At 59.7% G+C, this 57,120-nt stretch carries 51 protein-coding genes, 1 tRNA gene and 1 pseudogene (2 of these 53 cut by a window edge); 27 read left to right on the forward strand and 26 right to left on the reverse strand.

The window, feature by feature from the left end; translation table 11 throughout:
- From ACX3P1_RS06420 to ACX3P1_RS06430, 3 genes are all read right to left on the reverse strand, one after another.
- Positions 1-9, reverse strand: the 5' portion of a protein-coding gene (locus tag ACX3P1_RS06420; protein ID WP_459078724.1) for a hypothetical protein. The gene continues 222 nt to the left of window position 1, outside the view; 9 of the gene's 231 nt are visible here — the first part of the coding sequence; the start codon lies at positions 7-9; its stop codon lies off the left edge, out of view.
- On the reverse strand, positions 9-464 hold the full coding sequence (locus ACX3P1_RS06425) for a hypothetical protein (protein WP_459078725.1): 456 nt from the start codon (positions 462-464) through the stop codon (positions 9-11). Before ACX3P1_RS06425 ends, ACX3P1_RS06420 begins: the two co-directional genes overlap by 1 nt.
- A gap of 113 nt (positions 465-577) precedes the next feature.
- Complete coding sequence (locus ACX3P1_RS06430; protein WP_459078726.1) at positions 578-1,075, reverse strand: hypothetical protein; 498 nt, start codon at positions 1,073-1,075, stop codon at positions 578-580.
- Between the two features lie 324 nt (positions 1,076-1,399).
- Here ACX3P1_RS06430 and ACX3P1_RS06435 point away from each other — a divergent pair, with 324 nt between their 5' ends.
- A complete protein-coding gene (locus ACX3P1_RS06435; RefSeq protein WP_459078727.1) occupies positions 1,400-1,813 on the forward strand; it encodes an XRE family transcriptional regulator in 414 nt (137 codons plus the stop codon).
- A 267-nt stretch (positions 1,814-2,080) separates the two neighbouring features.
- On the forward strand, positions 2,081-2,407 hold the full coding sequence (locus tag ACX3P1_RS06440; RefSeq protein WP_459078728.1) for a hypothetical protein: 327 nt from the start codon (positions 2,081-2,083) through the stop codon (positions 2,405-2,407).
- 128 nt (positions 2,408-2,535) lie between these two features.
- On the opposite strand, the gene ACX3P1_RS06445 is transcribed toward ACX3P1_RS06440, so the two are convergent.
- Positions 2,536-3,972, reverse strand: coding sequence for an exonuclease domain-containing protein (locus tag ACX3P1_RS06445; protein ID WP_459078729.1), 1,437 nt, complete (start codon positions 3,970-3,972; stop codon positions 2,536-2,538).
- Positions 3,973-6,254: 2,282 nt separating this feature from the next.
- On the opposite strand from ACX3P1_RS06445, the gene ACX3P1_RS06450 reads away from it, so the two are divergent.
- A complete protein-coding gene (locus tag ACX3P1_RS06450; RefSeq protein WP_459078730.1) occupies positions 6,255-7,229 on the forward strand; it encodes a hypothetical protein in 975 nt (324 codons plus the stop codon).
- Between the two features lie 167 nt (positions 7,230-7,396).
- Here the strand turns inward: ACX3P1_RS06450 and ACX3P1_RS06455 are convergent, their stop codons facing one another.
- Positions 7,397-7,999 (reverse strand): DsbA family protein, encoded by a 603-nt coding sequence (locus ACX3P1_RS06455; RefSeq protein ID WP_459078731.1) that lies wholly within the window; start codon positions 7,997-7,999, stop codon positions 7,397-7,399.
- Positions 8,000-8,432: 433 nt separating this feature from the next.
- Between ACX3P1_RS06455 and ACX3P1_RS06460 the strand changes: the two genes are divergently transcribed.
- Positions 8,433-8,738, forward strand: a complete 306-nt coding sequence (locus ACX3P1_RS06460; protein ID WP_459078794.1) for a sunset domain-containing protein — start codon at positions 8,433-8,435, stop codon at positions 8,736-8,738.
- Positions 8,739-8,948: 210 nt separating this feature from the next.
- Here ACX3P1_RS06460 and ACX3P1_RS06465 read toward each other — a convergent pair whose 3' ends face one another.
- The 4 genes from ACX3P1_RS06465 to ACX3P1_RS06480 form a co-directional block, all read right to left on the reverse strand.
- On the reverse strand, positions 8,949-12,374 hold the full coding sequence (locus tag ACX3P1_RS06465) for a DEAD/DEAH box helicase family protein (RefSeq protein ID WP_459078732.1): 3,426 nt from the start codon (positions 12,372-12,374) through the stop codon (positions 8,949-8,951).
- A gap of 20 nt (positions 12,375-12,394) precedes the next feature.
- A complete protein-coding gene (locus ACX3P1_RS06470; protein ID WP_459078733.1) occupies positions 12,395-13,570 on the reverse strand; it encodes a restriction endonuclease subunit S in 1,176 nt (391 codons plus the stop codon).
- Complete coding sequence (locus ACX3P1_RS06475; RefSeq protein WP_459078734.1) at positions 13,567-15,108, reverse strand: type I restriction-modification system subunit M; 1,542 nt, start codon at positions 15,106-15,108, stop codon at positions 13,567-13,569. Before ACX3P1_RS06475 ends, ACX3P1_RS06470 begins: the two co-directional genes overlap by 4 nt.
- Positions 15,109-15,564: 456 nt before the next feature.
- A tRNA-Arg gene (locus tag ACX3P1_RS06480) sits at positions 15,565-15,644 on the reverse strand.
- A gap of 370 nt (positions 15,645-16,014) precedes the next feature.
- Here ACX3P1_RS06480 and ACX3P1_RS06485 point away from each other — a divergent pair.
- The gene (locus tag ACX3P1_RS06485) at positions 16,015-16,683 is read left to right on the forward strand and encodes a pseudouridine synthase (protein WP_459078795.1); all 669 of its coding nucleotides are present in this window, start codon (positions 16,015-16,017) and stop codon (positions 16,681-16,683) included.
- 8 nt (positions 16,684-16,691) lie between these two features.
- Positions 16,692-17,303, forward strand: a pseudogene (locus ACX3P1_RS06490) (class I SAM-dependent methyltransferase); the annotation flags it as partial.
- A gap of 301 nt (positions 17,304-17,604) precedes the next feature.
- Here the strand turns inward: ACX3P1_RS06490 and ACX3P1_RS06495 are convergent.
- On the reverse strand, positions 17,605-17,763 hold the full coding sequence (locus ACX3P1_RS06495) for a hypothetical protein (RefSeq protein ID WP_459078735.1): 159 nt from the start codon (positions 17,761-17,763) through the stop codon (positions 17,605-17,607).
- A gap of 116 nt (positions 17,764-17,879) precedes the next feature.
- The gene (locus ACX3P1_RS06500) at positions 17,880-19,319 is read right to left on the reverse strand and encodes a DUF6880 family protein (RefSeq protein ID WP_459078736.1); all 1,440 of its coding nucleotides are present in this window, start codon (positions 19,317-19,319) and stop codon (positions 17,880-17,882) included.
- A gap of 151 nt (positions 19,320-19,470) precedes the next feature.
- Between ACX3P1_RS06500 and ACX3P1_RS06505 the strand changes: the two genes are divergently transcribed.
- Both ACX3P1_RS06505 and ACX3P1_RS06510 read left to right on the forward strand, forming a co-directional pair.
- Entirely contained in the window at positions 19,471-19,869 is a 399-nt protein-coding gene (locus ACX3P1_RS06505; RefSeq protein WP_459078737.1) for a hypothetical protein, read from the forward strand.
- Between the two features lie 399 nt (positions 19,870-20,268).
- On the forward strand, positions 20,269-25,023 hold the full coding sequence (locus tag ACX3P1_RS06510; protein WP_459078738.1) for a DUF3320 domain-containing protein: 4,755 nt from the start codon (positions 20,269-20,271) through the stop codon (positions 25,021-25,023).
- Between the two features lie 166 nt (positions 25,024-25,189).
- On the opposite strand, the gene ACX3P1_RS06515 is transcribed toward ACX3P1_RS06510, so the two are convergent.
- Both ACX3P1_RS06515 and ACX3P1_RS06520 read right to left on the reverse strand, forming a co-directional pair.
- A complete protein-coding gene (locus tag ACX3P1_RS06515; RefSeq protein WP_459078739.1) occupies positions 25,190-26,959 on the reverse strand; it encodes a DUF6538 domain-containing protein in 1,770 nt (589 codons plus the stop codon).
- A gap of 244 nt (positions 26,960-27,203) precedes the next feature.
- The gene (locus ACX3P1_RS06520) at positions 27,204-27,548 is read right to left on the reverse strand and encodes a hypothetical protein (protein WP_459078740.1); all 345 of its coding nucleotides are present in this window, start codon (positions 27,546-27,548) and stop codon (positions 27,204-27,206) included.
- Between the two features lie 176 nt (positions 27,549-27,724).
- On the opposite strand from ACX3P1_RS06520, the gene ku reads away from it, so the two are divergent.
- The 7 genes from ku (at position 27,725) to ACX3P1_RS06555 (ending at position 34,121) form a co-directional block, all read left to right on the forward strand.
- A complete protein-coding gene (ku, locus tag ACX3P1_RS06525) occupies positions 27,725-28,558 on the forward strand; it encodes a non-homologous end joining protein Ku (RefSeq protein ID WP_459078741.1) in 834 nt (277 codons plus the stop codon).
- A gap of 12 nt (positions 28,559-28,570) precedes the next feature.
- Positions 28,571-31,051 carry a DNA ligase D gene (gene ligD / locus ACX3P1_RS06530; RefSeq protein ID WP_459078742.1) on the forward strand — a complete coding sequence of 827 codons (2,481 nt, stop codon included), beginning with the start codon at positions 28,571-28,573 and terminating at the stop codon, positions 31,049-31,051.
- 127 nt (positions 31,052-31,178) lie between these two features.
- Positions 31,179-31,748, forward strand: coding sequence for a YceI family protein (locus ACX3P1_RS06535; protein WP_459078743.1), 570 nt, complete (start codon positions 31,179-31,181; stop codon positions 31,746-31,748).
- Positions 31,749-31,893: 145 nt separating this feature from the next.
- Entirely contained in the window at positions 31,894-32,250 is a 357-nt protein-coding gene (locus tag ACX3P1_RS06540; RefSeq protein ID WP_459078796.1) for a COG4315 family predicted lipoprotein, read from the forward strand.
- Between the two features lie 3 nt (positions 32,251-32,253).
- Positions 32,254-32,763 (forward strand): RNA polymerase sigma factor, encoded by a 510-nt coding sequence (locus ACX3P1_RS06545; RefSeq protein ID WP_459078744.1) that lies wholly within the window; start codon positions 32,254-32,256, stop codon positions 32,761-32,763.
- A complete protein-coding gene (locus ACX3P1_RS06550) occupies positions 32,760-33,533 on the forward strand; it encodes an anti-sigma factor family protein (RefSeq protein WP_459078745.1) in 774 nt (257 codons plus the stop codon). The genes ACX3P1_RS06545 and ACX3P1_RS06550 overlap by 4 nt, the downstream gene beginning before the upstream one ends.
- A gap of 39 nt (positions 33,534-33,572) precedes the next feature.
- Positions 33,573-34,121 (forward strand): cytochrome b, encoded by a 549-nt coding sequence (locus ACX3P1_RS06555; RefSeq protein ID WP_459078797.1) that lies wholly within the window; start codon positions 33,573-33,575, stop codon positions 34,119-34,121.
- Between the two features lie 29 nt (positions 34,122-34,150).
- Here ACX3P1_RS06555 and ACX3P1_RS06560 read toward each other — a convergent pair whose 3' ends face one another.
- Both ACX3P1_RS06560 and ACX3P1_RS06565 read right to left on the reverse strand, forming a co-directional pair.
- Positions 34,151-34,627: a methyltransferase family protein gene (locus tag ACX3P1_RS06560; RefSeq protein ID WP_459078746.1), complete on the reverse strand. Its 477-nt coding sequence runs from the start codon at positions 34,625-34,627 to the stop codon at positions 34,151-34,153.
- Complete coding sequence (locus ACX3P1_RS06565; protein WP_459078747.1) at positions 34,624-35,607, reverse strand: heparan-alpha-glucosaminide N-acetyltransferase; 984 nt, start codon at positions 35,605-35,607, stop codon at positions 34,624-34,626. The genes ACX3P1_RS06560 and ACX3P1_RS06565 overlap by 4 nt, the downstream gene beginning before the upstream one ends.
- 249 nt (positions 35,608-35,856) lie before the next feature.
- Between ACX3P1_RS06565 and ACX3P1_RS06570 the strand changes: the two genes are divergently transcribed.
- The 3 genes from ACX3P1_RS06570 (at position 35,857) to cobO (ending at position 38,282) form a co-directional block, all read left to right on the forward strand.
- Complete coding sequence (locus ACX3P1_RS06570; RefSeq protein WP_459078748.1) at positions 35,857-37,056, forward strand: MFS transporter; 1,200 nt, start codon at positions 35,857-35,859, stop codon at positions 37,054-37,056.
- Positions 37,057-37,168: 112 nt separating this feature from the next.
- Complete coding sequence (gene cobU, locus ACX3P1_RS06575) at positions 37,169-37,666, forward strand: bifunctional adenosylcobinamide kinase/adenosylcobinamide-phosphate guanylyltransferase (RefSeq protein ID WP_459078798.1); 498 nt, start codon at positions 37,169-37,171, stop codon at positions 37,664-37,666.
- Between the two features lies 1 nt (position 37,667).
- Positions 37,668-38,282: a cob(I)yrinic acid a,c-diamide adenosyltransferase gene (cobO, locus tag ACX3P1_RS06580; RefSeq protein WP_459078749.1), complete on the forward strand. Its 615-nt coding sequence runs from the start codon at positions 37,668-37,670 to the stop codon at positions 38,280-38,282.
- An 18-nt stretch (positions 38,283-38,300) separates the two neighbouring features.
- Here cobO and cbiB read toward each other — a convergent pair whose 3' ends face one another.
- A complete protein-coding gene (gene cbiB, locus ACX3P1_RS06585; RefSeq protein WP_459078750.1) occupies positions 38,301-39,266 on the reverse strand; it encodes an adenosylcobinamide-phosphate synthase CbiB in 966 nt (321 codons plus the stop codon).
- 14 nt (positions 39,267-39,280) lie between these two features.
- On the opposite strand from cbiB, the gene cobD reads away from it, so the two are divergent.
- Both cobD and ACX3P1_RS06595 read left to right on the forward strand, forming a co-directional pair.
- Positions 39,281-40,339 carry a threonine-phosphate decarboxylase CobD gene (gene cobD / locus ACX3P1_RS06590; RefSeq protein ID WP_459078751.1) on the forward strand — a complete coding sequence of 353 codons (1,059 nt, stop codon included), beginning with the start codon at positions 39,281-39,283 and terminating at the stop codon, positions 40,337-40,339.
- A complete protein-coding gene (locus ACX3P1_RS06595) occupies positions 40,336-40,845 on the forward strand; it encodes a tyrosine phosphatase family protein (protein WP_459078752.1) in 510 nt (169 codons plus the stop codon). Before cobD ends, ACX3P1_RS06595 begins: the two co-directional genes overlap by 4 nt.
- Here ACX3P1_RS06595 and ACX3P1_RS06600 read toward each other — a convergent pair whose 3' ends face one another.
- The 3 genes from ACX3P1_RS06600 to maiA are packed head-to-tail and all read right to left on the reverse strand — an operon-like array spanning position 40,846 to position 43,385.
- Positions 40,846-41,649 carry a creatininase family protein gene (locus ACX3P1_RS06600; protein ID WP_459078753.1) on the reverse strand — a complete coding sequence of 268 codons (804 nt, stop codon included), beginning with the start codon at positions 41,647-41,649 and terminating at the stop codon, positions 40,846-40,848.
- Between the two features lie 11 nt (positions 41,650-41,660).
- Complete coding sequence (locus ACX3P1_RS06605) at positions 41,661-42,701, reverse strand: zinc-dependent alcohol dehydrogenase family protein (RefSeq protein ID WP_459078754.1); 1,041 nt, start codon at positions 42,699-42,701, stop codon at positions 41,661-41,663.
- A gap of 33 nt (positions 42,702-42,734) precedes the next feature.
- Complete coding sequence (gene maiA / locus ACX3P1_RS06610) at positions 42,735-43,385, reverse strand: maleylacetoacetate isomerase (RefSeq protein ID WP_459078755.1); 651 nt, start codon at positions 43,383-43,385, stop codon at positions 42,735-42,737.
- A 435-nt stretch (positions 43,386-43,820) separates the two neighbouring features.
- On the opposite strand from maiA, the gene ACX3P1_RS06615 reads away from it, so the two are divergent.
- The 5 genes from ACX3P1_RS06615 (at position 43,821) to ACX3P1_RS06635 (ending at position 49,351) form a co-directional block, all read left to right on the forward strand.
- Positions 43,821-44,321: a (2Fe-2S)-binding protein gene (locus ACX3P1_RS06615; protein ID WP_459078756.1), complete on the forward strand. Its 501-nt coding sequence runs from the start codon at positions 43,821-43,823 to the stop codon at positions 44,319-44,321.
- A gap of 133 nt (positions 44,322-44,454) precedes the next feature.
- Entirely contained in the window at positions 44,455-46,806 is a 2,352-nt protein-coding gene (locus tag ACX3P1_RS06620) for a xanthine dehydrogenase family protein molybdopterin-binding subunit (protein WP_459078757.1), read from the forward strand.
- Between the two features lie 13 nt (positions 46,807-46,819).
- Positions 46,820-47,614 (forward strand): FAD binding domain-containing protein, encoded by a 795-nt coding sequence (locus ACX3P1_RS06625; protein ID WP_459078758.1) that lies wholly within the window; start codon positions 46,820-46,822, stop codon positions 47,612-47,614.
- Positions 47,615-47,817: 203 nt separating this feature from the next.
- Entirely contained in the window at positions 47,818-49,209 is a 1,392-nt protein-coding gene (locus ACX3P1_RS06630) for an L-lactate MFS transporter (RefSeq protein ID WP_459078759.1), read from the forward strand.
- A 16-nt stretch (positions 49,210-49,225) separates the two neighbouring features.
- Positions 49,226-49,351: an MFS transporter small subunit gene (locus ACX3P1_RS06635; RefSeq protein WP_459078760.1), complete on the forward strand. Its 126-nt coding sequence runs from the start codon at positions 49,226-49,228 to the stop codon at positions 49,349-49,351.
- Between the two features lie 88 nt (positions 49,352-49,439).
- Here ACX3P1_RS06635 and ACX3P1_RS06640 read toward each other — a convergent pair whose 3' ends face one another.
- From ACX3P1_RS06640 to ugpB, 5 genes are all read right to left on the reverse strand, one after another.
- Positions 49,440-49,946 carry a GNAT family N-acetyltransferase gene (locus ACX3P1_RS06640; protein WP_459078761.1) on the reverse strand — a complete coding sequence of 169 codons (507 nt, stop codon included), beginning with the start codon at positions 49,944-49,946 and terminating at the stop codon, positions 49,440-49,442.
- 63 nt (positions 49,947-50,009) lie between these two features.
- Entirely contained in the window at positions 50,010-51,047 is a 1,038-nt protein-coding gene (locus tag ACX3P1_RS06645; RefSeq protein ID WP_459078762.1) for a sn-glycerol-3-phosphate import ATP-binding protein UgpC, read from the reverse strand.
- A gap of 5 nt (positions 51,048-51,052) precedes the next feature.
- On the reverse strand, positions 51,053-51,901 hold the full coding sequence (gene ugpE, locus ACX3P1_RS06650; RefSeq protein WP_459078763.1) for a sn-glycerol-3-phosphate ABC transporter permease UgpE: 849 nt from the start codon (positions 51,899-51,901) through the stop codon (positions 51,053-51,055).
- Positions 51,902-51,910: 9 nt separating this feature from the next.
- A complete protein-coding gene (gene ugpA, locus ACX3P1_RS06655; protein ID WP_459078764.1) occupies positions 51,911-52,795 on the reverse strand; it encodes a sn-glycerol-3-phosphate ABC transporter permease UgpA in 885 nt (294 codons plus the stop codon).
- An 84-nt stretch (positions 52,796-52,879) separates the two neighbouring features.
- Positions 52,880-54,190: a sn-glycerol-3-phosphate ABC transporter substrate-binding protein UgpB gene (gene ugpB / locus ACX3P1_RS06660; protein ID WP_459078765.1), complete on the reverse strand. Its 1,311-nt coding sequence runs from the start codon at positions 54,188-54,190 to the stop codon at positions 52,880-52,882.
- A gap of 345 nt (positions 54,191-54,535) precedes the next feature.
- Here ugpB and dusA point away from each other — a divergent pair, with 345 nt between their 5' ends.
- The gene (gene dusA, locus ACX3P1_RS06665; RefSeq protein ID WP_459078766.1) at positions 54,536-55,564 is read left to right on the forward strand and encodes a tRNA dihydrouridine(20/20a) synthase DusA; all 1,029 of its coding nucleotides are present in this window, start codon (positions 54,536-54,538) and stop codon (positions 55,562-55,564) included.
- Between the two features lie 20 nt (positions 55,565-55,584).
- Here dusA and ACX3P1_RS06670 read toward each other — a convergent pair whose 3' ends face one another.
- Entirely contained in the window at positions 55,585-56,289 is a 705-nt protein-coding gene (locus ACX3P1_RS06670; RefSeq protein WP_459078767.1) for a TIGR02281 family clan AA aspartic protease, read from the reverse strand.
- A 13-nt stretch (positions 56,290-56,302) separates the two neighbouring features.
- Positions 56,303-56,536, reverse strand: coding sequence for a DUF1289 domain-containing protein (locus tag ACX3P1_RS06675; protein WP_459078768.1), 234 nt, complete (start codon positions 56,534-56,536; stop codon positions 56,303-56,305).
- 164 nt (positions 56,537-56,700) lie between these two features.
- Here ACX3P1_RS06675 and ACX3P1_RS06680 point away from each other — a divergent pair, with 164 nt between their 5' ends.
- Positions 56,701-57,120 carry the beginning of a nicotinate-nucleotide--dimethylbenzimidazole phosphoribosyltransferase gene (locus ACX3P1_RS06680; protein WP_459078769.1) on the forward strand. It continues 579 nt past the right edge of the window, so 420 of the gene's 999 nt are visible here — the first part of the coding sequence; the start codon lies at positions 56,701-56,703; its stop codon lies off the right edge, out of view.

Raw genomic sequence — 57,120 nt, forward strand, 5'->3', positions numbered from 1 at the left:
AACCGCCATTATGCAGCCTCCTGCGCTGCGCTGGCAATGATCACCGGACGATAGCGCGGGTTTTTCTCCGCCTTGATCGCGGCGCACTCCCACGCCTTATACGCGGCCCGATCAGTATCGTCGGCCGGTTCCTCCGGCATGATCAAGTGTATGGCCTTGAATGACTGGAAATCCGACCGGACAAGCCGAAGATTGTCGAGATAGGATTCAAGGTCAGAAATCATGCAATCAAGCGTTTCTTCCTGCTGGTCATCCCGCTCCAATTCGTCGGCGAACTGATCCGAAAAATCTCCGACGCCGCCATAACCGCCACATTCGCGAAGGCTTTCTTCCGGCGAGTATTCCAGAATGGTGCCGCCAAAACTATGATTATGCGTAATCTGCATCCGCTTGAAGTGACCGAAAAGCTCCATTTCAGTGAGCGTTGCGGCCTGTGCGGTGTTTGCTGCTTCCGTAATAGTCATGCTATAATTCTCCTATTGGGTGCCGGTGTTTGCACCACCGGCATTTGATTGAACTATCTTCAGGACGGCGCGGCCCTTGGGTCGCGTCGTTTTGCGTAAGGCTGTCTGGTTCCTCAGTCTCCCGTCACTTCCCACTGCGGAAGCGCTCGCCGGACTTGCCTGTCCAGTTGGGCGCGAAGCTTGTGAAGGCGGGCGCTTTCAGCGAGCGCCTTCTTTTTTGCGGTCGGGTCGGACAGGTCGGATTGCTCAAGTTTGGCAATCGACTGGTCGATTTCCTCGCGTTTGTAGGCATTAATAATCGTTGCCAGTTCGGTGGCCGCGTCGAGGAAAGCGCCAACCATGCGCTCTGCCCTGCCAATCGACCCGCGATAGGGGCCATCGGTGTCCGGGTCGTGATCGGGATCATCATCAGATGCGAACACCGGAAGGCCATCCGGGTTGACGCCACCCCATTCGAGGTAGGTCTTCACCTCATCCCAATTCGGATTGCTAGCTAGGAACTCGTAAAACTTGATCGTCGCGACTGCGTCGGTCGGATCACCAGCCAGCTTTTCACGCTCTGCCTTCCTTACGAGGGAAAGACGCTTTCGCTCTAATGGGGTCATTGCCATATCGATTATCTCCGTTGTGAACGTGAAGATAGAATTCACACTCACAAAGATCAAGAGGCAATCGCACAATTATTTTCAGTGACATTTGGCCCTAATCGATTCAGGCCAAATGTCCGCAACCTCGCCGAGCGCGATCTTGATTTAATCCGGCACTACCTCGCCGCTGACAGGGCATTTGGAAGTGATCACCGGATGCATATCTCGCTGGTTACGGACCCGATTCAGGCACGCAATTTCGCCAGCTCCCCCGAAAATACCCCATCACTCGATCGCTATAACAGACATCAGACAGCGCATTGAGCTGCGAGATGGAAAGGATGATCGATGATGAAAAGCAAACCAGGCAAGCCTTACGCCGATAGCAGGCTGACCAAATTTCTTGAAAAACGCATCTTGGAATTGAGGCCTCGCAAGACGCAAAGCATCATTGCGACAGAGGCGGGATTCGGACAGGTGAACATGCTTGCGATGATAAAATACGGCAGCAGCAAGCTACCGTTGGACCGGGTGCCTGCTTTGGCCAAGGCGCTCGAATGCGATCCGGCGCTGCTCTTCATGATGGCGGTCGAGCAACTCGGTGGCGATACGACGGACCTGACGATCAGGAAGATCTTCGGGACATTGGTGACAGAAAACGAGGTCGCTTGGGTCGAGGAAATCCGCAAGGCTTCCGATCAATCCGACCCACACCTGACTTCAAAGGGGCGAGCCGCCATTCGTGGGGTGTTCCGCAAATGACTGCACCTGATGCATCCGGACGGGGCCATCTGCGTGTTCCAGCGTGGAACAAAGACGTTACACATAACGAGCGATTCTGGCTCGAAGTTATCAGGCTGGCGAGTTGGGACACTGATCCGCCGCCGACGCTTGAACGCGTCCAGCGGCTCCGGGTCATCTTCCAGAAATGAGCTCGGCAACCCCCAAGCTTCAGTAGTTTTAGTGACATCTCCGGCTGCACGGCCCCGCTATTTCTGCGCGACTCAGCCTGCGAAATCAGGAAACCCAATGAGCAAGAAGCACTATTTCAATCCCCGGTGGGATGGCGCGTCGATTCCCAAAAGACATTGGCATTTTCATCGCCAGCTCCTGATCCGATATCGCATCGTGCTCGCCCCAGGGGAGTTTTCGGCCATGCTGAGCGACATCAGGGATGGCTATGCCAAGATCATTGAACGGCGATCAAAAACCCAGGCAATATATCTGGTGAAATTCCCACGACTGGGTGAGCGGATCTATGTGCTCTCGAATGGCAAGGATGTCTTCACTGCGTGGCCGCCGGAGAGGCGACTGACCGAGATACGCAGACAGATGCGGGAACGATACCCTCTGTGACAGCCGTTTGAATATCGGCGGCTCTCTTTTGCGGAGCCCTTGGAGCTGGGTCGCAAATCACGGCCACATGAGCCAAACTTCGCGGAAAATCAGAAAGCGATATGAGGCCGCTCCAGATGACGCAACGCTCAAACCCGGTCGGCTTCGCTCAGCACGTCATTCAATAAGAGGCCGGCATCCTCTCGCCAAACGATCAATCGATCGAGATGCTCGCGTAAAAGGATCTCACGATCCGACGCAACTTCCAACAGCAGCTCGCGAGCTTCAACGATCGCTGCGTCTAGCGTCGTCCAGCGACCGGTGACACCGGTTCTGGAATGAATGCGCATGGCGACGGCTCGTGCATAATCGGCACGCATACTGGCAGGCATCACATCCGGCGCTTCGCAATAGACGAGACGGCGCGACAGCGCCCTTAGGCGTAGATCGGCAAACCGACTGGAAAGCTCGAGGCGGCGCGGCCAGTCAACACGGTGGAACTCATCGATCAATGCCCGGTCGGTCCACGAGTAAAAGCTGCCATATATCTGTTCTTCGACATGCTGGCTCTCCGGAAAAGGTTTTCGGCCAGCAAGGGCAAGCGTAATCAACCGCCGTCGCAGACCATTATCATTTCGCACTAGTGTCGCGCGGCGCGTGAGTTCCACAAGGCCCAATTCATGTCCGGCGGATCTGGCCCCAACTATGTCGATCGGCATGAACAATGGGCAGGCGTTGAGCTTTAACGATGACACCGGCCGTGGCTTGGCGGCAATATGGGCTGTGAGCTGTTCATCACTCATCGAACCCAGCGCCGTTGGATCCTGGCTGAGATCGAGCGTAAAGAGTTCACCACTATTGTCGGGATTGGTGCCAAGAGCCGTAACCAGGCTCGACCAACTGAGGCCAAATCGCAGGCGCATGGCCACGAAGACCGGCTCCCTCTCGACGAATTCGGTGGCTGACGCCTTGCTCCGGTAGGCCAGCGCGGTAATCCAGATTGCCGGCATCCGCTCTCGGATCAGGCGCGCAATATGGATTGTTGCATAAACATCGGCCAAGGCGTCATGGGCATTGTGGTGGTCAAAACCATTGGCTGGCGCCAGACGATCAAGCTTGAAACTCACACGCCCCTTCTCATCGATCGGCCAATTGAACGTCTCTGATGAAAAGCTATGTGCTGCGATGGCAAGCGGCAGGATGTCGAGCCTGGAGTTGCCGCCCGTGTTGGTTATATAGATCGGCAGCAGCGACGCATAAAACGCTCGCCGGAGCAGCTCCTCATCGAAGCTGATCGAGTTGTAACCGACGATGGTCGCCGGTGCCCATGCGGTCATCACCTCATGAATGCGCCTGCACATCTCGAAATGTGACGGGAGTTCAGAAGAGAAGAGTTCTTTGACACTCACCCCCGTCACCACCATTGCCTTGGGCGAAGGAACGATATGTGGGAGGATCCTGGAGCGGATATCGAACTGATCGATGATATTCAGATCATCGTCAGTCAGCACCGCCGCGAATTGTAAAATCTGGTCGAAGCACCGATCCGTGCCAGTGGTCTCGCAGTCATAAAAGATAAAAGCCATCTTGCAGCCCGTCCCATGTCAAGCATGCATGATTGAGGGCGTGGGATGCAAGTTACGCCTTATCGCCGCGGGGTTTACCTGGTTGGCTAGGAACCAAGGGGAACCGGCCACGATGGGATCCGCCAGCAATCACCCCTCAATTCCAAGGGCTTCCTTCCTTCCCGTGCCACAAGATTACGCGCCTCTAGCGAGGGCCACCTCGCCAGACCGGGGAACCAACCTGTTTGTGGCACTAGGGGAACATTGAGCCGGCGGCTCCTATTTCCCCAATCTTCTTTGGGAGCGAAGTCCTAGGAAAGCGGATATACGATCATCCGGATACCCTTTGGCGCCGCGAGCTTGGAAATCAGTATCCACCCCTATTGGTGATGCTCACCCGGTCGAACCCTTCTGACCTTGCCGAAGGCGCCCGGCGAGGGAGGTTTATGCACACGACGACGAGCACTCCTTGAACCACTTAATGCGGCCACCCATCGGGCTTCGGCTCGCGCGACGATCGAGGAGGTGCAGAATCTTCGAAAGCGCCTGCGCGAAGCCCTGCGGCGGCGAATCCATCAGCGTGCTCTACGAGGTCCGCGGGATCAGCGGTCGAAACTGTCAAGCCAGGTCAACAGGTCGGTTCAAACCCGGCCAGGCGTTAAGCCAGGGACAACTGATCAGCTTTACACCTTTGTAAAACGACTTATGCCAAATAAGTCACCACTTTACCCTGGCTTTACCTTGGCTTGTCAGAGCTATCCCGAAAAGAAAAAAGTTGGAACTGTAAAGCAGAAACAACAACCGAGGATCAGCACCAGAAACAGACACAGAAGCTCACCAGGCGCGACCAGCACCAAAGACTAGCGTCTCAGCGCAAAACACATCGGACAGCTACCAGCGCTCACCCCTGGTCGAGCCAGCAGCTATCAGACAGCAGAACTGGCAACACTATGACCAGCAACGCTGAAACATATCGAGGAAGAGGCTGACACGTAAGAGGGCGCAGCGGGCAGCGAGACGAACAGGAGCGCTCGACCGGTGAGTGAACGTATAGGAGACGAGACAGGGGTATGCGTAGGAGGCGCGTAGGTGAGAAAGGCACGTAGAGAGCCGTATGTCGTCAGAGAAGGTTAGGACGAAACGGCGTAGATGGACGCGAACGGACGAACGCAGGATCCGCGCCACCGTCCAATCAGCCAGACCAGTAATCCCGGCGATCGCCACCCTCGATAGATGAGCACCAAGAAATATCACCCGCGCCCGGGGAGTGCTTTTCAACCAGGCGCTCGCCCTTCTTTTTGGCTTCCAGGAACCAAGGCACATCCCGGCAGGGGAATTGGTGGGCCCGGTCCGGTCCATGGAGCGAAGTCAGCAAGCCTGTCCCGAGCCGGAAGCTGTGCCATGGTTCTCCATGATTTTGTAAAGCCTCTTACGGACCGGAAGCCAGTTCTTACGTTAACGTCAACGCAGTCCCTCGCCTCATTTTCGTATATAGAGTAATAGTATTTAACTACCTTCAATTACCAATTACTCTTACGGAAATTTCCGAGGGAAACGCTTCCGGCTGAGAGCTACAGATCCGGCCGAGAAATACGAGCCGCGGTTCTCCATGGAACGCCGACGTGAGCCGTGGCGGGAGCCGCTGCCGAATCGTCAATCACCCTGCCGTCCCACACGCCAGCCCTTGCCTGCACATGCCAGCCGACTGACCTGGAGGTGGCGAAGAGGGTCGTCGAGCTGCCTATGCCGGTAACTATCGCCGGCTTGCGAGTTGAAGCGGCGCTACGATCCGATAAACCTGTTCCGCGTGAACGAGAACGTGCGGCCGATGGAGGAGCAGAAGGCCGCCTTACGCGCAATGTCCGGGGGGGGGGGGGAGTGGGCCAACCCACCGTCGGACCCCTTCTTTCCGTGACCATAGGCGGAAGGACCCCGGCGCCGTCATCATCAAAGTCACCCCATCACGGCGAAAGGATTGATGAACCACAACTCGGGAGAAATGGCGAGGTTAAGCATCCATCTTGAGGCGCTGTGTCCAGCAGCACTGATGCGTGGTATCGCCGCCGATTAAATTACGCATCCAAGACGGCGGGTCAACATGGAAAACACTAGAGGCGGCGGAAAATAACAGCTTAACCGAAATGTTATAGCCAAATTTCGTTCGGCTGTAGGAGGATTTTGCACTTCTGGCGAATATATATTTCGCGCATCCTCGTATCTCTCTGCTATAATCGGCAACGTCAGAAAAAATAAAGACCGGCCACAGTTTCCCGACGGCGACCGATCTTTAGGAGATTACAAGATTGCATTATAGCCAAACCGCGCCCGAGTGTCAGCCATATTCTGAGGAATATCTTCCGGCACCAACAACCGTCAACCAGCCGGTCGTTGACAAAAAGGTAAAACCAACAAGGGCGAAATCAGCCTATCGCGACGCGCAATTCCACCCGTTGTTTCAAGCGCTTACAGCACTTGAGGAACTAGAGGCATCTGGGGAGACTTCAGTTACATACCACACCCCCTCACACCCCCATACCCCTACCATACACCTCACAAGCACAGGTAAGCGTCGCACCCCTGCTTCAAAATCCCCCGCGCCCATATTCCCGGCAGAAGTCCTCACCGACGCGGAGGAACTTCGCACGGCTCGCTTCTGGCGTGCCTACAGCGTGATTGTTCCTTACCTACGTAAACACTCAAAGCCGGCGCAGTGGCGCGATCTTAGCGACGTAGCGTCCTTGGAGTGGTTTCACTACGCCTTGCGCGCTGGCGGCCCCTCTATGAGCTTCACATTGAATCTCTCGCCGGAGGTGGAAGCGTTGGTTAGGAGTCAGCCTAATGCCGCCGGCTGGTTATCTAAACGTATTGCTCGATATCTGAAGGATGCACTGGGAGGCGCGGTTGCTTTCTGGTTTGCATTTGAGGTGGCTTCTAATCACCGGCTCCATATCCATGGCGAGCTACAGATTAACGTCAATCAGGCAAGGGCGGCGCGTAGGGCTCTGCGGCTTGCTGCCGGTGAGTGGGATGCCATTCGCCAGCATCAGGCGCATACCAAGATTGAACCATCCGTTGTCTGGTCGAACTATTGCGCCAAGGATCATTGGCGCGTCCGACCGTATACGCATCCCCGGTTGGCAAATATTCCCCGGCCGATCCAAGGTGATTGGATGTTTGCAACCAATGCGGTGCGGAAAACGGCGAGCATTCTCTACAGCATCCGGCGTGCTGAAGTGCTAAAATTGACGAACGTCCTCAGTAAGGCAAGCTATCACTGAATTATATAACTACATGTTTATATGTAGTTTTTTGACCTTTCATGCTTCGCTTTATTCGAGGCTGATGATCGATGACGGTGAGAACGTCATCATCTTTTTCAGATTGCTAATCATGCCGTCGAACACGGCGATCGCTACGATTACTCCGGCACAGCCCGGTGCGCCGGTCAGTCCGGCGGGCCGCTTTCCAACTGTCGTTGCCAGCGAACCGCATCGTCGAGGCGATCATCGCCCCAGAACAATTCGCCGTCGACGACGAAACTCGGCGAACCGAAGATGCCGAGGGCCTTGGCCTGTTCCGTGGCTTGGGCAAGATCGGCTTTGCCTTTGTCGGAATCAGCGAGCCGCAGCACACGCTCCACATCCTGTCCGGCAGCACCAATGCTGGCGGAAAGATTGGGCTCGCTGCCGGCGGGTTCGCCGGCTTCGAACCACCGCCGGTAGCTCTCCTTCGCATAGGTCGGACACCAACCTTCGGCAGCGCCAATGATAGCGACACGATTGGCGCGTTCCAGTTCGGCGAGAGGGTATGGCACTGGCAACTTCGGCAGCAAACCGTAGAGCGCAGCGCGCCGTTCAACATCCCGCCACATATACGCTGCCTTCACAGGCTTCTTGGCGAAAGGAATGTTGTCCATCTCGATCATGATGGCGCGGACGTTGAAAGGCTGCCAACGGAAGTGCACTCCGGTTTCCACCTCGACATGGGCCAGGCGCATTACCGACAAATAGCTGTAAGTGCTGCCTATGGAAAACCAGAACTCGGTCATGGGATTCTCCCTGCCAAATAATGGTCGAAATCTGTTCATCAATCAATCGCTGACAGGGCAATGTCAGGTATCGCCATAGAGCCAGATCAGATCGGCAAGCAGATACCAGCGAGCCGGTCAGCAGCCGAAACAGCGGGCTTGAGGAGCAAGAGATTCATCTCCGCGCGGTGTCACTGTCGTCCGGCCGACTCAGACCGTCTCGACGTCCCCGACGTCATCAGGGTGCTGCGTTCTTCAACGTCGACCAGCGGGACCATGACCGGCCCCGCGAGCGTGCGCCCGGGTTCTCTCCCCAGTTAACCAGCACTGTCCTAGAGCCAATGTTGTCGGTCGCTGATGCTGATCGTCATGGGACTCAAGGCGAGAAACGTATCGTTAAAATTGAACCGACGGCGTTTTCGAGATGGTGAGATTTTCACGTCATCCTGCACCAATGCGACGGGTCCAACCACATCTAATCGTTCCAATAGCTCTCCTTCTCGGAGGTGCTGCGGGAACGGGATATTTCGCTGATAACCTCGCTGCGTCAGTTTCGGCGCCGATCCACGCTGTAGCCCGATCGACTAGCTCCGCTTGTAACGTCAAGGGCAATGTCAGCATCAATTCGGGCGAGCGGATCTATCATGTGCCCGGTCAGAAATATTACGAGCGGACGGTGGTCCGGCCAGAATATGGGGAACGATGGTTCTGTTCCGAGACTGAAGCGCGCGCTGCCGGCTGGCGTAAGTCTGGCGTCTAGCCTGCCGGCATTCCTGAACCTCGAAGACTGAACTGGGGTGGCACGGGGCGGTATCGCTGCGCCCTTCCTCATTCACACCAACTGATATGGGAGATCACCAGCGCGCATCGTTCGTTCGATGCACAATTCCCAACGTCGACATCGTCGGTGCTCTTCAGTGAGCACCCCTGAGTCAACCAGCGGCATCCTAAGAGCAGACTTGTCGTGTGGTTACCCCACAGCGCTTGCGTTGAAGCTTTCGATGACCTCGATGAGACGGTCCGTCCGCTTGAGATCAAACACCTGCTCCGGTCCGGATGGAGCGACGTCCGTGAACGGGCTCGTATAGAGCGCCTTCGGATCCATCATGCCCTTATCAGTGAGGTGCTCGATCACCAGGTCGATGAACTCGATCTGATCGGCACTGGCACGACTATCAGAGACGAAGTTGCTGAAGGCCGCAACCACAGCAGCTCTTTCCAAGCCAACCAGCGACCGGATGAAACGGCCAAGGCCACTGCTTAGCTCCGTGGCTTTTTCCAGCTGTGCACGATCGCCAATGCCGGCAGATATCAGCAGTCCCGAAAGCTGATCGAGGTCCGTCTGGGTCAATGGAAGTCCACGACGGAGCTTCTGGAGCGTCAAATTATCCTCGTGCTCGAGCAAGAAGTGGCGCGCCTTTCGGCGGAAGCGGTTGAAGTCGACGGAACCGATCTGCGGCAGGTCGATGGCCAGTCCAGCGCCAACCTCGTCCTCGAAATCCGAATAGACGATGCCACGCTTGGACTTGTCAACATGCTGCACCAGGTTACGCAACCGCAGGCGCACCAGTTCGAGCAGTGGGACGGTGACGCCTTCCCACCACGGGTCGGCTTGGATCTCGAGGATGAGCTCCTGCTGGGCTGCGACCACCGGGATTGAGAACTGCTCCTCCAAGGCGCTTGCGATAACCAGGAGCTGCTGACGATAGCGATCGAAGCTCTTGCTGGCCCGGAGTAAGGAGAGTTGCAGATTCAGCATCAGTAGATCGAAGCGCTTGGCGGCCTCGTTGCCCAGCTTGCTTTCGGTCGGCAGAGCGGCGACCTCGTCCACCAATTCCTGACGGGCAGCATGATCGAGTGCAGTCCAGCTTTCCGGTCGCTGGAACTTCTCGACGGCACGCCGATGCGGGCGCACGATGAAGTTATCGAGGTTCATGCCTGCCACGTAGTCGCGAAGGGCGCCGAGTGTTTGAACACGAACCTCGTCGTCATTGGCGGGGACAGGCGCCTCGCCATTGGCGCCCAGAAATGGTTCTCCCCCCTCTGACACGCCCAGCAGTTTCGCGGCCTTGGCCTTCTCGTCCAGCGCCAGCACCAGGTCGAGCCGCGCTTCGAACAGGCGCTCGGACAGCCCCTTGCCGGTCGAGCCTTCGGTGGGCTTGGGGTTTTGGCTGAAAAATTCGAGGTTCTGGCAGAAATCGAAGACGTAGAAGCATTCCTTGTCGCGGCCTGGCCCAAATAGGTCTTCGCAGAGCCGCGTTCCGCGCCCAAGAATTTGCCAGAACTTGGTCTTGGAGCGGATGAGCTTGAACAGAACCAGGTTTACCACCTCCGGCACGTCGATGCCTGTGTCGAGCATGTCGACCGAGATGGCGATGTGCGGGCCTTTGTCCTTGGTAGAAAAGTCGTCGATCAGGCTCTGAGCATATTCGGTCTTGAAGGTGATGATGCGGGCAAAGTGGCCGGCCAGCGCCGGGTAGTTGGCGTTGAATCGCTCCTCGATGAACTCGGCATGCGCCTGGTTCTTGGCGAAGATGATGGTCTTGCCCAGCCGGTCGCCACCTTCAACCTTGAGGCCGTGCGTCATCACATGGGCCAGCACCTTGTCGACCGTGTCGGCGTTGAACAGCCATTTGTTGACGGCCTGGGCGTCGACGCTGTCGGGGATTTCCTCTTCGTCCCACTCCAGCATGTCCCATTGGTCTTTTTCGGTGTCGCTGAGGCTTTCGTATTTGATGCCCTCTCGCTGGAATTTCAGCGGCACCGACACCGCCTCGGGCGGCACGAGGTATTCGTCGGCGACTGCCTGCTCCAGCGAGTAGTAGTCGGTTGGCACGCCGTCCTCGAGCTCGAACAGGCCATAGGTGTTGCGGTCGATCTCGTCACGCGGCGTCGCGGTGAGGCCGACCAGCAGGCTGTCGAAATAGTCGAAGATCGCGCCATAGCGCTGATAGACCGAGCGGTGCGCTTCATCGATGATGATGAGATCGAAGTGGCCAACGCCGAACTGCCGGCCCTCGTCGCGCTTCTGGTCGATCAGCCCCATCATGGTGGGATAGGTCGAGACATAGACCCGGCCCTGCGCCGATTTGTCGGTGACCAGATTCACTGGCGCGGCATCGGGCAGATGCCCCTTGAAGGCCGCGACCGCCTGGTTGACCAGCGCCACCCGGTCGGCAAGGAACAGGATGCGCTTGGCCCAGTTGGCCTTCATCAACAGATCGGCCAACGCGATCACCGTGCGCGTCTTGCCCGAACCGGTAGCCATGACCAGCAAGGCCTTGCGCTGTTTGTCGGTCTCGAAACTCTGCGCCACCTTGGCGATGGCGCGGCGCTGATAATAACGGCCGACGATGGCCTTGTTGATATCGGCCTCGACCAGCGGCCGGCGCGAGCGACGCCGCTCGATCAACAGTGCCAGCTCATCCTTCTTGAGGAAACCCTGGATTTCGCGCGGCGGATAGGTTTCGTCGTCCCAGATCCAGTGTTCATAGCCATTGGTGGTGAAGATCACCGGGCGTTGATCGAATTTCTGTTCCAGTCCATCGGCATAGAGCTTGGCCTGCTGCCGGCCGGCGCGCGGGTCGCGCTTGGTGCGCTTGGCCTCGATGACTGCCAGCGGCTTGCCGTCATCGCCCCACAGCACGTAATCGGCATAGCCGACGCCCTGGCTGTTGGGCATGCCCTCGATGGCATATTCGCGATCCTGTGCATCGGCCAGCGGCCAGCCTGCCTCGCGCAGCAGCACGTCGATATAGGCGTCGCGCGTCTCGGCTTCGGCATAGTCGTGCCGGTCGGGCACAGCCGCGTTGTCGCGCTTGGCGGCTGCGATCTCAGCGCGTAGAGCCTTGAGTTCGTCGTCGAGCCGGCTCTTGTCGCGCAGAAGCGCGGTGAGGTCTTCGTCCTTGGCCGCAAGCTCGGCGGCCTGTTGCTGCAACTGGGTGAAGGCCCGCTTGGCGATGTCGTCCTTGCGGTTGAGCAGCGCCGGATCGAAGGCCAGTCCGTCTGCCGGATGGTTGCGCCGGGCATAGCTGCGCGCCAGCCAGAAGCAGAAGTGGAACAGGTCGGTCACCGCCTGCACCGCATCCTGCCTGGGCGTCTCGCGCGCCTCGTGCACGGCGCGGTTGCCGATTGCGACGATCAGCTTGGCCTTGGCGAACACCGCCAGGCCGGCAGTGCGCTTGAAGCTCGGTTCATGGATCAGCGCCGAGAGATTGTTCTGATAGGGAAAGGTCAGCGCGGAATCGTGCTTGAACACCCAGTGGATAGCCACTTCCAGCGTGCGGCGCGCATAGAACGCACTCGCCCGCGGATCACCCAGCGCCAACGTCTCTGCACGCACCGCCGAGCTGTGAATTTCGGAGAATTCGTCGGCGAGAAAGGCGAAATTGGACATGGGCGCGGTGGTATCCGTGGCTAGAGCTGGCCGGAGAAAGCGCGATGTTGAAGGGAGGAAAAGAGGTCCTGAAACTTTAGCGCATGTCGTTGTTGCGTATCGTCCGCGAGTTTCAACAATTCCATTCGCCTGCCAAAGTCAGCCACATCTTCACGTGACGGACAGGCGATCGGTAAATCACGCAAGATCTGAAGATTGATATTCTTCTGCGCCGAAGCGGGAGCCATTCTCTCGAGATTATCTTTCAAAAAACTAAGCCAGACACGAACGTATTGAGTAAGTCCGGGCTGATCAGATGTAAAGCCGACGACGCTGTCTGGAAAGCACGCTTCGAAAGTTAGTATGCCCGTGTTGGCGATGTTTGCGGCAATCGTGATGCAGAGCGTGCCCGACGGCCACTTCCGACTTTGTCGGAGTCCAAGGTCCGAATATGTGGATGAGAACCGGGTGATATACCCGTTACTGTTGGCAACATCCCCAGTTTGGATCAGTGGGTGGGATCCACCCAGAAAAGCAGGATCGTTGCGTGGTCTATGCTTTGACACCCCGCGATCTAGCTTCCCAATTTCGCCGAACCTTTTCAGGGGGAACCCATGGGGGTTGGATGCCGGATCCCCAAACATCTCGAGAAAAATCGACTGCGTCAGGCTGTCGAGCAAAGCGATAGCGCGCTTGCGCTTCTGGCGCAGCGCATCGGCCTTGTCCAAAATGGCCGCAATCCGCCGCTGCTCGTCGAGGGGTGGAAGAGAGAAAGGGAGGCTCTTCAAGTTCGTGGTTGAGACGCTCGCCTGGTTCACCGCCTTGTTCACAAATTGGAGCAGGCGCGCGCGAAACGAGGACTGTCGAAGAGCATGCAGTGCGTATCGCGGGTGCAAATTTTTGCTCGGCCGCAACGCCAGCAGGTTCATGCCGTGGATCAATTGCGGAGGAGCGCCCTCATAGATGGCGCACTTGCCCACATGCTGAACGCTATTAATATGGCTAAAGAGGATGTCTCCTTCCCGCAAAAGCCATTGTTCGTTCCCTGCCAGTTCAAGGCCGGCATATCCAACACGGTCGTTGTCGACTGTCCCATCGGCAATGGTCTCAATCCTCGTGATAGGTAACCCACCTGCGTCGCGGTCTTGTTTGATGGACTTTCCGTTCCGCACAAACTCAAAGGCGTCGCCAACCGTCAAATTCCGATGCTGATTCACAGCATCGCCTCCAACTCATCCAACCCCTGCGCAATCTCCGCCTCCAGCGCCTTCAGCTCCGCGATTATCTCCTTGGGCGCGCGGTGCTCGACTGCCTCGTGCACCACTTCCTTGTATCGGTTGATCGAGAGGTCGTAATCCGCCCCGATGATCTCGGCCTTGGGCACGGCAAAGCTCTGCTCGGTGCGCGCGCGTTCGCGTTCGGTGCCGGTGCGCTGGGTCCACCGGGCCAGCACGTCGGGCAAGTTGTTCTTGGCGTGCTCGTCGTCGTCCAGCGCCACATCCGGCACCGGTCCGAATTTTTCCGCGCTCACCAGCGCTTGCCGTTTGTCGTCAAGGCTCAACCCATCGGCCTGCACATCATAGAACCAGACATGGTCGGTGCCGCCCGAATTGGTCTTGGTGAAAATGACGATGGCGGTCGAGACGCCCGCATAGGGCCGAAACACGCCGGACGGCAGCTTGATGATGGCGTCGAGCTTGTGATCCTCCACCAGCATCCTGCGGATCGCCTTGTGCGCCGTGGATGAGCCGAACAGCACCCCATCCGGCACGATCACCGCCGCGCGGCCCCCGGGCTTCAGCAGCTTGAGGAACAGCGCCATGAACAGCAGTTCGGTCTTCTTGGTCTTGACGATCTTGAGCAAATCCTTGGCCGTCGTTTCGTAATCGAGCGAGCCGGCAAAGGGCGGGTTGGCCAGGATCAGCGAATAGGCATCGGCCTCGCCGCCGCTGTCTTGCTCGGAGAGGCTATCGCGATAGCGCAGATTGGCGCTTTCGACGCCGTGCAGCTGCATGTTCATTGAGCCGATGCGCAGCATGGTGCTATCGAAATCGAAGCCGTTGAACATCGTCTCGTGGAAATGCTTGCGCTGCGCCTCGTCGCGGAAGATCTCCGGATGGTGATCACGCAGAAATTCGCCCGCCGCGACCAGGAACCCCGCCGTTCCCGCCGCCGGATCGCAGATCACGTCCTTGGGGCCGGGCGCCATCAACTCGACCATCAGCTGGATGATGTGGCGCGGCGTGCGGAACTGGCCGTTCTGACCGGCGCTGGCGATCTTGCCCAGCATGTATTCATAGAGATCACCCTTGGTGTCGCGATCATCCATCGGGATGTCGTCGAGCATGTCGACGACCTTGGCGAGCAGCGCCGGCGTGGGAATGGTGAAGCGCGCGCCCTTCATGTGCTCGGCCTGGCTGGTGCCGGCCTCGCCCATCTCACGCAGAAACGGAAAGACATGCTCGGCGACGATGGTGAACATCTCAGCCGGTGAGCCGACCGTCTTGAACACGCTCCAGCGCAGGTCGCGATAGGGCCGACCACGACTATCCTCCCCCTCGGGGAACACGGCCGGCACCGTCGCCTCGCCAAAGCGGCTCATCTGCCGCTCGTAATTGGTCTGTGCGTCGTCCAGGCCCCGGATAAACAGCAGATAGGTGATCTGCTCGATCACCTCGAGCGGGTTGGAAATGCCACCAGTCCAAAAAGCATTCCAAACCGCGTCAATTTGCGAGCGAAGTTCACCTGTAATCATACACTTTATTCCGGATTAGCCGTGTTGTTGCGCGGCGACCCTAGTCCATACGCGCTAACGAACCAAGACTGTCTCAGTTTGAATTCCTCATCCATGACGCGGTTGTCACATCCCGCCACGGGTTGCTATATGTTCATCTAGGAGGATCGAGACGATGGACGATCAGATCACGAATCGGCTCGCGGCGATTCATCGCCGACTGGATCAGATAGCGAAGGAAGAGGCGCACCCAAACTTGCTAGGCGGCGAGGCATCGCGCCGCGTGTATGATACTCAAAGAGACCTCCTACTCGCTGAGACAGAAGACTTACTGGATCGATGGGAGAAGCTTCGTGATGCCCACCGGACCTAAAGCCCAGAAGCGCACGTTGGCATCATGGCTCGCTGCGGTCTTGCCGTTGTTGGCAACCAAGGCACATCATCGCCGTTTCCACCACACTACCGGCACAGCCCCGGCGCACCCGACAGGGTTCGAACCTGTGATCTCTGCCATCGGAGAGCAGCGCAATTCCATTTCCCCCGTTGAAGCCTTGTGCAGCTGCCGCTAAGAGCTGCGACCGTTCGGTTCGCCGGCCGGTTGGTTTTCCGGATCCCGAAAGCACCCGTAGCTCAGCTGGATAGAGCGCTGCCTCCGAAGTGACCGAACAGTATATTGACGCACAATGCGCACTTCACATCGTCTTTGACTCCCCGGTTTCTCCGCAGCCTGATGCGATCAGATCGGCACGAACCCGCCACTTCCAGGCAGTAGTTGCAACTCAATACGCCGCAACAAGCACTGTCACCATTTATAGCACTGCGCATCTCGCGCGGCTTTTCACTCATGCCTTCTCTCACCACGTGCAAATACCGACCGGCAGTGACACCGCTGTTCTCCGCGTGGCTCAATTCATGGTAGATGGCCGCATGATTGCGTTATCAGGTGCTTTTCCCGTCTATAATCCGCCAGTGAAACCCTACGTTTCTATCCTCCACCACGACGCAGACCTTCTCGTGCTCGATAAGCCGAGCGGTCTTCTTTCCGTGCCCGGACGCCAACCCGCCCTTTCGGACAGCCTGGCAACGCGCGTCCAGGAAAAATTCCCTCAAGCGCTAATCATTCATCGACTGGACAAGGACACGTCCGGCGTGGTGCTGATGTCGCTCAACCGCAAGGCTCATGCCGCGGTGGCGGCGCAGTTCGAGGCGCGCACCACCAAGAAATCCTATGTAGCTGAGGTCTGGGGTAGGGTCCGGGATGAGGAAGGATCAGTCGGCCTGCCTTTGGCTATCGACCCCGATAACAAACCCCGCCATCGCGTCGACCATGAGCATGGCAAGCCCGCACAGACGCGCTGGCGCGTTCTCGGATACGGCGAAAACACCACGCGTCTGCGCCTTTTTCCGCTGACCGGACGCACACACCAGTTGCGCGTGCACATGAAGGCAGTGGGCCATGTGATCCTCGGCGACGAGTTCTATGCCGACGGCGCAGCTTTGGCGCGCGCGGACCGCCTGCTTCTCCACGCCGAGAAACTCGGCTTTCGTCATCCCGGTGGCTCGGATGTCACGTTCACCGTCCCTGTGCCCTTCTGAGGACGGCGATGGCGCAAAATCTCGATACATCAGCCCTGATCGTCGATTTCATCGGCGGCGTGATCGGTCACCGTTTTCGCTCTGGCGAGGGGCGCGGGCAGGCTCTGGCGAAAGCCGTGGGGTTTTCGCGCGGCGCTACGCCAGAAATCGTGGACGCTACTGCCGGCCTCGGCCGCGACGCGTTTTTGCTGGCATCGCTTGGCGCACGCGTCACCCTCATCGAGCGCTCGGTGACAATGCATGACCTCCTTGCCGAAGGGCTCGATCGCGCCCGGGCGAAGGGAGGCCGGTATGCCGAAACGATTGCGCGGATGACGCTGATCCACGGCGACTCATGCGCCCTGCTGCCTCAACTGAACCCGCAGGTGGTGTTGGTCGATCCGATGCACCCGCCACGTAACAATACTGCCCTGGTGAAGAAGGAGATGCGGCTGATCCGCGAGATCGTCGGCACCGATCCCGATGCCGCGCAATTGATGCAGGTGGCCCTAGAAACCGCGCGAAATCGCGTGGTGTTGAAGTGGCCCCTGCGTGCGGAGCCGATGCTATTGCTGCCCACGGCATCCCATCAGATCTTGGGAAAGAGCACTCGTTACGACGTCTTCGTCAATGCCAAAATTGTAAAAACAAGCTTCAAGGTCCCAACTGCGCAGCACTACTGTGCGCAATCGCCTCAGCCAGACCTCGCCCCGCTTGTGCTCTGAAAGGACAAACATCGTCCTTCTTCGCTCACGTCCTCCGCAATCTTTCCGCATCACACCCGTTGATGCATGGCTTGGTATCATCCTGGATGAGGCGTTTGAACACCTTCAACGTTTTAAGGCTTTTGACGCGAGCTTGGGCCTGAGCGGGTCGATTTGCTCGTCGGCAATTTGACTTCGACGAACTGAGCGGCAGCTGGCTTTCCGCGGCGGCGAAGAATCACGGCGACGCGTTCCTCGGCGGCATATGGGTTGGCACAATGGCGCCGGTCGCGGCGATGCCGGTGTTCAACCGTGCTGAGTCGCCTGAAATCAGCAGAAGCGGATATGCTCCCACCTTGCTGTTAGCTGTGTCGCACCAGTCGTTGAATTGCAGCATGTCGATCCCGCTCCCTTGCCTAATGAGGGAATAAATCGCGGACGCGCATAGCCTTCCCGTGATACAGAGCGAAGTCCGCGTTCTACGCAAGCTGTTCGGCGTTCACGGGCGGCTTCTTATGTAATGTGGCTCCAGAAGGAAGCTTTTCGACCATGCTCGACGCGCAAGCGGGAGGAGTAGACGTCGTGAGTTTCCAAGCCACCAAAATCAGTGATCGAGCCGGCAAGGCTTCCACATTCGATAAGGTGTCGTGCGGCATGTGGGTAACGACTGGACCGGCCTGTCTCTAGCGAAAAGTCGATCATTGCACGCAAAAGTAGCGTGGCGGCGAGCGGCTGCGTTCCCGAGAGTGCCTCTGCTGCCGGTGCCAAGATCTCGTAATGATTGCCGTCGAGTTCCTCGATACGCTGAATGATTAGCTTTGACGCCCGATTAAAATCTTTCCAGTCAATCATGAAAGAGAGGGCGCTAAGTAGGCTAGAGTGAGCCGCAACGTGCCTAAGCGCACGCTCTTCCGCCTCTAAATCTTCGAAATCGGGAAGCCGGCTCAGAAAATTGCGCAGATGCGAGACCGAGAGTGCTCGTTCGAAGCATGTCCACCGGAACGCCTGTGCATCGTCTGTCCGACCAAGCGCCTCAAGGATTGTGAGATACATCTCCTCCCACTCATATGGCAGCCATCCAGAGCGACTTTCTTCGACCGTTGTAATCGCGGTCCAGGCTTCCTGAGGGCGTCCGTCAGCGAGTAGGCGCTTTGCGATCTCAGTGGCGATCTTTGGCATTTTACGCGCATGCCCATCATGTAGGGCAATGAAGCCATCGACGTCCTTCTGAGCGTCTGCAATATTCTGAAGAGCCATCCGGATGGTAATCTGGTTGGAATTCTCCTCGATTTCGTCAGCGTAAATCGGCCCCCTCATGCTCCAAGCCATTACCTGCTGGCGCTTCGCGCCAACAGGGACTTTTGAAGATCGCTTAGCTAATGCCTGGAGCTGAGCTTTTAGATGGTCGAGCCCAGTGGGTCCTAGAGCTGTCGAAAGGGTTTCGATGAGATCGTCATATTGGCCATACCCATTATTCTGGATGGCCGTGAAAATCTGAGCCGCCAGAGCTTCTGGATTTGGGGCTGCAGACTGAGCGATAAGCGCCAGATCTGAAACACCATCCTCAAAAACGCTCATCACGGCTCCAGTGCCGTCATTGCACCGCTCGAAGATGGAATCTGCCAGTCCGACGAAACGCCACATCAGATCCAGAGCCTCTGACGGATCGCCTGGCGCCACCTTTTCGACGATAGCGCGGCGCTGAGTCTTCAAATCTTCGATAAGCGCCTTGCGCTTTTGCCAATCCACAAAGGTCCGAGATCGCGAGATCGCCGAAAGCCGCTTTCGCACCTCACGCGCCACCTCTCTCGGGCTTTCGGCGCTTACCAATTCCAATCTGAGGAGTCGTTTAGCCGCAGCGTCACCGATACTGATCTCGATCAGCAATTCGGCAAGACGCTGCACACCGAGACCCTCAAGGTTCTTAGCGTTCAAGGCTGTCTTAGAAGCCAATGGCGGCGCTCCTTTCTGCTCGAATCATTCAGCAGATTACACATCGAGGTCGACGACGAAAATTAGATGCCACTGAGTTATACCAACGGTCATGACGATTGATCGATATGTGCCCAGGGGCAAATGGCGAGCCGAGGTCAGACGTAAAGGAATGGCCCCGCGTGCCAAGCCCTTCGAGGCAAAATTTGATGCCGAGAAATGGGCACGCAATCTGGAAGCGGAGCTCGATCGCTGCAGCAATCCGCCAGATACGCGACTTGCCGAGCAATTGACCGTTCGTGAATTCCTGGCTCGCTATCTTCCGGAGATCACGCCGACCAAGCGTAGTGCGTCCACCGAGGCCTACCGCATCAAGGCGCTGATGAAGCGCGATATCGCGCACCGGACGCTCGCCATGCTGTCGTCTGCCGATATCGCCAGCTACCGCGACGAGCGTCTCAAGGTCGTCTCTGCGTCCAGCGTGATCCGCGAGGAGCAGATAACCAACCGGGCAAAGACACTGTTCGAGGCAGCTCTCCAGATATGGCCTGGGCCAGCGAACGGCGGATAGATCAACTGATGCGCGACGGCTTCAGCCTCGGCGAGTGTCCGGCTTAGGATCATAATCTGCACGACAGAACGGCATGGTATTGACCTCGCCCCTCTGTCGTGTCGGTATTCGCCAGAAAATTAGGCTAGCTCGTCGGCTTCAATCATTTTGCAACCCTGAAGGCAGCGCGAATATCCTCCGGCGATATTAGGTAGATCTCACGGAACCTTGGAAAATCAGAACCTAGGCGATTCGTAAGTATCTTAAGGTAGCGGATATCTTCGAACGCATCTCACCTGTGATCATTCTCGCAAACTCTTGATTCTAATATTTCCGGCGACCTGGTCTAGATGAGGCAAAAAGAAAAAGGGTTTGGGGTGGCTAACGCTTTGATGATGCGCGCGAACGGCAACGGTGTGGTTGCCGCGGCTGGATTTGTTTCTGTCCGCAATCCTGAATTTCGCAGTCAGACCTATGCTTGAAGTCAATACGAAGACCATTTCCAGGGTTCTGGAGGCGGCGCGACGGAAGCTGCTCGAAACCGGAACGAGGAACCGGCTGATCCACGTCAATCGGGCAAATCAGCGGGCGAATTGTCTGAACGTAATCAACGAACGGTCGGACGATATTTTTGCGCTCCTGCGCGGCCAGGGCAAGCGCATGCGCTTCAAAGCGATGGGCAAGGATAAGACCGAGGAGGGGCAGGACATGCTGCTCGCCTTGCCTGGCGATGATCGTGAAGCCGGATCCGAACGGTATAGCGACAATTTCGTCGAGACGCCGCTTGGACCAGAAGCGCTGGCGCGACGCCTCTTGCGCCTGGCCCATGATGCGAAGACAGCGGAAGAGGAACAGGGCCTCAACATCCTTTATCTGGCCATGGGCTTCCTGCGTTGGCGCGAGAGCCCCACCTCGGAGATCCAGCGCGAGGCGCCACTGGTCCTCCTGCCGGTGCAACTGGCTCGCAACGAGCGCACATCGACCTACGATATCCAATCTCGTGACGACGACATCACCACAAACCTACCCCTGCAAGAACGGCTGCGGCAGGATTTCGGAATCACCCTGCCGGAAATCGAAGAGACCGAGGAATGGACCCCGTCGCAGTATTTTTCGCTCGTGGCCGACGCCGTTTCGGCAAAATCGGGCTGGTCCGTCGATGTGGACGGTATGCAGCTTGGCTTCTTCTCCTTCGCCAAGCTGCTCATGCACCGCGATCTCGACCAGGCGAATTGGCCCGATTGCGCGCTCGCAGACAACGATTTGCTTGCCGGGCTCCTGGCTGATGGGTTCGAGGCCGATACACCGCTCTTTGGCCCCAAGGACAAGCTCGACGATCACCTCGATCCGGCGCAGATCATCCAGGTGATCGATGCCGACGCCTCGCAGACCAAGGTGATCGAAGAGGTCCGAAGTGGTGCAAGCCTGGTGGTGCAAGGACCGCCGGGAACCGGCAAGTCGCAGACCATCACCAATATCATCGCAGCGGCGGCTCATGACGGGAAGTCGGTTCTTTTCGTGGCCGAGAAGATGGCGGCACTCTCGGTCGTGCACAATCGTCTCGTAAAGGCGGGCTTGCGCGACATCTGTCTCGAACTGCATTCGCGCACCGCCAACAAGAAAGCCCTGGCGCAGGAACTCGGCCGCACGCTGATGGCCAGTGCTCGGGCTCTGCCAGGAGCCGCCGATCCCGCACAGCTTCGTCTCACCCGCGACGAGCTGAACCGGATCACGACGCTCTTGCACTCGCCTCTGCCGCTGAGCGACGAGAGCCCCTTCCGCGCAATCTCGGAGATCATTGGCTTCATCGGCCAAGAGGCAAAGGCACCGTCGATTTCCGAGGAAGGCCTGGAGACGCTGACGCGGGCGACACGCCAGCGGGCGCTAGCAGCGATATCCGGCTTCGTCGCGGCGCTCGAAATGGCAGGCCCACCTGACGCGCATCCCTTCCGCGGAACCATGAACCTCGACCTGCAACCCACCGATCTGGCACGTCTTGTGAACGAACTAGCCATAGCGATAAACGCAATGTCGGAACTGTGCAGCGCGGCGGCACACCTTGCGCAGATGCTCCACCAGTCTGAACCGTGCACCTTGGCGGAGATCTCCGAACTTGGCGCAGGAATCGAAGCGCTCGGGTCGGCGCCAGCCGAGGCGGCGAGATCAGTAGCTGTGCTGTTCCTTCATGCAGACCGACCCAGACAACGCGAGGCGCTACAGGCTGGGGCGGACTGGATGGCAGCTCAAGCTGCCGCGAACGGAAAGTTTGCAACACCGGCTTGGAATGCCAGTCTGGGCGCGATGCGGCACGCAATCGCACGCGGCCAGAGCTCTTTCCTGGCTCGGCTGTTCGGCCCCTATCGCCGGGCATCAGGCGAATTGACGGGTCTCCTATCCGGCCCGCTGCCTAAAGCACCCGCAGAACGCCTGGCGCTGCTGGACGAACTGGCGGAAGTCCAGGATCGACGCAAACGACTTGCCGAAGAAGAAGGCTGGCTGCAGACGACCCTTGGCGCAGAGTGGCGCGGTGAGCGAACGCCCTTCGCAGCCCTGCTTGCCGTCAGCGAATGGTTGACGGAGGTCAGGCGCTCCGGCGCCTTTGCTGAAGCAACTCACGTTTCGGAAGCGCTTGCCGCATTTCCGGATCCGCGTAACACAGCGCGCGACCTTGAGGCACGCGTTCAGGTCTGCCGCGTCGGCGCGGCGGCACCGATCACTCGGTTGCAGCTCGATCTGGCGCAGGCAGAAATTGGGGACGCGCTCGATACGACACCACTATCCGAACTGATGGCAGCCTTTGCACAGATGGCCGCCGACACTGGACGCTATGGTGATTGGGCCTCGCTCGCTCGCAGCGTCGTTACGGCGACAAGCAACGGAGCCGGGGGCGTCATCGATGCAGTGGATGCGGGACACCTTGAACCCAATGAGGCCGAACGCGAATTTTCCTATGCTTGTGCCGAAGCGCGCTGGAACGCGGCACGCGCTGAACGACCCGAACTGAACAAGCTTCCTCAGCTTGATCGGCATGACCTCGTAAATCTGTTCCGCAAGCTGGAGAAGGACCGGATCGAAACAGCCAAGACCTTGATCCTGTCCCGCCATTTCGAGCAGATGCCGCGCGGCACGATGGGTCAAATGGGGGTCATCCGCGGCGAGATCGGACGCAAGCGCGGCCATAAGTCAATCCGTTGGGTGATGAAGAATGCAGGCAGCATGGTGCAGCGCATCAAGCCCGTAATACTGATGAGCCCGATTTCGGTGGCCCAATTCCTGCCGCCCGACACCGTGACCTTCGATCTCCTGGTGATTGACGAAGCGTCCCAGATCCGGCCGGAGGATGCCTTGGGTGTCGTTGCTCGTGCCCGCCAGATCGTCGTGGTGGGCGATCAGAAGCAGCTACCCCCAACCTCATTCTTTGACCGTTTGGTCGATGACGTTGAAGATATTGAAGACGAGGATGAGGATGCCCCGATCGGCGCCACAGCGGCCGACATGGAAAGCATCCTTTCGTTATGTGAGGCGCGCGGTCTTCGGTCGCGGATGCTGGAATGGCACTACCGCTCACGCGATCCATCCCTGATCCGGGTGTCGAACGCCGAGTTTTACCGAGACGAACTGGTGCTGCCGCCATCCCCGCTGCAACTCGATGAGGACTACGGGCTGAAGTTTCGCCGCGTTCCCGGCGTATATGCACGCGGCGGCAGTGGGCTCGGCCGCCAGGGCACAAACCGGATCGAGGCGCAGGCCGTAGTGCGGGAGATGGCTAATCACGCTCGAGCATGGCCAGACCTGTCGCTCGGGGTCGTCGCCTTCTCAAAGGCTCAGGCCGACATGCTCACCGAACTTCTCGAACTCGAACGCCGCCAGGACCCAGTGCTGGACGGTTTCCTGCGCGAAGGACGACATGAGGATGTGTTCGTAAAGAATATCGAGAATGTGCAGGGTGACGAGCGCGATGTCATCCTGATCTCGGTGGGTTACGGACCCCAAGAGCCAAACGGGCCGCTCGCTTCGACGTCTTTCGGACCGGTGAATGGCGAAGGTGGCGAACGGCGGTTAAATGTCCTCTTCTCCCGTGCGAGAGTTCGCTGCGAGATTTTCGCCTCATTCGACCCAGGCGCTATCGACCCGGCGAGAAGCAAGCGCGACGGCCCACGGGTTTTGAAACGCTTTCTCGACTTTGCCAAGACCGGAATCATGGAGGAGCGCACGGCAACCGGCCTCGACGCCGACAGTCCGTTCGAGGAGGACGTAGCCGCCGCAATTCGCTCTCTCGGCTATCTGGCCGATCCACAGGTCGGGACGGCAGGGTTCCGGATCGACCTTGGCGTGCGACATCCAGATCGTCCAGGTCAATATCTATTGGCGGTGGAATGCGATGGCGCCGCCTACCATGCAGCGCTCTGGGCGCGTGAGCGTGACCGATTGCGCCAGGATGTCCTGGAGAACCTTGGCTGGTGTTTCCATCGCATCTGGAGCACCGACTGGTTCCATCATCGAGCCCGCGAGATTCAACGGCTGGCCGGGGCACTGGATCAGGCACGGCTGGCGACCGAGGACGGCATTCGCGTGCGTGGTGCAAATCACGGCGTTTTCCGGCCGGCGCCTTTGGTGCAGGAGGCGGCCGGGGAAACGGTCGAAATCGATCATCTTACCTTGTCGGCACCGGCCTATGTCCGCGCCGAGCTTTCCGTGAAATCCAACCTCGAGCCCCATGAGGCTCCTGTTGCCCAGCTTGCTGACCTCGTCGTGAAAATCGTCGAGATCGAGGGGCCGATCCATATCGACGAGGTGGCACGACGTATAACGTCGGCTTTCGGTAAAACTCGTGCCGGCAATCGTATTGTCGACGCCGCTGGACTCGCCGCCCGTCTTGCCGTCCAGAGAGGCGGCATACTCAGACAGACGGGACCGTTCCTGTTGACCGAAGAGCAAACCCAAAATCCACCGGTCAGGGACCGCAGCGCCGAAACCGGCAGTCTGCTGAAGGCAGCCTATCTTTCACCCATAGAAATAACCGCCGCGGCACAGCGCATCCGTTCTGAAAGCGGTGATATGCCACTCGAAGATCTAATCCGCGCTGTTGCGCGCCTCTTGGGATTTCAACGGGTTGGAAGTGATCTAGCGGAAGTGATCAACGATGCTCTGATCGCAACTGACGGAGCGGGGTAACGTAAAGAGGTGATACTGAGCTGCCGCCGATGTCTTGGCGGTTCGATTTCCGTTTTGTTCCGAGGGCCTGTTCGATGATCCGAGCGACATCATGGCCGACGATGTGAAGTAGCTCGCGCTATTGGTCGATTTGATCGACGTGGGCGGGCTCTCCGGTTGCGCCTATCTATTTGAGATGGGCGAGCGTCAAGCCGGGATATGCAATCGAGTTCACAATTTCAGCCCGGCGCTTGATGGTTCCTTCCTGCCGTTTGCCGTATTTGCTAGTCTGTGTCTGCTTTTCATGGCCGACGATTGCCTCAATCTCATTGTCCATAAAACCTAGCCGTAGCTGGTCAACGACAGTATGGCGAAGGCTATAGGTAACGATGCCCTTGCCGGTCTTAACGCCAACGTCTGCCAAATATCGATTAAACTCGCGGGAGAATTGGGCGGCGATCTGGCCTTCCTTCGGTATCTCGACCTCAGGGAATACCTGCTTTTCGCCGGCAGCGGCTTGACCCTGGCAATGCTTCACGAAACCGAAAGCGATCAATTCCGGATGAACCGGCACAATGCGCTTGGAATTTTGATTTTTGGTTCGCTTGTTCTCGCCTTCGTCGTTGATATCCATAATCCAGATGTCGTGTTCCTGCCGAACATCTGAAATGGCAAGCTGCGCGATCTCTGCAGGTCGCGCGCCGGAATAGAGCATGATAAGCGGAATCCAGAAACGATGATCACGCACGGCGACATTGCCAGGTTTGTCGAGGTCGCGCCATTCCTCGCTTTTACATGTCGTGAATAGTGGCGACGTGAAAAGGGCAGTTAAGGCTTCATCGCTGAAGGTATCGCGCTCGTTTGCGGGGCCGTTTTTCTTCGGCAGCATGTCGGTGACAGGGTTGGCGGTGAGGTAGTCATTCAATGCGAGCCACCGGCAGAAGCCGCCGAGCCCGGCAAGGTAGCGCCGGATGGTGTTGCGGGTGAGGGTGGGCTTAGGCGCTGCCAAGGTTTTGTTTTTGGCGACAACCTCTTGAATGCCCAAACCCTTGAATACGGTTGTTTCGGTCGCCTTCACCGGCCATTCGGCGAGAACTTCTTTCCATTCACGAACCATGCGTTTGTCGATCTTGGTCGCCCGGACACGTGGGCCGACAAAATCGGCAAAGTGCTGGACATCGCGACGGGCCTGCCAGAAAGTTTCGGGCCGGATGCTGTTCGGATTCTCCGCTTCATACTTGGCGAAAAGCTGCATGATGCCTTCGCCGGTCGCGCCGATAGGTTCCGGGCGGTCCTTCGGTTCCACGATGATCGGATCTTGTGGCTTGCCGGTGTAGTCGCCACGGTCGCGCTCCGCGTAGCGCTCAAGTTGTTCTATATCGGCGCGCATAAGCTTGAGGCACAAGTCACGATACCGGACGTCGTTGCGGTCGAGCTTGAATCCCTGCTTGGTTAGAAAGCCGTTGGCCTCGATCTCGATCAAGCGAGTGTCGCCGGAAGCTAGATCGGCGCGAAGACGGTTTAATCGCGCGGTGCGACGGCGCGCCGCCCAATCCGCCTTGTTTGCAAGGATTTCATAATCCGCCATGGCGTTGACGGTGGCAACGAAACCGCCTGCACGGGTTGCGTCTAACGTCGCCTTTTCCTCCGCTGCTATGATCGCGCCGGGCGTCGGTCGGCTGGCGCGCTCTTGGTCGCCGTCCTCGACCTTTGTGTTGTAGTGGTCCCATACCGCGCTTTGAATGTCTGCGTCGGTTAAGTCGCGACGGCGGCGGATGTCATCAAAGGTGCCTATCCATTGATCCTGCACCGCTGCATTGCAGCGCTTGGCGTCGGTGTAGTCCTTCGTCTTGAGCGAAACCCATACCTGTTTCTTGCCGCCCATGGCGTCGATTAGATCGGTCGGGACGTGAATTAGCGCGTAATAAACTGCGCCGCGACGGTGGAGTTTTGCCATTGGAATGCCTCGAACCCGATGCCAAACATTAGCACCTTTCGTTAGCACCCCTTGTAACACTAACCCTATGAATCACAATAACTTTTAGAGATTTCAATAATTTAGCATGGTTGAAAATGAGCTCCGCTTAAACTCCAGGTTCCCCAGCCAAACAAAATCAAGCACTTAAGAGAAATGTAGGCGGCGCGGCGAAAGCCATGTCGCGTTGGCGGCTGACAAAGCCTTTGTTCGGCTTATGCGCCGGTCATTCGATTGATCGGCAGCGGTTCTCTCTGGCAGCGTACATCTGGGCTTGTTCGGCTTGCAGTTTCTCGATCTTCGTCGTCTGTCGGTTTGTGATCACCGAAACCGCCTTGGCGCCGCCAGGCACCCAAAATGGAACATTGACAGCGTCGACGTTGCCACGGCTGACGGCGATGGCGCTAATGTCCTTGGCCTTGTCACCCATTTCACGATTGAGGGTCGCGCAGGGCGTTTCGGGGGTCTGCGCGCCCATTGAGGCGCAACCGGTCATGGCGAACGCCGCGATGAGAACTCCAATCTGAACTGCCTTCATCGGATCAGCATAGCACAGGTCCAGCCTCAGCATGTGCCGGAACCAACCCTGGCCTGCCGTCGCCCATCAGCGCCCGCTCCCGGACCCTTGGCAGCCGACACCGCCCGGACTGTTGCCAGTCCCGGATCTGATTCGGCGCAATTAACATGGGGTGGAACCGCAGCGCTTCGGCGCCGTTCCTTCAATCGAGCGCGTCGAAGGAGTTCGTCATGGCACCACGCCCAGCCTGGAAGGGATACCTCAAACTGTCTCTGGTCACCTGCGCGGTCGAATTGACCAATGTTGTTACCCACGCCGAGAAGGTTTCCTTCAATATCCTCAATAGAGATACCGGCAACCGTGTGAAACGCATCTATGTCGATGCCGAAACGGGCAAGCCAGTTGAAAGCGAAGACGAGGTCAAGGGCTACGAGGTCGAGGACGGTGGATACGTCCGGATCGAGGAAGACGACATCGATGCCGTGCGGATCGAATCTTCAAACATGCTTGCTCTCGACGGCTTTGTCGACAAGGCGTCCATCCAGCAAATCTATCTCGATACGCCCTACTATCTCGCCCCGGCCGACAAGGTTTCGGAAGATGCCTTCTCCGTCATCCGCGAGGCGATGGCCGCAAAGAAGAAGGCCGGTCTCGCCCGCATCGTGCTCTACCGCCGGGAGCGCCCCGTGGTCATCGAGCCACTCGGCAAGGGCATGGTGTTGACCACGCTGCGCTATGACAGCACCGTGCGCCAGCCGGACACCGTCTTCGACGAGATCAAGACGGTGAAGACCGACAAGGAGATGATCGAACTTGCCGAGCACATCATCGACAAGAAGGCGACGAAATTCGACCCCTCGGAATTCGATGACAAATACGAGGAAGCGCTGATCGAATTGATCCGGGCCAAGAAGGCCGGGCGTAAAGCGCCGAAGGCCAAGATGGCAGCCAAACCTTCCAATGTCGTCAATCTGTTCGACGCTTTGAAGAAGAGTCTTGCTGCCGACAAGGACGGCGAGCCGGCACCAAAAGCGAAGAAGCCATCGAAGCGAAAGTCGGCATGACCGATGGCAACCATGCCGCTCGAACAATACCGCGCCAAGCGCGATTTCTCGAAAACCGCGGAGCCGTCGGGAAAGCAGCCGCGCCGCAAGGTGAAGACGGCCGGGGGTGGCATCTTCGTTGTCCACAAGCATGCCGCAACTCGCCTGCACTATGATCTGAGGCTGGAACATGGTGGCGTATTGTGGAGTTGGGCCGTCACGCGCGGTCCCAGCCTCGACCCGAGCGAGAAGCGGCTTGCCGTTCATGTCGAGGACCATCCGATCGACTATGCGCCGTTCGAAGGCACGATCCCGAAGGGCGAGTATGGCGGCGGTTCGGTGATCGTCTGGGACGAGGGCACCTGGACGCCCGAACACGACCCGGCAGCCGGCATGAAGAAGGGCCATCTCGACTTCGAATTGCACGGCGAGAAACTGACCGGCAAGTGGCATCTGGTGCGGCTGAAACCGCGGCTAGGCGAGAAGAAGGACAACTGGCTGCTCATCAAGTCCGACGATGCAGCGGCCCATCCTGGCGAGGATATTCTCAATGAGCGGCCGGAGTCCGTGAAATCCGGCCTCACCGTCGAGGAGGTCGGCAAGGGAAAGAGCGCGAAGGGCGAGAAGCCGAAGGTCTGGCATTCCAACAAGCCGGCAACGGCCAGGGCGCGACGCGAGGCGGCGGCGAAGCTCGACTTCATCGAGCCGGCGCTGGCGACGCTTGAACGCGACGCGCCTTCGGGCAAGGAATGGCTGCACGAGGTGAAATTCGACGGCTACCGCATGCAGGCGGGGATCGCCGGGACGGAAATCCGTCTGCTCACCCGCACCGGGCTGGACTGGACCGGGCGCTTCGGCGCGGAAATCCCGACGGCGCTTGGCGCACTGAAATGCTCCGACGCAATTCTCGACGGCGAGATCGTCGTGCTGGCCGACGACGGCGTCTCGTCCTTCTCTGCTCTGCAGGCTGATCTTTCCGCCGATCGCAGCGACCGCATGGTCTATTACGTCTTCGATCTGTTGCGGTTGGACGGTGAGGATTTGCGCTCCAAACCACTGGTCGAGCGCAAGGAGCGCCTGCGCGCGCTCGTGGAGCCGCTCGACGATGACGGCCCGGTGCGCTTCTCCCACCATTTCGTCGAGCCGGGCAGGATGATGCTCAAGCATGCCTGCCGCATGGGGCTGGAAGGTGTCGTGTCGAAGCGCGCCGACGCGCCCTACCGGTCCGGCCGCACCGGCGCCTGGATCAAGGCGAAGTGCACCCTGCGCCAGGAGTTTGTCATCGGCGGCTACCTGCCCTCCGAAAAGACCGGACGCGGCCTGCGCTCGCTGCTGGTCGGCTTTCACGAGGACGGCAAGCTGAAATACGCCGGCCGCGTCGGCACCGGCTTTTCGACGAAGGCCGCCGACGATCTGAAGAAGAAACTGGACGCCCGCCAGGTGGAAAAGTCGCCGTTCGATGCGAAGGTGCCGGGGGACAAGGGTCTCGTTTGGGTCGCGCCGGAACTGGTTGCAGAGGTGGAGTTCCGTTCATGGACAGCGGACCGTATAATCCGCCATGCCTCCTATCAGGGGCTACGCGAGGACAAGCCTGCGGAGGATGTCGTGCAGGAAAAACCGGAATCCACGAAAGTCGAGGCGGCCGATGACGCAGCAAGCGCCGTCTCGACGTCCGTGAAGCTCACCCATCCAGACAAGCTGCTCTGGCCCGACGAAAAGATATCGAAACGAGATTTGCTGGACCACTACGCTCTGGTCTGGCCACGCATGGAAAAATTCGTCGTCAATCGGCCACTGGCGCTGGTGCGCGCACCTGACGGCGTCGATGGGCAGCGCTTCTTCCAGAAACACGCCTCGGCCGGCATGAACGAAAAGATCTTCACATCGAAAGACCCCGAGGACGATGAGGAAATCCTCTACGTGAAGGATTTCGACGGCATCGCCGCGCTCGTTCAGATGGGCGTGGTGGAAATCCATATCTGGGGCTGTATGATTGACGCAATCGACACGCCCGACCAGATCGTCTTCGACCTTGACCCCGACGAGGGCGTGGCGGTGGATAAGGTACGGCAGGCCGCGCTTGAAATCCGCGCGAAGCTCGAGGAAATGTCCTTGCCGACCTTCGTCAAGACCTCCGGCGGCAAGGGTTACCATGTCGTGGTGCCGCTGAAACCGGCGGCGAAATGGGAGGCGGTCAAGACGTTCTCCCACGACTTCGCCCGTGCCATGGAGCAGGCCGAGCCGGGCCGCTATACCGCAACCCTGTCGAAGAAGGCGCGTGTCGGAAAAATCTTCATCGACTATCTGCGCAATGGCCGTGGATCGACCACGGTGGCACCTTATTCCTCGCGTGCGAAGAAGGGCGCGACGGTGTCGATGCCCGTGACCTGGGAAGAGATCGAGAATGGCCTGCCGCCCAACGCTTTTCCGATCGGCGACAAAACAACGCTAAACCGGCTATCCGATGATGACCCATGGAGAGCGTTTTTCAGTGACCGAAAGGCGTTGAAGTGACCTGATCCATATCCGGCACATCCGCCGCGTGGGAAATATCGCTACCTGCTCATGGATTATCGTCGCTTGCGGGGTGTTTTCCTCTTCAGGGTCGCCGCTTGATGAGCGACTGTGGAAGGATATCCCGATGCTCAGGACACTGCTTTCAATCAGCCTTCTGTCGCTTTTCGCCGTCGTTCCAGCACAGGCCGACACCTTGTCGACCCTTCACGGCCGCTACGTGATCGACCCGTCCTCGCGTATCGCCTTCTCGGTCGCCCAGATTGGCGGAGGCGGCATAGACGGTGTGTTTTCGCGCTTTTCGGGCACGTTCGACCTGCATCCGGACGACATTGCCCGTTCGAGCGTGAAATTCTCGCTTCAACCCGAAAGCGTCGCGACAGGGCAGCCACGGGTCGAGGATTTCCTGCGCTCTTCTGCCGTGTTCGATGTGGCCGCCTATCCGGTCATCGCTTTCCGCTCGACGGCCATACATCAGCAAGGCTCGGACCATGCGGTCATCGAAGGCATGCTGACGGCGCGGGGCATCACCCGGCGGGAAACGTTCGAGGCTACCCTGATCAGGCAACAGGGACGGATGGTCGCCTTCCATGTCGTGGGCGACATGATGCGCTCGCCCTACGGCATGGATGTCGGCACGCCGATCTATTCCAATATTGCCCGCTTCGACATGGTTCTCAACGGAATGCGGAAATAATGCCGTTCCGACGAGAATTTTGCGCCACCGGGAATATTCGCGGCCTGGCGGTGTTCTTTGACTACGAGCGGAAGACCCGTTCGTTCAAAAAAGCAAAGAAGAGGGTTTTCAGATGATGCGTTCTCTCCTGTTGGCTGCCGCCGCGATGGCGGTCGCAATGCCTCTTGCCTATGCGGACGACTATGCCAGCGGCGCCATCAAGTCGATGGACACCGCCAAGGGCGAGGTTCTCACCAACGACAAGGGCATGACGCTCTACACATTCGACAAGGATGCGGGCGGCACGTCGAACTGCTACGATGCGTGCGCGCAGAAATGGCCGCCATTGGCGGCGGCGGCGGGCGCGGCAGTGGACGGAAAGTACACACTGGCCGATCGTAAAGACGGCAGCAAGCAATGGGCCTATGATGGCCAGCCCCTTTACCTCTGGCAAAACGACAAGAAGCCGGGAGACGTCACCGGCGACGGCGTTGGCGGAGTTTGGCACGTCGCCAAAGAGTAACTGATGTCGCAGGTGATGGACGAGATCGAGGAATGCGTGCCGGCGCTGAGACGCTATGCGCGCGCTCTTACCCACGATCCCGATCGTGCCGACGATCTCGTCCAGGACTGCCTGGAGCGGGCAATCCGCAAACGCGGTCTGTGGCGGCCTACAGGCTCCGTGCGTTCGTGGATGTTCAGGATTCTCCTTAATGTGCACCGTAACGACCTTCGAAAGTCACGACGCGCACCATCCGCTCTGCCCATCGAAGGCCTGCCGGGGGGCGAACCGGCGGGCCTTGACGTGCAGCCGGCACGGCTGGCGCTGGCCGAGACGGCGCGTGCCATGCAGGCAATGTCGCTGGAGCACCGCGATGTTCTGTTGCTCGTTGCCGTCGAGGAGATGAGCTATGCCGAGGCTGCCGCAGCGCTTTCCATCCCTGTCGGCACGCTCATGTCGCGGCTGGCCCGCGCCCGTGCCACGCTGCGGCTCCTGACCGAGACTGGAGTGCCGAAATTGAGGTCCGTGAAATGATTTCCGGGGAGCGCAAGATTACCGAGCACGACCTGCACGCCTACGCCGACGGCGCGCTGGATGGGCCGGCGCGTGCCGCAATTGAGGCCTATCTCGCAGAAAACCCCCTTGCAGCCGAAGATATAGACGGTTGGAGGCGGCAGAACGAAACCCTGCATGCGCTTTATGGCCATGTTGCCGCAGAGCCGGTGCCCGCCCGGTTGAATGTCTATCGCATCGAGCGGGAGAGCCGGATCAGAACCGGGCGCTGGAGCCGGATGGCGGCTGCGGCCGTTCTCCTGCTCGCCGTTGGAACGGCTGCCGGTTGGTATGGGCGCGACTTTTTCGCGCCGGCAGCGCCGGCCCAAATCGCCCTGGTCGATGAGGCGATGGAGGCGCACCGGGTATATTCCGGCGAGGTCGTCCATCCCGTGGAAGTATGGGGGGGGCAGAAGGACCATTTGCAGGCTTGGCTTTCCAAGCGCCTGGATCGCACCCTTACCATCCCCGACCTCCGGGCCGACGGCCTGACGCTGGTCGGTGGCCGGCTGCTGCCGGCGACGGATGGCCCCGCGGCGCAGTTCATGTATGAGGACGATACCGGCCACCGGGTGACGCTGTACGTCATTCCGGCGAAAGAAGGCCGTGAAACCTCGTTCCGCTACGCCAGTTTTGACCGGCTCGAAGCGTTCTTCTGGACGGACGAAACGATCAGCTGCGCCCTGGTCGGTGATCTGCCGCGCCAGCGGCTGCAGGAAATCGCCACCCAGGCATACAAGCAACTGGGGTGAGATGCAGTGAAACTGCGTAACACGCACGATTCATACGGAATGGCGGCCATCGCCTTTCATTGGAGCATTGCGCTGCTGTTTTTCGGGCAGATCGCGCTCGGCTATCTCACGCAGGCGGTGGCCAGCCGTCCTCGGCTGCAATTCGACCTCTACCAATGGCATAAGTCGTTCGGCTTCCTGATCCTCGTGCTCGCGCTGTCGCGGGCCATCCTGGCCTTGTCAGGCATTCGCCCGCGGCCCGTGCCCGGCATGCCGCAATGGGAGGTGGTGGCGGCTCGGCTCGCCCATATCATGCTTCTGGCATTGACTGTCATCGTGCCGCTTACCGGCTGGGCGATCGCCTCGACATCGCCGTTGCGAATTCCGAGCTTCGTCTTCGACATCGTGGTGGTGCCCGACTTGCCGTTGGCGAGATCGGACGCTGCGGAAGCTTTCTGGTCGAGCGCGCACGCGCTGCTCGCCTATGGCGCCGGGCTTCTGGCGCTTGCCCACGCAGGCGCGGCCATTCATCACCACTTTGTGCGAAGGGACGCAACGCTGGCGCGGATGCTTGGCGCAATATCGCGCGGGACAAACAGCACATTGTAAACGGTCGGGCAGCCTCCTGACAGCCTTCCCTAGACCCAGCGTCGGACCCTTTTGGCGTACTCCCGATATCGCTTGCCGAATTTGTCGACCAGAATTTGCTCCTCGCGCCGGATTGTGAGCCTCGATGTCGCGAAAGCGGCTGCGAATGCCAGCAGCAGGAACCACGCCATGCCGCCAACCAGCCCGATGCCGATGAGCAACAGCGTGTTCGCCAGATAGATGGGATTGCGCGAAACCGAAAATGGCCCGGTCGTTATCAGATGCTCGGGCGTGCCGTTCGGATTGAGCGTCGTCTTTGCCCGTATCATAGTGCGTATGGCGCTGAACCACAGGGCGATCACCGCCAACAGCACCAGCCAGCCGATTGCGAAAAGCAGATCTCCAAGCAGGCCGCCGATCCAGGGCAGGGGGTATGCCAGGCCAAGTCCGATGCTGGCAGCGATCGCGCCAAGATAGATCAGCGGCGGCCACGGCACGAAGCCGGCATTTCCATGGTTTTGGGTCACTGCATTTCTCCCCCCGCATCGTCGGTCCTGGCCGTGCACATGCCGGCAAGCTCACTCACGCGCGCCTTTAACTGCGGGCTTTGGTCGCCGCGGTCGAGGCGATTGAGCATATCGCCGCCCTCCAGTTCCGCCAGCATGCATCCGCAATAGGCGACGCAAAACCGGGAGTCGCGGGTTTCCTCGCAGGAAGTCTGGCACACTTTGAGGAAGACTGCCTGGCTGGTTTCGACATGGGCGGGCATGATTTGCGAAAATGCCCAGATGCAGGCGATCAAAACAGGTTGATGGACGAGATAGAAAGCAAGGCTGTGGCGTCCAATCAGCACGAGCGGGTTCAGCCATCGCGGGAGCGGGATTTCCGCCAGTCGGGCGAGCAGGCCCGAACTCGTCGCCAGTTTTGCAACCGCGATGCCAGCCAGCACCGCGCCGAACCATGGAAGCAACGGCACATAATCGTTCGAGCGCGGATTAACCGTCGACAAGCCGACCCACCATAGCGCCGGATGATCGAAAACAGGCGCGCGCAGATAAAGGGGAGCGGCAACGGCAGCCGCCGCAACCAGCATGGTGACGAGCGCCGGCAGCCGCAGGAAGGCGAGGCCGAGCACGCTTGCCAGCGCGATTTGGTGCAGGATGCCGAAGAAGATGAAGCCGTCGCGAAACGCATAGAACGTAACCGCAGTAATCGCCAATGCCGCCGCCGCCACCATCGCAAGGCGTTTCCAAAAGCCCTTCCAGCGAATGCCGCGACCATGCGCCAGCACAAGGCTGACGCCGACCAGGAAAAGGAAGCTCGAAGCGATGCAGCGGGCATAGACCTTCCAGCCGCCGAACGCGGTAAGCCCCGGTTCCGCATAGCCGAAGAATTCGAGGTCCCAGGTGAAATGATAGCTTGCCATGGCAAGCAGGGCGACGCCCCGCATCACATCGATCAAGGCGATTCGTTTTGAACGGGGGAGCGAAGGTGCGCCGGTACTCATGGAGATTTAGGAAAACCCTGACTGTTTCGAATGGGTGACGAATATCACGCTTGAGCAGCGCGCAAGAATGGAAATCCTTCGGGCCGTATCTCGTATTTGGAGATTTCCGACAGATAGTTGGGCCAGCAAGGAGAAGCCGTTAGCCGGTATCGCATTTTGACTTCGGTAGGTCGATTTCCTGCTACTGACGAATCTATCGATGCGGCACATCTGCGGCTGCGATCGCCTTGCCGAGGGTAGCAGGTTTTCATGGGCACCCACGTCCGCCATCCGATCTGGCTTACTTCCGTGCGGCAGGCCGGCGCGCGCACATTTGCATCCCTTTATACGGTTGAGTCGTTCGCTCGCGCCACCGTGTCCAGCGTCATCCCGATCCAGGCTTATGAGATCCTGCGTAACGAGCAGACGGTTTCGATGCTCTACACGGTCGTTTCGCTGATCGGTCTTTCGGCAACCCTGTTCATGCCGATGCTCATTCACCGCTTCGCGCGGCGCTGGGTCTATACGGCGGGCGCCTGCCTTCTGGCTATCGGCTCGCTGTTCTTCTTCACGCATACGCTTGCCGGCCAGGCGCTCGGCATGCTGTGCCGGGTCATGGGCGCCAGCGCGCTGTCCATTACCCTCAACCTCTACATCATGGACCATATCCGCAAGACCGACTTCATGCGCTCCGAATCGCTGCGCATGGCGTGGTCGATGGTAGCCTGGACCGGTGGTCCGACGCTGGGCATCTTCCTCTACACGCATTTCGGCGTGTATGCGGCGCATGGAGCCGTAGCCGTGTTCGCCCTGTTTCTCCTGGGCCTATTCTGGTTCTATCGGCTTGGCGACAATCCGATGATTGCCGCCGGCAAGAGCCGGGCCATCAATCCCCTGGCCAATATCGGCCGGTTCGTTTCTCAACCACGGCTTCGGCTTGCCTGGATCATCGCCTTCGGACGCTCCTGCTTCTGGACGACCTTCTTCGTCTACGGGCCGCTGTTCATGGTCATTACCGGACAGGGCGCGATTGCCGGCGGGCTGCTCGTCTCTGCGGCGAACGGGCTGTTGTTCACGGCGATCTTCTGGGGCAGGGCGGGAAAGCGTTTTGGCGCCCGGCGCGTCATCACGGGTGCTTTCCTCGCAATGTCGGCGATGCTGCTGGCGGCAGGCGTCATCGGCGAGACCGTGCCTCTGCTTACCGCTGCGTTCCTGCTTGTCGGATCGCTCTTTACCATTGCCATCGATGCGCTGGGTTCAACCGTCTTCATGCGCGCGGTGCATCCCTATGAACGTGCACAAATGGCTGCGGTCTATCGAACCTATCTGGACTTTTCCGAACTGACCCCGCCAATGATCTACTCGATCGTGCTCGCCTTTTTCGGTATGGGGTCGGTGTTTGCGACGCTGGGTATCCTGATGGCGGTCTGCGCGGCGATCGTGTGGCGCTACCTGCCCAAATCGCTTTGACGGCTTGATCGCTTTCCGAGGTTGTCGCGTGCGGCAGCTTTTCTATAGTTGTGCGTGCTTCGATGGAGAGGTGAATTGACGACGAACGGTGGTTGCCTTGGTTGAGCCGGGACTGACCTTCATTATCGGCGGCGCGCGCTCAGGCAAGAGCCGGCACGGAGAAATGCTGACGACCCGCCATGCGGCGCCCTGGGCCTATATCGCAACGGCCGACGCCTACGACGACGAGATGCGGGAGCGCATCGCCATGCACCGGTCGCAGCGGGGCGATGGCTGGGCAACCGCCGAGGCGCCGCTCGATCTGGTCAGCGCGTTGGGTGCCGTTCCGGTGGGCCAACCCGTGCTGGTCGATTGCCTGACCTTGTGGCTGACCAACCATATGCTGGCCGATCACGATGTGGCTGCCGAATGTTCCCGGCTGGAGGTACGTCTGGCAAAGCCGCTCGGACCGTGGTTCGTGGTATCCAATGAAGTCGGCCAGGGAATCGTGCCCGACAATGCGCTGGCGCGCCGTTTTCGCGATGACGCCGGGCGTCTCAACCAGCAGGTCGCGGCGATTGCCGACACAGTAATTCTGATGGTGGCGGGCCTGCCGCTGAAGGTGAAATGACATGACCGCTATCGAACCGAAGGACGAAGAAAAGCACCGCGCCAAGATGGCCAAGCGCAAGGCGGTGCAGGATGCCGAAGTGGCCGAAAAGACCGTCGAAAAGGGCCTTCTGATCGTCAATACCGGGCCGGGCAAGGGCAAGTCGACGGCGGCGTTCGGCCTGGCCCTGCGGATGCTCGGCTATGGCAAGCGCGTCGGCGTCGTGCAGTTCATCAAGGGGGCGTGGCACACCGGCGAGAAGGATGCTTTCGCAGCTTTCGGCGACAGGATAGCGTGGCATACGATGGGCGAGGGCTTTACCTGGGAAACGCAGGATCTGAAGCGCGACATCGCGGCGGCGCAAGCCGCATGGGCCAAGGCGCTGGAATTGATGGCCGATCCGTCGATCAGCCTTGTCGTCCTCGACGAAATGAACATCGCGCTGCGCTACGATTATCTCGATCTCGACACGGTGGTAGCGGCGCTGAAGGCGCGGCGCGACGGGCTGCATGTCGTGGTTACCGGCCGCAACGCCAAGCCGGCGCTGGTCGAGGCCGCCGATCTCGTCACCGAAATGGGCTCGACCAAGCACCATTTTTCCGCCGGCGTGAAAGCCCAGCAGGGCATCGAGTTTTAAGCGGGAGCCTGCCAGCCATTAAAGCATCACGGTCAGCGCCAGAATGCCGAATAGCGCGACGAGCAGAAGGTCGGCCGCCCAATAAAGTTTCAGCGCGCGCCTTATATCCGCGCTGGTAGCCTCCCGGCGGCCGCCTTCGCCCATGAAAACGTCATCGACGAGAACGCCGCCATAGACGCGCGGCCCGGCCAGCGCCAGCCCCAATGCGCCGGCCATCGCCGACTCTGGCCAACCGGCATTGGGCGAGCGGTGGTTTTTGGCGTCGCGCCATATCGCGCTCCAAGCGCTTTTCGCGCTGGCGCCTTCGACAAAAAACGCACCCAGCACGATGAGCAGCGCCGTCAGCCGCGAAGCGGGCAGGTTGATGAGGTCGTCAAAACGCGCCGCCGCCCAGCCGAAAGCTTCGTGGCGCGGCGTGCGGTGGCCGATCATGGAATCGGCGGTGTTGGCGGCCTTGTAGGCGACGCCACCCGCCAGCCCGCCGACTGCCAGCCAGAAGGCGGGCGCAACGATGCCGTCGGAGAAATTTTCGGCCAGGCTTTCGATCGCCGCGCGGCTGACGCCCGCCTCATCGAGGTTTTCCGGGTCGCGCCCGACGATCATCGACACGGTCTTGCGGCCCGCAACCAGTCCGCCATGGTCCAACGCGTCAGCGACCGCCTTGACGTGTTCGGCCAGGCTTTTCTGCGACAACAGCGAACTTGCCAAAAGTACCGTGACGACGAAGCCAAGCGGAACCTGCCACAGCACCACCTCCAGCCCGAACGCGATTGCCGCCGGAACGAGAACGAGGATGGCGAGCGCGAACGCGCCCGATAAGCGACGTTTGCGGTCGGTGTCGGTAGCGCGGTTGAGCCCGCGGTCGAGACAGGATATCAGCCATCCGATCCATGTGACCGGGTGTCCAATGGCGCGAAACAGCCACGCCGGATACCCCAGTTGGATTTCGACGGCCAGCGACAGGAAAGCGATCAGGACGAACATGGATCTTCTGAAAAATGGCTGATTTTTTGAAAAAGACGGCGACGGTTGATCACGGCGGCAGCCTTGGCCGGGCGAGGGCGCTGTTTCCACATGCACCGGAGCCGTTCGTCGACCTGTCGACCGGGATCAATCCGCACTCCTATCCGCTTTTCGACCTGCCCGCCACAGCCCTTTTGCGCCTGCCCGAACAGGCGCGCCTGACTGAGCTTCTGGCCGTTGCGGCGACGGCCTATGGCGCGCCTTCGCTAGAAAACGGGATGGCGGCACCCGGCACGCAAATCCTGTTGCCGCTGGTCGCTTCGCTGGTGAAGCCCGGCAAGGCGATGGTGCTAGGGCCTACCTATGCCGAGCATGCGCGGGCGGCTTCCACCGCCGGTCACACGGTGCATGAGGTTCAGGATTTCGAGACGCTGGCCGAGGCCGACCTCGCCGTGATCGTCAATCCAAACAACCCGGACGGCCGCGTCATCGAGCGCGAACGGCTTTTGGCTCTTGCCGCGAAATTACACACCAGGGGCGGCGTGCTGGTCGTCGACGAAGCGTTCATGGATGTCGGGCCGCGCGACCACAGCCTTGCCAGCGATGTCGATCCGGGCGGCATCGTGGTGCTGCGCTCCTTCGGCAAATTCTTTGGCCTAGCGGGCGTGCGGCTTGGCTTTGCGTTCGCCGACACTGCGACCGTCGCGCGGCTTGAAACGCAGTTCGGGCCATGGGCGGTTTCCGGGCCGGCGCTGGAATACGGCATTCGAGCGCTTGGCGACCGTGATTGGCAAGACGGGATGCGAGCGACCCTGCAGTTGCAGGCCGCGCGGCTCGACTCGCTCTTTGCGCGTTTCGCGGTCCCGGTTACCGGCGGCACGTCGCTGTTTCGTTATATCGAGCATCCGGATGCGGCTGGCCTGTTTGCCGCGCTCGGCAGGCGCGGTATCCTGCTGCGCCACTATGACGAGCGCCCGAATGTCCTTCGCGCTGGCCTGCCGGGCAATGAGGAAGAGTGGGGGCGGCTGGAGGCAGCGCTTGCCGACTGGCAAAGCGAGCTCGACAATCAGCACGCAAAGGGAATGCGGCCATGATCCATGTTTGCCCACTATCTAAGGTCGATCAAACAGTATCGAAAACCGGTGCCGGCCGGCTTCTGTCGCTGCTTTCCGCCGGTATGGAAATGACCCGACCCGCATCGATTGTACCGGAGAACCACCTGCATCTGGTCATGCACGACATTGTCGAAGCGCAGGGCAGCATGACCCTGCCGGGTGAGGCGCATGTGATCCGCCTGCTCGAATTCGCGCGCTCATGGGACCGGTCGCGGCCTCTGGTCGTGAATTGCTATGCCGGCATCAGCCGTTCGACCGCTTCGGCCTATATCATCGCGGCGGCACTGGTTCCCGCGCGTGATGAGGAAGAATTGGCGCGGACGCTGCGCTGGCTTTCGCCCTCGGCGACGCCCAATCCGCGCCTGATCGCCACTGCCGATGCCATTCTGGCCCGGGATGGCCGCATGATCGCCGCCATCAAGGCAATCGGCCGGGGCGCCGACGCTTTCGAAGGTACGCCATTCGCGCTGGAAATCGAAGAGTGATCAGGAAAGCCAGTCGGCAAGCTTTGCCTTGCGCATGTCCTTCAGCAGCGTGATGAACCCGTCGGCCTGAAATTCCGCCGTTAGCCGGCCCTTTTCTGCCGTGGCGATAGAGGCGTCACCTACCACGCCGTTCGGGTTGAGGTCAGCGGCCAGCCAGGCGAAGGCATGCGGGCCGGTCTGGCGTAGCAGGGCAAATTCGGTTTCTGCGCGCGCTACGTTCGAGACGAAGTTCTGCGCCTTGCCCATCTCCACCAGATCGGGGCGGAAGTGCAGCATCAGCGAGGTTTCCACGTCACCACCATGGATGCCCTGCCGATCCTCGAGATCGGTATAGAGGCCGGCCAGCCGGCCGAAGCGCTGCCAGGCAGTTTTCACCGCCAGCATCTTTTCGCGCACCCGCAGTTCACGCGTCACGATGCCCATGATTTCCTCGTTGCCGCCATGCGAATTGACGATGACGATCTTTTTGACGCCGGCGCGAGCAACGGACAGGCCAAGCTCCGTCCATGCCTCGATCAGCGTTGCCGGCGGCAGCGTCAGCGTGCCGGGCGCTTCGATATGTTCGTTGGACTTGCCGATGGCCTGCACCGGCAGGATACGGATATCGAGATCGGCCGGAAGCCGCGAAATTACCGTCTCCAGCATGCCGCCCATGATCGTGGTGTCGGTGGACACCGGCAGATGTGGGCCATGCTGCTCGATGGCCGCCACCGGCAGCACGGCAATCGTCTGTTCCGGGTCGATCGAGGCGTATTCCGTGGTCCGATAGTCGCCCCACCACGCGCGCCGCTTCGCCATGCTCATCGATTGCCCCGTCAAAATCGCGTCACCACACCGATGCCGATGCCGTCGAATCCGCCCATCGCCGCCAGCGCGGCCGGCGCTTCATCGAGCGTGTACTTCTTGCCGACAAGCAGTTCCGGTTTCAGTTTTCCGGTGCGGATCATATCCATCATGGCCTGGTAGCGGAATGCCTGCATGCCGTGACTGCCCCGGATTTCCAGCTCGTAAGCGATGATCTTGGCCATCGGCACCTCGGCCTTGGCGTGGTCGCCCAGCATGAGGCCGACCTGCACGTGACGCCCGCGCCGGCGCAAATTGGAGATCGAGTTGAACGAGGTGGTCGGATGGCCGAGCGCGTCCATCGACATATGCGCGCCGCCATTGGTGATCTGCTTGACGGCCTTGACCACGTTCGGCGTCGCCGCCGCGTTGATGGTGGCGACCGCGCCGATCTTTTTGGCGAAGTCCAGCTTTTCGTCGGTCAGGTCGATGGCGACGACATTGGCGCCCATGGCGCTGGCGATCATGATGGCCGACAGGCCGACGCCTCCGCAGCCATGCACCGCGACCCATTCGCCCGGCGTCACGCGTCCCTGGTCGACGATGGCGCGAAACGAGGTGACGAACCGGCAGCCAAGGCTGGCGGCGGTGGCGTATTCCATGTCTTCGGGCAGCGCGACGAGATTGGTGTCGGCGAAGTCGATGGCGACATATTCGGCGAACGAACCCCAGGCGGAAAAGCCCGGCTGGAACTGGTGCTCGCAGACCTGATGGTTGCCGGAGGTGCATTCGAAGCAGCGGCCGCAGCCGCCGACGAAGGGCACGGTGACGCGGTCGCCGGCCTTCCAGCGGCTCACTTGCCGGCCTACCGCCACCACGGTTCCGGCTAGTTCATGGCCTGGGACATGCGGCAGGCGGATGTCGGGATCGTGCCCCATCCAGCCATGCCAGTCGGAGCGGCACAGGCCCGTCGCCTCCACCTTGACGACGACGCCCTCCGGCACGGGTCTTGGGTCCGGCACGGTCCTGATCGACGGCATCTCGCCGAACTTTTCGAAAACAACGGCTTTCATGGGTATCCTTGTGCGTGCTTGGCGTTTGCGTGCCTATTCGGCATCGATCTGGTTTTTCGGCGCGGCTTTCTGGAACGCCGGCAGGTCCATGCAAGCGGCATGGATGCGCGAAATGGTCGGGTAGGGTTCCATGTCGACATGGAAGCGGGCGTTGTTGGTCACCTGCGCGGCAAGGCAGATATCCGCCAGCCCCGGCGTATCGCCATGGCAAAATTTCCCCGTCTCACTCGAGAATGCCAATATCTTTTCAAGAGGTTGGAAACCTTCGTTTACCCAATGGCGGAACCAGTTGACGACGTCGTCGTCGCCCGCGCCGAACAGAGTGCGCAGGCTGGTCAGCACGCGCAGATTGTTCACTGGATGAATATCGCAGGCGATCATCTGCGCCAGCATGCGGACGCGCGCGCGACCATGCGCGTCGGCCGGCAGCAACGGCGGCTCGGGTTTCGTCTCGTCGAGAAACTCGATGATTGCGAGCGATTGAGTGACCAGTGCCCCGTCCGTCCAGATCAGGGCCGGCACCAACCCCTGCGGGTTCACCGCCAGATAGGCCGGGTCGAGATGATCGCCATGGCGCAGATGATGCGGCACATATTCGTAGCCGATGCCCTTCATCTCGAGTGCTATTCGCACCCGGTAGGAGGTGGAGGAGCGCCAGTAATTGTGCAGTAGCGGTTTGTTCAAGGCGCGTCCCCGATGGCGATGGTGCCGACATCTTGTGGTCATAGTCGACCGATTTGCATTTGCAGGCAAGGCGGCCATTGTGAGGCTTGCAATCAGGGCGGGCGGTTTCCGGTTTTGAAGAAAAGATTAGGAGTTTCGGTTGAGCTTGCATCCATACCAGTATCGACAGGCCGCCGGTTATTGCGCCGACCGCGCAAAATATCGGTGACAGAAAGAGCATGGCAAGGATATGGTCGTCTTCCAGACCCTGCGGCGCAATTTCGCCGCGGGCGTAATCGAAAGTACGGTATAGTTTTCGAACGGGCGGTGTTCTCGAATCTTGTCAAACCCAGAGGACTATTTTTCAAGCGCTGTGCGGGTTATGAATAGCGGTGACGCCGCCGGGTTGGACGGCGTCGGCGATGGATACCAAGGTTGACCACCCAGGGAGGTTTCATGTCGGACGTATCGTTGAATGTGAACGGGAGGCAGATCAGCGGGGTTGCCGAGGACCGCACGCTTCTGGTTCATTTCTTACGGGAGAATCTCGGGCTGACCGGGACACATGTCGGGTGCGACACCTCGCAATGCGGAGCCTGCGTCGTCCATGTCGACGGCAAGGCCGTCAAGTCGTGCACCATGCTTGCGGTGCAGGCATCGGGATCGACCGTTTTGACCATCGAAGGGCTTGCCGGCGATGCCGAGTTGCACCCGGTGCAAGCGGCCTTCAGGGAGCATCATGGGTTGCAATGCGGCTTCTGCACGCCGGGCATGATCATGACCGCCACCGATATGATCCGCCGCCACCCCGAAGGGCTGGACGAGGCGACGGTGCGAGCCGAACTCGATGGCAATATCTGCCGCTGTACCGGCTACCACAATATCGTGAAAGCCATCCTTGCCGCGTCCAAGACGATGGCCAAGGGGGCAAAGGGCAAGGCGAAGAAGGCGGCGTAACGAGCGGGTAGGGAGTAGCCAATAGCGAGTAGGGGGAAATTCGACCCCGATCCGCCAGAGCTTTTTCCCTATTCGCTAAAAACTATTCGCCATTCGCTATTTTCGCTTCTTAGAATTCTGGAGGAGAACTCTGATGGGTATTGAGGGCATCGGCGCGCGGGTCACGCGCAAGGAAGACAAGCGTTTCATCACCGGCGCGGGGCGCTATGTCGACGACATGGTGGTGCCGGGCATGAAGCATGCGGCCTTCGTGCGCAGCCCCTACGCGCATGCGCAGATCAAGAAGATCGACGTCAAGGCGGCGCAAGCCATGCCGGGCGTCATCGGCGTCTTGACCGGCAAGGAAATCAAGGCCGATGGCATCGGCAACCTCATCTGCGGCTGGATGATCCATTCCAAGGACGGCACGCCGATGAAGATGGGCGCGTGGTCGCCGCTCGCCTTCGACAAGGTGCGCTATGTCGGCGATGCGGTCGTGATCGTGGTCGCCGACACCAAGGGCCAGGCCCGCGACGCGGCCGAAGCCGTTGAAGTCACCTACAAGGAATTGAAGTCGGTCACCGACGCTTCCAAGGCGATGGACAAGGGTGCGCCGCAAATCCACCCGGAAGCCGAAAACAACCTGATCTTCGACTGGGATATCGGCAACGCGGACGAGACCGCCGCAGCTTTCAAGAAAGCGACCCATGTCGTCGAAATGGACATTCTCAACAACCGTTTGGTTCCCAACGCCATGGAACCGCGCGCAGCCCTTGGCCACTACGACAAGGCCGAGGACCATTACACCTGCTGGACGACCTCGCAGAACCCGCATGTGGCGCGTCTCGTCATGAGTGCGTTCTACAATGTCGCGCCGGAAAACAAGCTGCGCGTCATTGCGCCCGATGTTGGCGGCGGTTTTGGTTCGAAAATCTACATCTACCCAGAGGAAATTGTCTGCCTGTGGGCGTCGAAAAAGACCGGCGTACCGGTCAAATGGGTGGCCGACCGCACCGAAAGCTTCCTCACCGACGCGCATGGCCGCGACCATCACAGCCACCTCGCCATGGCCTTCGACAAGGATCACCATATCCTCGGCTTCAAGGTGGAAACCAAGGCCAATCTCGGCGCCTACATGTCGCTGTTTTCGTCCGCGACCCCGACCTATCTCTACGCCACGCTGTTGTCGGGGCAGTATAATATCCCGGCGATCCACGCCAATGTGAAGGCGATCTACACCAACACAGCACCCGTGGATGCCTATCGCGGGGCAGGGCGACCCGAGGCCGCCTTCAACGTCGAGCGCATTCTGGAAGTGTCGGCGCGCAAGTTCGGCATGTCGCCGGCCGAGCTTCGCCGCAAGAACTTCATCACCACCTTCCCGCACCAGACGCCGGTCATCATGAACTACGATGCGGGCGATTTCGGCGCTTCGCTCGACGCGGCACTGAAGACGGCGGATTATGCCGGCTTCGAAAAGCGCCGAGTCAAGGCGAAGAAAGCCGGCAAACTGCGCGGCATCGGCTTTTCCTGCTACATCGAAGCATGCGGCATCGCGCCGTCGGCCGCTGTTGGGTCGCTCGGCGCTGGCGTTGGCCTGTGGGAATCGGCGGAAGTGCGCGTCAACGCGGTCGGCACCATCGAAGTGCTGACCGGTTCGCACAGCCACGGCCAGGGCCATGAAACGACGTTCGCCCAACTTGTCGCGCAGCGTCTTGCCGTGCCGCTCGATTCCATTTCCATCGTCCATGGCGACACCGACAAGGTACAGATGGGCATGGGCACCTACGGTTCGCGCTCTGGTGCGGTCGGCATGTCGGCCATCGTCAAGGCGCTGGACAAGGTCGAAGCCAAGGCGCGCAAGATCGCAGCGCATCTGATGGAAGCGGACGAGGCCGACATCGTCATCGAGGATGGCGCGTTGAAAGTGGCCGGCACGGACAAGTCGGTGCCGTGGTTCCAGATGGCGCTTGCCGCCTATACCGCGCACAATCTGCCGGCCGGCATGGAACCGGGCCTGAAGGAAACCGCCTTCTACGATCCGGCCAATTTCACCTTCCCGGCCGGCTGCTACATCTGCGAAGTCGAGATCGATCCCGAAACCGGCCACACCGATATCATCCAGTTCGTGGCGGCCGACGATTTCGGCAACATCATCAACCCGATGATCGTCGAGGGACAGGTGCATGGCGGCGTGGCGCAGGGCATTGGCCAGGCGCTGCTGGAAGGGGCCAATTATGACCCGGATAGCGGCCAACTTCTGACGGCAAGCTACATGGACTACACCATGCCGCGCGCCGAAGACCTGCCGTCGTTCAAGGTGTCGACAACCAACACGCCGTCGCCGTCGAATCCGCTCGGCCTCAAGGGTTGCGGCGAAGCGGGCGCCATCGGTTCGCCGCCGGCGGTCATCAACGCCATCACCGATGCCATCGGCACCGAGGAGATCACCATGCCGGCAACACCGCAAAAAGTGTGGGCGGCGATCCGCGCGGCAAAGAACTGAGGAGGACAGAACCATGTATTCCGTCAATTATCACCGTGCCGCCTCGGTCACTGAAGCCGTCAAACTGCTCAAGACCGGCGACGCCAGGCCGCTTTCGGGCGGGATGACCTTGATCCCGGCCATGAAAACGCGGCTGGCAGCACCTTCCGATCTGGTCGATCTGTCGCAGATCAAGGAACTGAAGGGCGTCAAAGTATCGGGCAAGTCGGTGACCATCGGTGCGGGCACCACGCATTTCGAGGTCGCCACCGACGAAAAACTGAAGAAGGCGTGCCCGGCGCTGGCGCATCTTGCCTCGCTGATCGGCGACCCGGCGGTGCGCCACAAGGGCACCATCGGCGGTTCCATCGCCAACAACGATCCGGCGGCGGACTATCCGGCGGCGATGCTGGCGCTTGGCGCTACCATCACCACCAACAAGCGCGAGATCGCGGCGGCCAAATTTTTCACTGGGCTGTTCGAGACGGCGCTGAAGGACGGCGAAATCGTTACGGCGGTTTCTTTTACCGCGCCGGCCAAGGCGGCCTACGAAAAATTCCGCAACCCGGCTTCCCGCTATGCCATCGTCGGTGTGTTCGTTGCAAAGGACAAGGAGGTCCGCGTGGCGATTACCGGTGCGGGCGACGATGGGGTATTCCGTTCGAAGGAAATCGAGACCGCGCTGTCGAAGAATTTCGATTCGGACGCTCTCGAAGGGGTAACAGTGCCGGCAACGGACTTGATGAGCGACATGCACGCATCCGCCGACTACCGCGCCAACCTGATCGTGGTCATGGCCAAACGTGCCGTGACGGCGGCTAACCTATAAGCGGACAAAACACATATTTATCAGATAATTAAACGCGTCTGATGCTTGCAAGGAAAAAGCCGATGGATGTCCATCGGCTTTTTCATGCCGACGAAATTCCTGTATCTAATATATTAAACAACAGAATTTATTGTATCGTTATGCGATCTAATTGCTTATCGTTCTCCTGTTTATGATCATGAATCATTGCATCGGGAGGAAAAATGGTAACGCAGACACAGGGGGGCGTGGGCTGGTTCAGCCGCGCACGCACGGTAGCCAGACCCGGCTACAGTCGTTGGATGGTGCCGCCAGCAGCGCTTTGCGTGCATCTTTGCATCGGTCAGGCATACGCGTATAGCGTGTTCAATCTGCCGATGACCAAACTTGTCGGGATAACGGAATCCACGCCTGACGACTGGAAACTGACCGAACTCGGCTGGATATTTTCGCTGGCGATCTTCTTCCTCGGCGTCTCGTCAGCGGTATTCGGCCGCTGGGTGGAAGAAGGCGGCCCGCGCAAGGCCATGTTCACCGCCGCCTGCTGCTGGGCCGGCGGGTTTTTGATTTCCGCAATCGGTGTCCATCTCCATGCGCTGTGGCTGATCTATCTAGGCTATGGCGTTCTGGGCGGTATTGCACTCGGCATCGGCTATATTTCGCCGGTGTCCACGCTCATCAAATGGTTCCCCGACCGTCCGGGAATGGCGACCGGCATGGCCATCATGGGCTTTGGCGGCGGCGCGTTCATCGCCTCGCCCCTATCGGTCTGGCTGATGAGGAAGTTCACCACCGACATTCATATCGGGGTGATGGAAACCTTCATCATTCTGGGCGTCGTGTATTTCGTGTTCATGGTGATCGGGTCGATCATCGTGCGCGTCCCGCCAGACGACTGGAAGCCGGAAGGCTACGTCGCGCCGAAATCCAACAAGCTGATCTCCAGCAACAACGTCTATGTCTATGACGCGTTGAAGACGCCGCAGTTCTGGCTGATCTGGGTAATCCTGTGCGTCAACACCACGGCAGGCATCGGCGTTCTGGGGCAGGCTTCGGCGATGAGCCAGGAAATGTTCCCGGGCCTTATCACGCCGATCGCAGCGGCCGGTCTGGTCGGGTTGATGAGCCTTTTCAACATGGGCGGCCGCTTCGCCTGGGCCACGACATCCGACTATCTGGGACGCAGGAACACCTATTTCGTGTTCATGGTGCTGGGCTTCATCCTCTACTGCCTGGTGCCGCTGACGGGTGCTGCAGGCAGCGTCGCCGGTTTCGTGCTTTGCTTCTGTATCATCATCTCGATGTATGGCGGCGGCTTCGCGACGGTGCCGGCCTATCTGCGCGACATGTTCGGCACCCGCTATGTCGGCGCCATCCACGGGCTCCTGCTCACCGCCTGGTCGGCGGCCGGCATCTTCGGTCCGGTTCTGGTGAACTACATCCGCGAATACAACGTCACCCATAATGTGGCAAAAGCGGATGCCTACAACACCACCATGTATATCATGGCGGGCCTGTTCGTTGTCGGGTTCGTTTGCAACTTCTTCGTCAAGGCGGTGGATCAACGTCACCACATGAGGGCCGAAGACGGTGCGCTTTCGCCGGTCGCCGGTTGAGAAGGAGGTAGTCATCATGGAAGACAACGATCATAGAGCGACCACCCCTGTGCAACTCGTCCTTGCCTGGGGCTTCGTCGGCATCCCCCTTGTATGGGGTGTGTTCCAGACGCTGCTGAACGCGCTTCAGCTTTTCAAATAGACCGATCGGTCTGGACGACGAAACGGCGCCGTAAATGGCGCCGTTTCTTTATGATCGCGGAGTTGAATCCTGCCGGGCGCTGGCTCGGTTATCGAGCCTCGGGAAGAGTGCGGGCGAAATACCGGACCGATTTTGCGCCGCCATGAATGACGGCGGCCCCGACGTCAGCAAAGCCGAGCGCTGCATGAAATGCATCCGAAGCAGGGTTGGGAGGATCGGCGTTCACTTCACAGGTAACCAGTTCATGCCCGTTCTGCTTCGCATGCGCGAACAAGGCGTCGTAGAGCCGCCGCGCATGGCCTCTGCCGCGTGCCGATTTGGCGACGACGACGCGGTCGACATAGACGAAGCGCGGATAGCGGTCGCGAAACCACTGGAAATTCGGGCTGGAATAGTCGGCATCCTGATCGAACGTCATGATGAAGGCTTCGACCTGGCCTATGCGGCGAGCGTAAAAGCTCTGGCCAAGCAGGTGCGTCAGTTGTTCCGGCTCAAGCCACGAGAGTTCGGCGGCATGCTCGTTGTTGAGCGCCAGAACCGCTGCCGCGTCCATCGGTGCGACGGTGTCTATCGGATAGGGCACGTCTGTGGTCATGGCATCCATTTCGCGTTGCAGCCGATGCCACAAAGTCGAACAGGGAGGGTGTTCGTCAATCCACTAGACGCGTTTCCCGGCCTCATCGAACCAATGCAGTTTCTCGGCTCTAGAGACGATGCGCAAGGTGTCGCCCGGCTTCGCGGTCGCCCGGCCCGCAACGCGCACGACAACGCGGCCGCTGTCGACGGTGCAATGAAGAAAACTCTCCGCACCGACGGGTTCGACCGCCTCGACCGTCGCCGGCAGGACCAGTGTTCCAGTCGGGGTTTCCCCATCGAACGTCACATCGGCGTCTTCCGGACGAAAGCCGATCGTGACGGCGGTTGCCGCCGGGGATGAAACGCCGGGGGGCACGCCATCCGCCAGCGCCAGAAGGTTCATCGGCGGGGCACCGATAAAGGAAGCCACGAAGGTCGAGGCCGGCTTCTCATAAATATCGAGCGGCGCGCCTACCTGTTCGACCAAACCGCCATTCATGACCACCAGAACGTCGGCCAGCGTCATCGCTTCCAACTGGTCGTGCGTGACATAGACGGAGGTTACGCCGAGCGAGCGCTGCAAGTTCTTGATCTCGACCCGCATCTGACCGCGCAATTTGGCGTCCAGGTTGGAAAGCGGCTCATCGAACAGGAACACTTTCGGATTGCGCACGATGGCGCGGCCCATGGCGACGCGCTGGCGTTGGCCGCCCGAAAGCTCCCGCGGCCGCCTGTCGAGCAGATGGTCGAGTTCCAGCGTCTTGGCCGTCGCGCGCACGCGCCTTTCGATCTCGTCCTTCGGCGTGCCGCGATTGCGCAAGCCGTAGGCCATGTTGTCGTAAACCTTCATATGCGGATAAAGCGCATAATTCTGGAACACCATGGCGATGTCGCGATCGGTAGGGCTGACCTCGTTGACCACCTTTCCATCAATGGAGACGGTGCCCGACGAGATGGTTTCCAGCCCGGCGATCATCCGCAAAAGCGTCGATTTCCCGCAGCCGGAAGGACCGACCAGCACGCAAAGTTCCTTGTCGGGGATAGCGATGGAAACACCCTTCACGGCTTCGACGCCGCTGGGGTAAACCTTCTTCACGTCCTTCAGGTCGACTGTCGCCATCGTTCTTATTTCTCCGAATCGACCAGGCCGCGCACGAACCAGCGCTGCATCAGCACCACGACGAGGATCGGCGGCACGATGGCGAACATCGCCGTGACCATGACGAGATGCCACTGGGTATCGGCGTCGGCGAAGGAAACCATTTTCCGCAGCGCGATGACGATGGTGTTCATGTCGTTGCTGTTGGTGACCAGCAATGGCCACAGATACTGCGTCCAGCCATAAATGAAGAGGATGACGAACAGGGCTGCGATATTGGTGCGCGACAGCGGCAGCAGGATGTCGAAGAAGAAGCGCCACGGTCCGGCACCATCGACGCGCGCGGCCTCGACCAGTTCGCCTGGAATGGTCATGAAGAACTGCCGGAACAGAAGCGTGGCCGTTGCAGACGCGATCAGCGGCAGGATCAGCCCCGCATAGGTGTCGATCAGGCCGAAATCGACCATCACCTTGTAGGTCGGCATGATGCGTACCTCGACCGGCAGCATCAGCGTGATGAAGATCAGCCAGAAGATCGCCATCCTGAACGGGAACCGAAAAAAGACGATGGCGTAGGCCGAGAGGATCGAAATGCAGATCTTGCCGACGGCAATGCCCAGCGCCATGACGGTGGTGTTGAACAAAAGCGTGCCGACGCCCACGCCGCCGATGCGCCCGACGCCGCCGAACAGCGCTTCCGTGTAGTTGGCCCAGAATTCTCCGCCGGGAAGCAGGGGCAGGGGTGGCCGCAGGATCGTTTGAAGCGTCTGCGTCGAGGCGACGAAGGTGTAGTAAATCGGGAACGCGACGATCAGGATGCCGAGGATCAGCACGGCATGCGCGACAAAGGTGCGAAGCGGCGACTGGCCGATCATGCTGCCGCCTCAGCCATAATGCACCTTCTTCTCGACATAGCGGAACTGGATGGCGGTAAGCGAAATGACGATGGCCATCAGGATGACCGACTGCGCGGCCGAATCGCCGAGGATCAAATTGACGAAGCCGTCATTGTACACCTTGTAGACCAGCGTCTCGGTCGACTTGCCCGGTCCGCCGCCTGTGACGGCGTGGATGATGCCGAACGTGTCGAACAGCGCATAAACGGTGTTGATGACGAGCAGGAAGAAGGTGATGGGCGCGAGCAGCGGGAAGACGATTGTCCAAAACCTCTTGGTCTCGCCCGCGCCGTCGATTGCCGCTGCCTCGATCAGCGCTTTCGGGATTGCCTGCAGCCCGGCGACAAAAAACAGGAAATTGTAGCTTATCTGCTTCCAGGCCGCCGCGACGACCACAAGCACCATCGCATCCGTGCCGTCCAGCAGCGGGTCCCAGGCGATGCCGATCTTGTGCAGGACAATCGCGAGGCTGCCGATCGACGGGTTGAACATGAACAGAAACAGCATGCCGGCGATTGCCGGAGCCACCGCGTAGGGCCAGATCAGAAGCGTGCGGTAAAAGCCCTTTCCCCGTACCGCCTTCTCGGCCATGACGGCAAGCAGAAGCGCCACGCCCATGGCGACGATGGCCGTTGCCAGCGAAAACACCACCGTAACCTTGATCGAATTGAGATAAGCCGGTTCGGACAGCACCCGCTTGAAATTGTCGAACCAGACGAACCTGGATCTGAGGCCGAAGGGGTCCTCCTTCAGCATCGATTGATAGACCGCCTGTCCGGCAGGCCAGTAGAAGAAGATCAGCGTGATGGCGAGTTGCGGCGCCACCAGCGCATAGGGCAGAACCTTGTTCGGGAAAATGACGCGCGGGCTCATGCTGCATCTCCCCGAATCAGGGGGAGATGCCCGGCAGGCCAAAGCGAGATAAGTTTACTCACGCTACAGGGCCAGCAGCGAGGCTCAATTGCTGTTCGCTTCCTCAATCGCCTTGTTGCCCCGCTCAACCGCGTTGTCGAGCGCCTGCTGCGCCGTTTCCTGGCCGGCCAGCATCTTCTCGAATTCCTCGTTCTGGATGTCGCGAACCTGCGGCAGGTTGGGAAGCCGCACGCCCTTGGAATTGTCGGTCGGCTCCTTGCCCATCATCTGCAGGATCGGGGTCTCCCGGCCGGGGTTCTTGTCATAGAAACCCGACTTCTTGGTCGCCTCGTAGGCGGCCAGCGTTACCGGCAGATAACCCGAGCTTTCATGCAGATATTGCTGCACGTCGGTCTGCGACAGATAGGTGAAGAACGCTGCAATGCCCTTGTACTTCTCGTCCGACTTGCCGGCGAATACCCACAGGCTGGCGCCGCCCGGCGTCGTGTTCTGCGGTGCGCCCTTGGCGTCGCTGTCGTAGGGAAGCTGGCCGATGCCGTAATTCATGCCGGACTTGACGATGTCGCCGAGGCCGCCGGAGGATTCGGTCAGGATACCGCATTGGCCGGCGAGGAAGATCTGCTTTGCCTCCGAGGTGCGGCCGCCATATTTGAACGTGCCGTCCTTGGCGAGGTCGGCGATAGCCTGGAAATGATTGACGTAGATCGGCGCATTGATCTCAAGCTTCACATCGCCGCCGGCAAGCCCGTTTTGCTGAGTCGCCCACGGCACGTTGTTCCAGGCTGCGAAATTCTCCAGATGGATCCAGGTCAGCCAGGTCGTGGTGTAGCCACATTCCGCCGCACCGCTCGCCTTGATCTTCTTGGCCGCGTCCCACACCTCGTTCCAGGTCTTGGGCGGGTTGTTCACATCAAGCCCGGCCTTTTCGAAAATATCCTTGTTGTAATAGAGGATCGGCGAGGACGAATTGTAGGGGAAGGACAGCATGGTGCCGTCCGGTTTCGAATAATAGGCGACGATGCCGGGCAAATACTGGCTCTTGTCGAATTTCGCGCCGGCATCGGTGAGTACGTCGGCCACCGGTTTGATCGCGCCTTCGGCAGCCATCATGACCCCGGTTCCGACGTCGAACACCTGGATGATGTCGGGTGCCTGCTTGGCGCGAAAGGCAGCGATTCCGGCGTTCAGCGCTTCGGGATATGTCCCCTTGAACACCGGGACAACCTCGTAGTCCTTCTGGCTGGCGTTGAAATCCTTGGTGATCTTGTCGACCACCGCGGCATTGGCGCCGGTCATGGCGTGCCACCAACTGATTTGCGTCACGGCAAAGGCCGAACTGGTGGAAAGCAGGGTCAGCGTCGCCGCAGCACCAATCGAAACGCCCAAAAATTTCATGATTTTCTCCCGTATGCCGTTTGCGGCTTGAATTCCCGCAAATGAGGATATGTGCCGAAATGGCGATCGACAACGATTTTGTTGCACAGTTGCGGCCGAAGGAAAAATGCGATCTTTCTAATAAATCCCGCGGCCCGCCCGCTCCTGAAAAGCGGAAGCCATCGGCTATACGGAGCTGGCGACAATCATGTGACAATCGATGGCCGCTAAAGGGTTGATTTTTACCGATGCTCCCGTCTGCTCGCTTTGTCCGCATTGGCGCGGTATAGCGGACTTCTCCATTTTTACCTTTGTCGCCTCGCACGACGCTGAACGAAGGTGGACACGCGAACGAGCATCGGCTGAATGACGGAAGATCAACAATTTAGGGGAAAGCCCTTCGTTTACGGAAGCCCCGTTATAGCAGTGGCTCCCATGATGGACTGGACTGATAGGCATTGTCGGTTCTTCCACCGTCAATTGACGCGCCATGCCCTGCTTTATACGGAGATGGTGGTGGCGGACGCCGCCATTCATGGCACGCGCGAGCGGCTGTTGGGATTCGATGCCACTGAACATCCCGTTGCGTTGCAGCTTGGCGGGTCCGATCCGGCCAAACTGGCGCAAGCAGCCCACATCGGCGAGTCTTTCGGCTATCGCGAGATCAATCTCAACGTCGGCTGTCCTTCGGACCGGGTCCAGTCCGGCACATTCGGCGCCTGCCTGATGAAGACGCCGGTGCTTGTCGCCGAATGCGTCGCGGCCATGAAAGCGGCGGTGCGTATCCCTGTTACCGTGAAGTGCCGTATAGGGGTGGATGACCAGGATACGGAGGAAGCGCTGGACGCTTTGGCCGATGGCGTGTTCGCCGCCGGAGCGGACGCGCTATGGGTGCATGCGCGCAAGGCGTGGTTGGCTGGCCTGTCCCCCAAGGAGAACCGGGAAGTGCCACCGCTCGACTACGAGCGCGTCTATCGCCTGAGGACAAAAAACGGCAACCGTTTCATTGGCATAAACGGCGGTGTGAAGACCCTGCATGAGGCAGAGACACATTTGCAGAACCTCGACGGGGCCATGCTCGGCCGCGCCGCTTATCATACGCCCGGTCTGCTCACCGGGATCGACGCCGCGTTCTACGGTGCGGACGCCGGTGAATTCGACTATCCCGAACTAATCGAAATTATGTCAGCCTATGTGGCTCGTCATATCGAAGGAGGCGGACGGCTCGGTCATGTGACGCGCCATATGGTGGGTCTGTTCCATGGGCTTCCCGGCGCGCGCCGCTGGCGGCAGATTCTTTCCACCGAGGGCACGAGGCCCGGGGCCGGGCCGGATGTGCTCAAAGCCGCGTTCGCGGCGGTCAATTTCGAAGGCGCGGACGAGCAGGCAGCCTGATCGGTAGGGGCCTGACGAAATCAGTCGCGCAAAATCATGCGGTCGCCGCGCACGTCGAAGCCGGATAGCGTGCCGATGAAATTCATGCCGAGCAGGCTTTGTCCCAGCGTGCCGGGTGCCGCGACCAGGACCGGTATGTCCTTGCGCACGATCCCGCCGATGGAGATTTCGTCTGCTCTCACGCCGGCCGCCTTGGTGGTGCCGTTGGCGGTCGAGACCGGTATCGTGTAGTTCAATGCGGCCGGATCGAAGCCTGCGGCTCGTGCATCGTTGCTGGTCAGGACCGTGCTACTTGCGCCGGTATCGACCACGGTATGGATGGCTGTGCCGTCGACCAGGATGCGCGCTTCGAAATGACCGCTCAGCGCCTTTTCAAGCGTAACGGTTGCGCTGCCGTCTTCGACGCTGAGGGCGAGCGGGCTGCCTGGAACCAGCCCGGCTGTGACCCGGCTGGCAAAATCCTGCAATTCATAGCGGTACTGGTAGCCCGCGATCAGGGCGAGCACGATGATGACCCAAACGCCAAGCTGCCCCGCCACCGTGCCGAATGACCGGCCCGAGCGCAGCACACCCGCGCCGATCAGCGCCACGAAGGCACCCAGCCAGACAAGTTGGCCGAAATCGTCGTTGGCTAGACCGAAGGTTGTTCCAGCCGAATTGTTGAACATCAACAGGATCAGCGCAACGCCAATGACCCCCATGATTATCCAGAACAGCCGGTTCAAGGCAGGCATCGATTCATGGGAGGAGGTCGCGCTCGCGGGCCATGCGCGTGCGGCGCGTTTCGCGGCGCGGCTTGCGTTCGACCGTTTCGAGGCGCGCCGGCAGTTCGGCCATGACCGACTTGCGCGTTTCAGGCGTCATGTCGAGCCATGCGCCGATCTCTTCGCGCGTGCGGGCGCAGCCGAAACAATAGCCGGTCTTCATGTCTATAGAGCAGACCAGAATGCAGGGGGATTCGACGGCGGTCATGGGATTGGCGCTGGTTCCTTGGTTATCTCCCACATGGTGTAACTGGAAAGCCAATGCAAGCCCTTCGGATTCCGCCACTCGCGACCACTTTCGCGCCAGTACGAAAGGTTGTGCCAGTACGTCAGGACGGCTATGCCGCCAGACAAACCACAGGAAATGCCGACATGAACGACGCGCTGCCTCTCAACGACTTTCGCGACCTTCTCGCTAACCTGCCGGCGGCGGACAAGGAGGCCGAGGTACGCGTAAGGACGCTGTTTGCAAAGGCAGACAAGCAACAGGGCTCCCTTGGCCGCATCGAGGATATCGCCGCCTTTCTGGCTGCATGGTCCGGCCGCGCGCCGCCCGCCGTGTCGCGCCCGCTGATGGCGATCTTTGCCGGAAACCATGGCGTCGCCCGACACGGCATCTCGCCGCGCTCCGTCACTGCGACTGCCGGTTCCGTGGAGTTGTGCGCAGCCGGTGGGGCGGCAATCAACCAGATATGCATCGCCTACGACCTCGGCCTGAAAGTCTTCGATCTCGCACTGCATATTCCGACCGGCGATATCAGCGAGACGGCGGCGCTGGACGAGCGCGGCTGC

The organism is Mesorhizobium sp. A623 (assembly GCF_054489405.1).

Excerpts from the sequence above, each read along its gene's own strand:
- cobO (WP_459078749.1), top strand. The coding sequence starts at position 37,668 with ATGACCGCTATCGAACCGAAGGACGAAGAAAAGCACCGCGCCAAGATG.
- ACX3P1_RS06425 (WP_459078725.1), bottom strand. The coding sequence starts at position 464 with ATGACTATTACGGAAGCAGCAAACACCGCACAGGCCGCAACGCTCACT.
- ACX3P1_RS06620 (WP_459078757.1), top strand. The coding sequence starts at position 44,455 with ATGGGTATTGAGGGCATCGGCGCGCGGGTCACGCGCAAGGAAGACAAG.
- ACX3P1_RS06455 (WP_459078731.1), bottom strand. The coding sequence starts at position 7,999 with ATGACCGAGTTCTGGTTTTCCATAGGCAGCACTTACAGCTATTTGTCG.
- ugpE (WP_459078763.1), bottom strand. The coding sequence starts at position 51,901 with ATGATCGGCCAGTCGCCGCTTCGCACCTTTGTCGCGCATGCCGTGCTG.
- ku (WP_459078741.1), top strand. The coding sequence starts at position 27,725 with ATGGCACCACGCCCAGCCTGGAAGGGATACCTCAAACTGTCTCTGGTC.
- ligD (WP_459078742.1), top strand. The coding sequence starts at position 28,571 with ATGCCGCTCGAACAATACCGCGCCAAGCGCGATTTCTCGAAAACCGCG.
- ACX3P1_RS06600 (WP_459078753.1), bottom strand. The coding sequence starts at position 41,649 with ATGAGCATGGCGAAGCGGCGCGCGTGGTGGGGCGACTATCGGACCACG.
- ACX3P1_RS06630 (WP_459078759.1), top strand. The coding sequence starts at position 47,818 with ATGGTAACGCAGACACAGGGGGGCGTGGGCTGGTTCAGCCGCGCACGC.
- ACX3P1_RS06465 (WP_459078732.1), bottom strand. The coding sequence starts at position 12,374 with ATGTCCAATTTCGCCTTTCTCGCCGACGAATTCTCCGAAATTCACAGC.
- ACX3P1_RS06615 (WP_459078756.1), top strand. The coding sequence starts at position 43,821 with ATGTCGGACGTATCGTTGAATGTGAACGGGAGGCAGATCAGCGGGGTT.
- ACX3P1_RS06640 (WP_459078761.1), bottom strand. The coding sequence starts at position 49,946 with ATGACCACAGACGTGCCCTATCCGATAGACACCGTCGCACCGATGGAC.
- ugpB (WP_459078765.1), bottom strand. The coding sequence starts at position 54,190 with ATGAAATTTTTGGGCGTTTCGATTGGTGCTGCGGCGACGCTGACCCTG.
- ACX3P1_RS06515 (WP_459078739.1), bottom strand. The coding sequence starts at position 26,959 with ATGGCAAAACTCCACCGTCGCGGCGCAGTTTATTACGCGCTAATTCAC.
- cobD (WP_459078751.1), top strand. The coding sequence starts at position 39,281 with ATGGCTGATTTTTTGAAAAAGACGGCGACGGTTGATCACGGCGGCAGC.
- ACX3P1_RS06495 (WP_459078735.1), bottom strand. The coding sequence starts at position 17,763 with ATGCTGCAATTCAACGACTGGTGCGACACAGCTAACAGCAAGGTGGGA.
- ACX3P1_RS06675 (WP_459078768.1), bottom strand. The coding sequence starts at position 56,536 with ATGACCGCCGTCGAATCCCCCTGCATTCTGGTCTGCTCTATAGACATG.
- ACX3P1_RS06440 (WP_459078728.1), top strand. The coding sequence starts at position 2,081 with ATGAGCAAGAAGCACTATTTCAATCCCCGGTGGGATGGCGCGTCGATT.
- ACX3P1_RS06475 (WP_459078734.1), bottom strand. The coding sequence starts at position 15,108 with ATGATTACAGGTGAACTTCGCTCGCAAATTGACGCGGTTTGGAATGCT.
- ACX3P1_RS06505 (WP_459078737.1), top strand. The coding sequence starts at position 19,471 with ATGGCCCCGCGTGCCAAGCCCTTCGAGGCAAAATTTGATGCCGAGAAA.
- ACX3P1_RS06555 (WP_459078797.1), top strand. The coding sequence starts at position 33,573 with ATGGCGGCCATCGCCTTTCATTGGAGCATTGCGCTGCTGTTTTTCGGG.
- ACX3P1_RS06595 (WP_459078752.1), top strand. The coding sequence starts at position 40,336 with ATGATCCATGTTTGCCCACTATCTAAGGTCGATCAAACAGTATCGAAA.
- ACX3P1_RS06540 (WP_459078796.1), top strand. The coding sequence starts at position 31,894 with ATGGCGGTCGCAATGCCTCTTGCCTATGCGGACGACTATGCCAGCGGC.
- dusA (WP_459078766.1), top strand. The coding sequence starts at position 54,536 with ATGACGGAAGATCAACAATTTAGGGGAAAGCCCTTCGTTTACGGAAGC.
- ACX3P1_RS06565 (WP_459078747.1), bottom strand. The coding sequence starts at position 35,607 with ATGAGTACCGGCGCACCTTCGCTCCCCCGTTCAAAACGAATCGCCTTG.
- ACX3P1_RS06645 (WP_459078762.1), bottom strand. The coding sequence starts at position 51,047 with ATGGCGACAGTCGACCTGAAGGACGTGAAGAAGGTTTACCCCAGCGGC.
- ACX3P1_RS06605 (WP_459078754.1), bottom strand. The coding sequence starts at position 42,701 with ATGAAAGCCGTTGTTTTCGAAAAGTTCGGCGAGATGCCGTCGATCAGG.
- ACX3P1_RS06435 (WP_459078727.1), top strand. The coding sequence starts at position 1,400 with ATGATGAAAAGCAAACCAGGCAAGCCTTACGCCGATAGCAGGCTGACC.
- ACX3P1_RS06485 (WP_459078795.1), top strand. The coding sequence starts at position 16,015 with ATGATTGCGTTATCAGGTGCTTTTCCCGTCTATAATCCGCCAGTGAAA.
- cbiB (WP_459078750.1), bottom strand. The coding sequence starts at position 39,266 with ATGTTCGTCCTGATCGCTTTCCTGTCGCTGGCCGTCGAAATCCAACTG.
- ACX3P1_RS06460 (WP_459078794.1), top strand. The coding sequence starts at position 8,433 with ATGCGACGGGTCCAACCACATCTAATCGTTCCAATAGCTCTCCTTCTC.
- ACX3P1_RS06535 (WP_459078743.1), top strand. The coding sequence starts at position 31,179 with ATGCTCAGGACACTGCTTTCAATCAGCCTTCTGTCGCTTTTCGCCGTC.
- ACX3P1_RS06545 (WP_459078744.1), top strand. The coding sequence starts at position 32,254 with ATGTCGCAGGTGATGGACGAGATCGAGGAATGCGTGCCGGCGCTGAGA.
- ACX3P1_RS06520 (WP_459078740.1), bottom strand. The coding sequence starts at position 27,548 with ATGCTGAGGCTGGACCTGTGCTATGCTGATCCGATGAAGGCAGTTCAG.
- ACX3P1_RS06570 (WP_459078748.1), top strand. The coding sequence starts at position 35,857 with ATGGGCACCCACGTCCGCCATCCGATCTGGCTTACTTCCGTGCGGCAG.
- ACX3P1_RS06625 (WP_459078758.1), top strand. The coding sequence starts at position 46,820 with ATGTATTCCGTCAATTATCACCGTGCCGCCTCGGTCACTGAAGCCGTC.
- ACX3P1_RS06550 (WP_459078745.1), top strand. The coding sequence starts at position 32,760 with ATGATTTCCGGGGAGCGCAAGATTACCGAGCACGACCTGCACGCCTAC.
- ACX3P1_RS06430 (WP_459078726.1), bottom strand. The coding sequence starts at position 1,075 with ATGGCAATGACCCCATTAGAGCGAAAGCGTCTTTCCCTCGTAAGGAAG.
- ugpA (WP_459078764.1), bottom strand. The coding sequence starts at position 52,795 with ATGAGCCCGCGCGTCATTTTCCCGAACAAGGTTCTGCCCTATGCGCTG.
- ACX3P1_RS06635 (WP_459078760.1), top strand. The coding sequence starts at position 49,226 with ATGGAAGACAACGATCATAGAGCGACCACCCCTGTGCAACTCGTCCTT.
- ACX3P1_RS06445 (WP_459078729.1), bottom strand. The coding sequence starts at position 3,972 with ATGGCTTTTATCTTTTATGACTGCGAGACCACTGGCACGGATCGGTGC.